Here is a 48,043-nt window from a genome sequence, read left to right on the forward strand (position 1 = left end):
CACCACACCCGCGAGCACCAGCGCACCTACCCCGACCAGCGGGACTACCAACTCGGCGCCTGATCAACGACCTTCCCCCAGAAGGATCCGCACCCGAAGCCGATCGCCCTCGAGCCGGGCGTGCACCCCGGCACACTGTTCTCGGGCGGAGGGGTCGTCGACAGGGACAACACCTCCGGTCTGAAGACGGGCGCCCTCGACCCGATCGTGGTGTTCGCCAACACCAACGGCGTCAGCGTCTACTACAGCAACGACAACGGCCAGACCTTCCAGGCTTACGACAAGGGACGTAAGCAGATCGAGATCCCGAACGAGAGCCGCGACCCGAAGGTGTTCTGGGATACGGCGCGCCGGCGATGGGCCATGGTCGCCTGGTCCGACCAAGGTGGCAACGGAGTGAACGTCTACACCTCGAAGAACCTCCTGGACTGGACGTTCGCCAGCCGCTACTCGGCCCCCTGGCTCTTCGAGTGCCCGGACATGTTCCCGCTCCCGCTGGACGGCAGGACCGGTCAGCAGCGGTGGGTACTGACCTCTGCCTCCAGCCAGTACGTCGTCGGCTCCTTCGACGGCACAGCGTTCCGCACCGACTGGACCGGTCCGCAGCAGATGGACCTGGGCACGACGCACGCCGGCGGCACCTTCTATGCAGCACAGACCTTCACCAACACACCCGACGGCCGTACCGTACAGATGGCCTGGCAGGGCGGCAACCGCGGCAGTACCTGGACCGGCAACGCGAGCTTTCCGGCGTCGCTCGATCTCGTCACCACCCCGGACGGCCCACGGATAACCCGTACACCGGTGGCCGAACTCGCCTCGCTGGCCTCGGAGACCAAGACATGGAAGAACCAGACGGTCGACGCCGCCAGAGGTGAGAACCTGTTCGCGGGAGTCAAGGCCGACACCTACGAGATCACCGCACAGTTCGACGTCAAGGACGCGAGTGCCACCCGGTTCGGGTTCGACTTGCACGCCAGGTCGGACGGCTCCGCAGACCGCAGCGTGGTCTATGACACCGCCGCGCAGACCCTCCAGGGCAAGTCGCTCAAGCCGAGGATCGGCAAGGTGGAACTGCGGCTGCTCGTCGACCGGGGCCAGTTGGAGATCTTCGCTGACGGCGGGAGATACTCGCTCTCGGACAACGTCGACTTCGACTCCGCCGCGAACAGCCAGGGCATCCGGCTGTTCGCGGACGGCGGCAAGGCGAAGCTGGACAGCGCGACCTTCACCCGGCTCAACACCAGTTGGGGAACGTCCCAGTCAACCTTGGCCGGCAACCTCGAGGGGCCGTGGCATTCGGCCGGAGGCTCGTGGAGCGACGTGAACGGCGGGAAGCGCGTTTCGACCAGCGGCGACGGCTTCTACATCAGCGCGAGCAGCGGTAGGGACGCCGTCTACCAGGGGGACATCACCCTGGACAGCGCACGCGCCGCGGGCCTGACCTTCCGGGCCAACGCCTCGGGCGTCGGCTACACGGCGAACATCGACACCAGCGGCACCGTCAAACTCTGGCGTCCGGGCAAGGACATCGCGGCTCATTCCACACCCATCACCGCCGGCCAGGCCCACCACCTCAAGGTGCAGACGAACGGCGCACGCATTCGGGTGTGGCTCGACAACGGCAGTGAGCCGGTCATCGACGCGAGCGACACGGTGTACACGGGCGGGCTGTTCGGAGTGAACGCCTACGACGGAACGGCGACTGTGCAGAACCTCAACATCGGCACCGGCGGTTTCACCGCGTTCCCCGCCGGGCGGTGGGCCGCGCGCGGGGGCACGTGGACGGTCACCCCGGCCGGACTGCGGGGGAACTCCGCGCAGGACGGCTTCTACCTCAGCGACCGCTCGGGCGGCGACTTCACCTACGAGGGAGATCTGTCGGTGACCAATGGCACCGCGACCGGCCTGACCTTCCGGGCAGGCCCCGACGGGGTCGGCTACACGGCGAACGTCGACACCAGCGGCACCGTCAAACTCTGGCGCCCGGGCCGGGACATCGCCTCGTACACCACGTCGATCATCGAAGGCCGCACCTATCACCTGAAGGTACGCACCGATGGCTCACGACTCCGCGTCTGGCTGGGGGAAGGCTCCGATCCGGTCATCGACGCGACAGACACCGCATACGCCGACGGGCTGTTCGGAGTGAACGGCTTCGCGGCGAACACCGTTGCGCAGAACCTAGAGGTGAGTTGACGGGCGGGGGCCTCAGGGGACCGGCGTTCGGGCCCGCCTGGTGGTGTCACAGGGTGGCGGCAGCCAGACTGACCACGTATCGCTCCTCGACCACCTGATTCGGGAAGACCTCGGACAGGAGGTCGCGCTCCTTCGCGAGGAAGGTGACCGTCGCCTTCTCGCCGAGGATGAGGAAGTCGGAGTAGCTGGCAAGGTTGGCGAGGTGCATGTCGAGGGGAACACTGCGGGTCCACGGCAGGTGTCGGTGGAGGAAGCCGAGCTCGGACGGCAGTCCGCGGAACCGGGCCGATGGATCGTAAGGGCTGTCGCCGGTCCCGAAAAGTCGGCGCAGGCGGGCATCCTGGTCGGCAATCCAAGGAACGGTGCTGTCGGAGTCGTTCCACCAGAGGGCAAGTGCACCACCGGCGCGCAGGACTCGGCGAGCTTCCGGAACGGACTTGCGCTGATCGGTCCAGTGCCAGGCTTGGGCATAGGTGAGGACGTCGAAGGAGGCGGAGGCCAGCGGCAAATTGTTGCCGTCCCCGATGACAAGGGGAACTTCGGGCAGGCCCAGACGGAACTGGAGGGCCATTCCGGGCCCGGGCTCGACCGCGATGACGTTCGCGCCGCGTGCTCGAAGAAGCCTTGTCGCCAGTCCGGTTCCGGCCCCGACGTCGGCGACACGAGCGCCCTCCAAACGGCAGTCGGTGAGTTCCTCGATGGTGTCGAACAGCTCGGTCGGGTACGAGGGACGGTTCGCAGCGTAGCTGGCCGCTGCTTTGTCGAACGAAAGTGCCTGCGAAGTTGCGTTCATACGGCCATTGTTGAGTACTGGGAGTGGTGCTGTACGCCGAACTTCGCGGTGGACTCGCGCATTCGACCCCCGCGGACGTAAGGCTTCGGCACGGCCCGGACTCGCTTCACGCGTCGTCGAGCTGGGTGCGGTGGCCGTCGGCGAAGCCCGCGCGACGCGTCGCGGTCTCGGCTTCGCACGCGACGGTCACCAGTTCACCGAAGGAGGGAGCACAGGCTCAGCCAGGTGAACCAGGCCATCCAGGACTCCTCGGATGGCGTCGGCAGGGGCAGGATCGCCGTATGAACACGCAACCGACGATCACCCTCGTGCGCGGGGACATCACCGAGCAGCACGCCGACGTCCTGGTCACCGCCGCCAACTCCTCCCTTCTTGGCGGCGGTGGAGTCGACGGCGCGATCCACCGGCACGGTGGGCCCGAGATCCTTGCGGCCTGCCGGGCCCTGCGGGCCTCGCACTACGGAAAAGGACTACCAACCGGGCAGGCGGTGGCGACCACGGCCGGTCGGCTGCACGCGGAGCACGTCGTCCACACGGTGGGCCCTGTCTGGTCCCGCACGGAGGACCGCTCCGAGTTGCTGGCCTCCTGCTACCGGGAGTCCCTGCGGGCCGCATCGGAACTGGGCGCCCGGACAGTTGCCTTTCCGGCGATCTCGACAGGCATCTACGGCTGGCCACTCGACGACGGGGCCCGGATCGCTGTACGCACGGTCCGTGAGACAGCGCTCCCTCCGATCACCGAAGTCCGGTTCGTGCTGTTCGACGAGGAGGCGTATACCCGCTTCAACGAGGCACTGACCGCCTAATACTCCAGTTGTAGATGCTGATCTTCATTCCTGGGCGGCTTGTCGTCGGTAGTGGCTGGCCTGGGACTGCGCCTGATGGCGACGTCGCCACAGGGACCAGCCGAGCAGGTGGGCAGGGTCGAGGACCGGTCGGACGACGAGTGCGATGAATAGGCGCCGGATCTCGTTGCAGGTGAGTGGTATGAGTCCGTCTGGTGTGGGGGCGCGGGTGTGTTCATCCGCGCGGACGACAGCCAGGAAGGCGTGCGCGAGCATGGCGAGGGTGACCCAGCGCGACCAGGACGGGTAGCGGCGGACCTGGTGCTGGTCCAGGGCGGCCAGGCCCTTGCCGGCCTGGAAGAACTCCTCGACCCGCCATCTCGATCCGGCCACTCGCGCCAGCGTGGCCAGCGGGACCTGTCCGGGTGAGAAGCAGCGGTAGTAGGCCAGTTCGCCGGTGCTGCGGTTGCGGCGGATCAGCAGTTGATGAGTACCGGGCCGGGGGTCGGTGAGGTCGATGACGGCCCAGTCGTAGGAGCGGTGGCCCTTTGCTCCGGCCCCGGCGGAGAGCTTTTGCCAGGCCCGCCTGGGCAGCTTCTTGACCAGCGTGTCCCCGCGGAACTTCCCTGCGCTGGTGGTGACTTCGTGAGAGCGGGCCACCGCCAGGACGTAGCCGGTGCCTCGTGTCTCCAGGGTGCTTCGTAGCGTCGGGTTGCCGCCGTAGACCTCGTCGCCCGCGACCCAGGCAGCGCGGTGGCCGGCGTCCAGGAACCGGGTCACCATGCGGGCAGCCAGTTCCGGCTCGGTGGCGAAGGCGTTCTCCTGGTCCAGACCAGCGGCGCGGCGGCGGTCGGGGTCGGCGGTCCAGGAGCGCGGGACGTACAGTTCCCGGTCCACGGCGGCGTGCCCGCGCTGACCGGCGTAGACCAAGTAGACGGCGACTTGGGCGTTCTCGATCCGGCCCGCAGTTCCGGTGTATTGGCGCTGGACGCCGACCGTGGCGGTGCCCTTCTTCACGTCGCCGGTCTCGTCGACCACCAGGACCGCCTGGTCGTCGTGCAGGTGCTCGACGACGTAGTCGCGCACGTCGTCGCGGACCTGGTCCGCATCCCACTTTGCCCGCCCCAGCAGGTGCTGCATGCCGACCGGTGTCTTCTCGTCAGCCCATTCGGCGATGGTCCAGCAGTTCTTGCGCGGCAGGTCCGACAGCAGCCCGAGTATCAGACTCCGGACCCGACGCCGGGGTTCGATGCGGGCGAACCGGCCCGCGATGCGGCCCATCAGGCCCTCGAACGTCTCCTGCCAGCGGGCAGCGTCTACGCCGTGACCTGCGGCCACCGCATGATCGTTTGTCTTCACACGCTGATGATCAACGGTGGCCGTATCCATGTGCCGACCGGTCCCGACCAACAAGACCGTCAGCTGTGCGGCCGACTGGAAACAGCCGGACGCCGCCGGTCATCCCGGCTTGAGCACACCCCGCGCGATAACCGCCTCATACAGACGCGCAGCCATCGAGGCCGCCTGCTCCGGCGACAGCGTCAGGACCCCGTTCTCCGTCATCAAGGCGTGGAACTGCTGCTCACGATAGGGAACGCCGGGCGGCAGGGCGGCGATGTGCCAGTGCAGATGCGCATTGCCGTGCTGGCTGCCGAGCGAGTACAGGTACGTGCGCTCCGGCCCGCAGACCGCCTCGACGGCGAGGGCGATCTCCCGGACGAACAGCATGAGCCGGCTGTAAGCCGCCTCATCCAGGTCGCGCACGACGTGCTCGACGTGCGCCCTTGGCGCGACCAGGACCTTGCCCGGCACCGTGGGCCACCTGTCCAGGAACGCCACGTGATCGGCATCCTCAAAGACCGTTGCATGCGCATAGTCCGGGTTACCAGCCAGGAACGCACAGACGAAGCAGGGGCCGCTTCGGGTCCGCTCCACGTACTTCTCAAGATCCATCGGCTGTCGATCCGTTGACACCTGCGCACCTTTCCGTAGGGGGTACACCAGTCTGCCTCAGACCTACTACCTGCACCGGCGCAAAGAGAGCCATCGACTCAAGATCGGGATCTACAACTGGAGTATTAGGAGAGAGTCTCCCCGGTCGGTGATGGAGGTTTCGGCGTGCTGCTTCGGCTGATCCTGCTGTTCCTCGCGTGGACCCCCAGGCCGCGGCTGCCCGGGGACGAACCGGTGCTACGCCGTGCCGACGCACCCGCGCTGTTCGGCCTGATCGACGAGATCGCCGGGGTGGCGGGTGCCCGCGGTGTGGATGTGATCGCGGTCGATGTCGCCGCGAATGCGGGTGTGAGGACCTGTCGTGTACGCGGACGCCGTCTGCTGACGCTGGGCCTGCCGTTGTGGGAACACGCTGCCCTCCCGAGGCCGAAGCATGGGCATCCTGGGCGACTGATCTGAGGGAAGTAACCGTCAGTTGCTCGTGCCGACGCCGGAAAGCGCGTACGGCCGGAGGACCATCCCCGCAGGGCGGGAATGGTCCCCTTCAGGTGTTCGTACTCGGGGTCGTTCTCGAATCAGTTCAGCCCCGCAATCCCGTGCGGCCGCCCTCAGTGCTTCCGGGTCACCTGGAAGGAGCGGATGACCGTCTGGTCGACCTTGGTGCCTGCCGTGTCAGCGGCGGTGAGACGGATGGAGGCGTATCCGCCGGCCGCGGGCATGTGGAGGGCCACGATGCCGACGTCGCCCCAGTGCCTGACCTTGGCGGTCTTCCAGGTCCTGCCGTCGTCGAAGGACACCTTGACGCCCAGCGAGGTGGTGACCGCCTTGGCGGCGCCTCGCTCAGCCGCCACGGTGAAGCGGTACGTACGTCCTCCGTCGATGGCGCCGGTGGTGGCGACGGGCCCGTTGAGCCGTACGTTGATCAGCGGCAGCTGCGTCGGAGCGGAACCCGACGGGCGCCCGGAGACGAAGGTCCAGGTCGCCGATGCCTTGCTGCCAAGGGTGGACCAGCCGACCTTGCGCGTACCGGCCGACGTCAGTGTGTATGTGGCCTTCTCGTACGGGACTGCCGCCTGCAAGCGGCCCAGGGTGTCCACGGACGCGGTCTTCACGCCGTCGCGGTACAGGGTCGAGGAGCCGGTGGTGCCCCTGGCCTCGCCCGAGTGGGTGGGCGTGTTCTCGGCTGCCGAGGAGAACAGTCCGGGTGTGAGGAACAGTGTGTCCTCGAGGCGCGAGGCGTCCACTGTCCGGGCGCGCAGGGGGGCCTGGTTCCAGCGGCGGGTGTAGAGCCCTCCGGGCCGCAAGCGTGTGGCGCCCGCGAACTGGACTTCGTCGAAGCCCGCGGTGCCCTGGGCCCGCATGCCGAGCGAGCGGTCCCAGACGATCGCCGCGTCGTCGGTGTAGTACCGGGTCTCCTTGCCCGGCACCGGAATCACATTGCCGTCCCCGAAGGTGACGGCGCCGTACGACGGGATCGGGGAGTCGATCCGGACGCCGAGCGGCTTGCCGCCCTGGCCCGCGTAGGATTCCTCGACCCGGCCGAGTGCCGCGTCGTGGATCCTGCGGGTGAGGATGGCGGGAATGCTGCTCTTCGTGTTGACGGCGAGGTTGTAGGTGTAGCTCCAAGCGGGCTTCGTGGCGGTCTTGGGGACCGTGCCGCTCCAGCGCTGGGTGGCGAGGAACCAGAACGGGTGGCTGGTGACCTTCTCGGTCGGCGTGGCGTAGATGCGGTCGCCGGGGAAGCCCAGGACCAACTTCTGGGTGCCGTAGCGCCCGTCCGCGCTGATGGACGTCGTAGTGGCGAAGATTCCCTCGTTCCTGGCCTGGCCCTTGTCCACCGTGAGGCCGACCTCCTTGGCCGTGCTGCCGTCGAGGCTGAGCGAGGTGTCGGCGGCGAGGCGGACGCCTGGCTGGGAGAAGAGGACCGAGGTATGGGCCACGGGGTCGAACTTGTTCGCCGAGATGTCGTACTCGCTCTCCGGCAACTGCATCGATGCCTTGCCGTCGGCGTCGGTGGCGACGCCGTACTGCAGGCCGGTGCGGGTATCGAAGGCGGAGACGGTGGTGTCCGCGCCGACGGGCTTGCCGTCGAGGCCGAGGACGGTGAACGACAGGCCGTGGGTGAGCGGCTCCGCGTAGATGCCGAAGGCATCTCGCACCGTGGTGGTGCCGTCGTGGGTGGCGGCCACGATCGAACCGCCGTACGCGCCCGTCATCCTGTCGTCGACGGCAGCCGTGAGGGTGGCGGACGCGGTGCCGCCGGCCGGGACGGTCAGGGTGTCGGCCGACAAGGCGAACGCGCCGGCCGGGGCGGCTTGCCCCCGCGGTCCGTACGCGTCGACGGAGAGGTGGAGCGTGACGTCGGTTCCACCGTCGTTGGTGTACGTGACCGTGCCGGTTCTGGTGACGTCCTGGTGCGGCCAGGCGGCCTTGCCGAGGCTGACGCTGCCGGAGGTGGCACGCACGTGCTGCGTGGCGGCGCGGGCGACGTCGAGTCGGCCGCTGCCCTGGTCGTAGGCGGTCAGCCCGGGGAGTCCCTTGGCGGCGCTGGTGAGAGCGGCCTTGAAGTCGGCCGCCTTCCAGGCCGGGTGCTGCTGCGCGAGCAGCGCCACGGCCCCGGTCACGTGCGGGGTGGCCATGGAGGTGCCGGAAGCGGTGATGTACGAGGGGCCGGCCGGGTCGCCCATGGTGGTGCCCGCGGCACGGGCCGCGGTGATGTCCTGTCCGGGGGCGACGACGTCCGGCTTGACCGCGAAGTCGCCGATCCGCGGGCCCCGGCTCGAGAAGTCGCTGAGTGCGTCCTGCTTCGTGGAACTGCCCACGGTGAGTGCGGAGTCGGCGATGCCCGGGCTGCCGACCGTGCCCCCGAAGTAGTCGGCTGCCGGCGCTCCCTCGTTGCCGGCCGCGATCACGAACAGGGTGCCGTGGTCGGCGGTCAGCCGGTCGACCGCTTCGGTGAGCGGGTCCGTCTGGGCATAGGGGGCTGAGCCCAGACTGAGGTTGACCGCTTTGGCGCCGGTCTCCGCCGCCCAGGTCATGCCGTTGATGACTGCGTCGTCGGCGCAGAAGCCGTCGTCGGTGCATACCTTGCCGACCAGCAGATGGGCGTCGGGGGCGACGCCCTTGTACTTGCCCGCCGAGGCGGCACCGGTGCCGGCGATGATGGAGGCGGTGTGGGTGCCGTGGCCGTGCCCGTCAGCCGCCGATCCGGAACCGGTGAAGTCCTTGGCCTGGCCGGCGGCGGTCTTGCCCGCGAGGTCCGGGTGAGTGGGGTCGTATCCGGTGTCGAGGTCCGCGACCGTGACACCCTTGCCGGTGATGTGAGCACCGGTGGAATCGACGCTGTCCCAGACCTTGGGCGCACCGACGATGCCGGTGCTCTCCGCGAGGGCGACTCGGCTGCGACCGTTGAGCCACACCTTGTTCAGCGGGCCCCGCAGTCCCTGCGCTCCTGTGACGAACTTCCAGAACGAGGCGGCGTCCCGCTTGGCGGGGGCGAAGCTGCCACCGTCCAGGGCCTCCAGGGTGCTGGTGATCCTTGTTCCGTGCCGCTGGATCGCGGCGCGGGCGGTGGCGGACTCGCCGCCGCGGCTGGAGTAGAGAAGCGGCAGCGATTCGTCCGAGGCATCGTCATAGCCGGCGTCGATCTGCTCGGTGACGTCGAACAGGCGAGGATCGAGTCGCCCGGCGGTCAGCAGGGCCTGGGCGTCGGAAGGGACCACCGAGATGTGATGGTCGGCCCCGTGCCACTGGTGCGACATCTGGAAGCGGACATGGGTGCGGCCAGGACCGCGCTCCACGCTCACCGCGGGGACGCCGCTGGACCCACGGGTCACGGTGACCTTGTCACCGGTGATCAGCGTGAGGGTGTGCACGGCCTTGGTCTCCGGGGCGGAAGAGCTCGGGCCGGCGACGGCCGGAGAGAGGCTCTGGGACGCCTCCGCGGCGCCGGGCACGACGCCCGCGACAAGGCCGGCCAGCGCGGGCAGCAGGGCCCATCTCGCTCGTATACGCATGTATGAAAATCCTCTGGCCGCCTGGAGACCGGTGAACAGGCGGCGGACAAGGGGGGCACCGGCGGTTTCCGGACACCCTGGACGCGGTTGCGGCAGCCCTCTGACGGGGGTATGGACTCCCCATCAGCTCGGGCTGCCGGCCGAGTCGTTGGTCACAAGGGCGAGAAAATCACACTTGGCCGAAAAGTTGCATAGCAAAGTACGTTTCAGTTAGAAATTTATTAGCACCTGAAAAATAACGAAGCTGGAGAGATGCACTGAAAGACGGATATTTTGGAGACCACCGGACACGCAACCTCAACTTCGATGCGCGCCTTGCGAAGGGCGGCGGCTCGTGTGCGTAGATGCGGGCGGCCAGGCATTGACGGAAATGGAGGCGATAGCCGCCTTGTCGGGCACCGCAGAGGTGAGTGAGGGCGTGCCGCAGAGCGCTTCCTCCGAGCCGTCCACACCGGCGGGAGCGACTTCCTCGGCGCCCTCCGGGTGGGCTGCGCTTCAGCCCGGCTCTCGCCGCTCGAAGCGCAAGGCGGGGCGAGGGCCCGAGGTGGCGGGCGCTCGATGCACCCGGCTGCTGGTTGCGATCACGCTCGACCCCGGCTGCTCGCGCCGTGGGGCCGGAGCATACCGAGGACGAGGTGTGGTGGACCCGCTGCGGGCGCCGCGCCAAAGGCGCACACCGACGTTGCACGAAACCCACACGATGACTGATCATGTGTGCAGACGGAACACATCGCTTCAGTGCACTGCGCGGATGTGTCAGCCGGCGTGCACTCACGCGCCACATACCTCCCCCTCGCTCCCTGTGAGGTACCCGCCTGCTTCCGGCGTCGGGAGTCGCATGCATCCACCCGCGGGTCACCGCAGAAGGAGAAGTGACTGTATGTACTCGGAGTCCGAACTCATAGAACGTGCCCGTGAGTCGCTCGAGGCGCATCGCGCCGTCTGCAAGCCCTGCCGTACTCAGGGGAGACCGTGCGCGGCGGCGAAGTTCCTCAGCCGCCGGCACAACGATCTGGTGCGAGCCGTGCGCGCGGGTGAGCCGGGGAACTTCTGACGATCCCGCACATGAACGGGTGGTGACGATGCCTCTGCGTCGCCCGGCCCGCCGTCTCGGTGACGGCTCCCGTGCCGCCGTCGACGGCCAGGAGCGTGCCGACGGGGAAGCGTTCGATCGCCTCGTCGACGCCTACCGCGGTGGGCACCAGGTGCTCCCGCGCGAGGACGGCGAGGTGCGACAGCGGACTCCCGGTCTGCGCCACGAGCCCGGCCAGGCCCGGCAGCATCGATGCCAGGGCGGGGTCCAGGTGGTCCACGATCAGCACCGGGTGTTCGGGACGCTCACCCCGACCGTCCCAGGCCGTTCCGACTCCGAACCCTCCACCCGCGCCCTGCCCCTGACCCGGCGTCGACGGACCGGAAGGTTTCTCGGCGACCGGGACGCCCTCGGCGAGACGGAACACGGCGGGCAGCGCACCGGTCTCCGGGCGCGGGACCCTCTCGTCGAGGTCGGCCGGCAGTCCTTCGCCGCGGGCGGCGCGCACGATCCGGGCGGCCTCGACAGAAGCGTCGACGTGCGTGACGGTCAGCCGGCCTGCCGTGTCCACACGGGTCTCCGGGCGGCGAGTCGGACCGGGGTGCGGGTCCGGAAGGAGACCATCGGCGCCCCTGGATCCCGGAGATCGGCAGGTCGCCGACCCGGCGCCCGCTGCCCCGCGAAGAGGCCGGCGGCGAACCAGGCCAGCAGGGGCACTACAGCGGCGAACAAGCCGGCAAGCACGGGATCGGCTGAAGTCAGGGCGGAAGTGACCACGACACCCAGGCCTGCCGTCACACTGACCACACGCGCGCGGAGCGAGAGGACCGCGGTCGCCATCGCGAGGGCCGTCAGCAGGTACCAGCCGGTGAGTGCACCCGGCAGCGCCACGTACTCCCGGAAGAGACTTCCTTCGTGCGCCGGGAGGTGCGTGAGAGGCACCCAGCAGGCATAGGCGAGCCCGCTCCCGCTGGTGAGCAGCAGTGCGAGCGCGGCGCGGGCGTAAAGGGCCGGCCGCCGGCTCGCCAGCCAGAGAAGGACCATTGCGGTCAGCGGCCAGGGAACAAGCACGTAGAGGGACGTCATCACATCCGCCGAGTCCACCCAGGCTAGGTCGGGGTACGGCTCGCCGTGGGGGGAGACTCCCAGTACGGCAGCGTGGAGCATGGCGGCGGCCGCCGCTCCCGTGGCCAAGTGCCGCAGTATTCTGGGCAATCGCGCCTTGCGCGCGGCACCGCGCCGGGCACCGATCACGTGAACGGACGTCCGAGCCGCGGTGCCCGACGTCATCTCAGCTTGGGCTTCCACAGTTGACCGCCTCGCTTAATTGACTGAGCAAGCATAGCGACTAGTTGATGCGTCAAGCAAGTAAGCGCTGCCGATCCCCCCGGTCCGCGTCGGCAGGTGGCCGCCCCCGACTTCGTCGCGCTGAACGCCCATCACGAACCCCCTTCGACGGCCAGAGCGGCCGCCTCACCCCGCTCACCCGACAGCGACAGGTCGGCAGGGCCGCGGCTCGATGGCTGGCGCGGTGGGCTTCGAATGCGGGGGTAGAGGAGTGAAGAGAGCCGAATAAGGAGGCGCAGATGACGAAGGACACCTCATTGTGCGCGGTGGGATGGGCGCAGTCGTTCCCGGTATCGCAGGGAGTACGGGCCGGCCGCCGGTGGACACAGGATCACCTGGCGTCCCTGGAGTGGACGAAGAACGCCCCCGAAAGCGTGGACGCGATACTGCTCAGTGTCTCCGAGCTGATCACCAACGCCCACGTGCACGCGCACAGCGATGCCCAACTGGTCCTCACCTGGGACAGCCGATGTCTGCATGTGAGTGTCCACGACTCCGATCCCCTGCCCCCCGCCCAACGGCCCGAAGACCTCACCACCACCGGCGGGCGCGGTCTTGCGATCGTCGATGCACTCGCCGACGGATGGGCCACACACGCCCAGGCGACGGGTAAGACCGTCACCGCCTGCTTCGTACCCACCGGCGCTCCGAAGCCCTCGCACGGCGAGGCCATCGGCTGATCCTGGGCCGGACATGATCAGCGCTTCAGGAGAGAGGGTCCGGTACCGATGAGTTTCCGGGGCGGGGCGTGTCTTCATGGGTGTGGAGACCTGCACACTTGAGACAGCAGGCGCGAACCCTCGTGTACGACGTCCGTGGGGCCGTTGCCGACCGATGGCGGACGTCCGCCGTCGCACATGATCGGGCAGCCGATGGACGCCACGGGGTTCGCCGCGCTCGCGGCACGCTTCCCCGAGCGGACCGTCGTCACCTACGATCCGCGCGGGATCGGTCGCAGTACCCGGAAGGACGGGCGGGTCGACTACACGCAGGAGACCCAGGCCGAGGATGCGCACGCCGTCATCGAGGCGCTCGGACCGGGCCGGTCGAGATGTTCGCCAGCAGTGGCGGGACAGTCACCGCGCTCGCAGTCGTGACCCGGCACCCCCGTGACGTGACCACTCTGGTGGCGCACGAGCCACCGCTCATCACAGATCGCTGTGGGCGAAGAGTCCGCGGGCGTGCAGACCGGGCGCACCTCGGCCGCGACCGCCGAACTCCTGAACCAGCGGGTGACCACGTTCCCGAGCCATCATGGCGGTTTCCTCGACGGGGAGTTCGGCTACCCGGGCAAACCGGACGAGTTCGGGTTGCGGTTGTGTGAGGTGCGGGGGCGCCTCGTAGGACACCGGCGCCCCGCCATCGGACGGAACTGTGGTGAACGGTCGCTGAGGGCGTCGAACCTCGGCACAGAAGCAGTCGCAGTCGGCCGGACCGGGTTCAGCCGGGCGGCTTCCGGCGACAGAGTGCGGCGGGATCCGGACGGTATGACCCTCCGGTGCCGCTGTGCCCGCCTGATCGACCCGCCGGGACACGGGTCCTCGGCGCGCGCGAGGGCACGAGCCGAGAAACCACAGCCGGCCGGCGAGCCATCCGGCTCAATGTGCGTTTTCCGAAGCGGAGCGACGCGTGCGCTGCGGTCCGGGCGGGGGCTCCTCGCCGCGGATGTCCGAGAGAAGCGCGGTGATCGCGGCCATGATGTCTTCGGTCGCCTCTCGCAGCACCTCTTGCGTGAGCGGCTTGCCGGAGTATCTGCTGAGGTCGACGGGCCGTCCGGCGACAATGTCGACCCGCCGCCGTAGGGCCAGACTCAGCCGCCGGTTACCGCGCCCGCCGCGGGCGTAGGGCGGTGCGATGCGGTGGGCACCCCACTGGGCGACGGGTATGACGGGCGCACCGGTCATGAGGGCTATCCGTGCGGCTCCGGTCTTGCCGGTCATCGGCCACAACCCGGGATCCCGGGTGACGGTCCCCTCCGGGTAGATCGCCACACAGTCCCCCTTGTTGACCGCTTCCACCGCGTCGCGCAACGCGAACGCCGCATCCGCTGTCCCGCGGTGCACCGGGATCTGGCCGGTCTTACGCAGCATCATGCCGACGAAGGGGATGGAGAAGAGGGAAGCCTTCGCGAGCAGTCGGGGCGGTCGGCCGCTGTTGTACTGGAAGTGCCCGTAGGTGAGCGGGTCGATGTACGAGATGTGATTGACAGCGGTGATGAAGCCGCCGTTCGCAGGAATGTGCTCGAAGCCCCGCCAACGGCGGGACACGAGAGGGAACAGCACAGGCCTCACCATGGCGGCCGCCAGTCGAAGCCAGACGGTGTAGGCCTGGTTGGTGTTACGGGACACCCTTGCCCTCCTTGATCCTTGCGGCGCGACACGCCGGTCCGTCACGGGGAAACTCCCGGCATCGCGACGCCTTCCCATCGGTCTGCCCTGCCCCACCATGGGTGCGACCGCGGAGGGCCGGGACGTGTCCCACGGCAGCCGCCACACGGCCCTGGCCCCGGTCCAGTCACACACTTCACTTTTTGCTTCATCAAGTATATTGATCGACTGCGAAGGCGTTCACGCGAGGTCGGGCTGAGACCGTCGAGGCCAAGGTGAGGCGACTGCCGCCACCCCGGTGCCACCACCGCCGGCGAAGGTCCGGCACTGCCAGCCGTCTGGCATCGCACCCAACCAGCCTGATCAGCAGCAGGCTTGACCGCGGTCCTCCAGGATTTCGGGCCAGACTGCTCGGACAGTACACAGGACGGCCATCCGGCGGGCACACGGGCGACCGCAGTACCGTGTGCGCCTGACGCAGTCAATCTCTACACATAATTCACTTGTCACGTATGTGAGTCGGGCAAGCGTGGAATCACACCGCGGGATCCGACGTTCCTCGGGCCGGACAGGCGAATTGTCACGCCCGCGAAACCCGTGCCGACGCACGGCCGACAACACGGAAACAGCGAAGAAACCGCAGTTCGCACGCTCGTGGCGCAAGGCCGGGCAGGACATCCAGCCCTCTGGGCCGCACCCACTCCACCCGCGTCCCGGCGGCACGTCACCACAGTGGAACTTGTGCCCTGAAGAATAACTTTGCTCAATAACGTCCAGGTATACCCGCCCTCACTGTTTCAGCACTGCTGTCGACCTCGACGAGAGGCGGTTGTGACCGGCGGGAATTGGCTCCCGTAAGATACGTGTGAAACCGGGGACCGACCGCGGACCGCGGCACCCGCTACAGCGAGGTGCGCGGCTGTGGTTCACATGTGGCCGAGTCCGAGGGCGGATCGCCTTCATGGCTTGTCACTACCGTGCCACCAGGAGCGGAAACACGAGGGGCCCTGCCCGGAGAAGCGATGAGGTCGACTCGCCGGTGAGAGATCCAAGGCAACGGAAGCCGGGGACGTGCCGGGCTCGTGGAGTCCGGTCGATGTCGGCCGGACAACCGAGCCTGATCCCGTCGGCTCGTCACATCCGCCGCCCTGTAGAGCACCTGGTAGCGGTTCACCCGATGGCAATTCAACCCCACATCCCGTAAGGACCAGCACTTTGCACAAGAGGAGAAAAGGGCTGCGGCTCCCCGTCATGATCGCGGCGGGGGCGCTGGCCGCCGGCGGCCTGGCCACGGTGCAGTTCACTGCGCTCGCCGACACCAGGACCGACTCCGCCGCCACCTCTCGGCAAGCGGACTTCGCCTCGGCCGCCGAGGAGTTCCACGTTCCCGTCAGCGTCCTGCTCGGCCTCGCCTACCAGGAGTCGGCGTGGGACGCCCACGGGGAGCAGCACAGCACCGGCGGGGGCTTCGGGCCCATGCACCTCACCGATGTCACCCCGGCCATGATGGCCGCGGGAGGAGCGGGCGGCGCCGGACGTGAGGACCTCGCGTCGATGGCCGAGAAGCCTGCCCTGCACACGCTGCAGGCCGCCGCGAAACTGATCGGGCTGTCGCCGGACACCCTGCGCAAGGACCCCACCGCGAACATCCGTGGTGGCGCGGCGCTGCTTGCCTCGTACCAGAAGACCGTGGCGGGCAGCACGCCGACGAACGCCGACGAGTGGTACGGCGCCGTAGCCCGCTACAGCCAGTCGACGGAGCGTCGGGGCGCGGTGGCCTTCGCCGACCGTGTCTTCGGCACTGTTCGCCGCGGCGCCTCCGGCGTGACGCAGGACGGGCAGCGCGTACGGCTCGCCGCCTCCCCCTCGGTCGCCCCCTCCAAGGCCCAGGTGGACCGTCTGCATCTGAAGACGTCGGCCGCTGCGGACATCGAGTGCCCGCCGGCCGTCCAGTGCACGTTCGTACCGGGATCCCCGGCGGGCGTGCAGGTGTCCAACCGGCCCGCGAACGGCATCCGGATCGACACCATCGTCATCCACGACCTGGAGGGCACCTACGACGCCGGGGTCAACGGCCTTGCGTCTCCGACCAATCCCGCGGCCACCCACTACGTCATGCGGTCGTCCGACGGCGCGGTGACCCAGATGGTGCCCACGACGAACATCGCCTTCCACGCCGGCAACTACTCGACGAACATGCACTCCATCGGCATCGAGCACGAGGGGTTCGCCGCGCAGGGCGCCACCTGGTACACGGAGGCGCAGTACGAGGCCACGGCCACGCTCGTGAAGTATCTGGCGGCGCGCTTCGACATACCGCTGGACCGTCAGCACGTCATCGGCCATGACAACGTGCCTGGTCCGGCCGACAAGTACGTGGCAGGCATGCACTGGGACCCGGGCAACGGCTGGGACTGGGACCACTTCATGGATCTGCTCGGCCACGGGTACAGCGGGCTGCACAAGGTTCCCACCGTGGGCTCGGTCGTCACCATCGACCCGGGTTTCACCGACAACGTACAGAGCGTCCGTGTCTGCCCCGGGGACGACCCGAGCGACTCGTCCTCGACGACCTGCACGGACAAGCAGCAGGCGTCGAACTTCGTCTATCTGCGCAAGGCTCCGGACGCCGCCGCCCCGCTCTTCGGCGACCAGTCGATCCACGGGCAGAGCGGTGATGGCACGAACCGCATCAACGACTGGGGAAGCACCGCACAGTCCGGTCAGCAGTTCGTCGTGGCCGACGTCCAGGGTGAGTGGACGGCCATCTGGTTCAGTGGCGCGAAGGTGTGGTTCCACAACCCTGATGGCAAGAACGCCAAGATCACCTACGGCGTGAAGACGATCAGTCCCGTGGGATCCGCCGCGGTGGCCGTGTACGGCCAGAGCTACCCGGACGCTGCGGAGTACCCGGCCGGCCTGAGCCCGTCGACTCAGTCCGCGCTCAGCATGTACAGCGTTCCGGCTGGTCAGGCATACGTCGCCACTCAGCCTCCGGCGCTCACGGACGACTATTTCAAGAGCAGCGGAACGGTCGTCTTCGGCGGCAAGAAGATGTACACCATCCAGTACAACCACCGCGTCGCGCTGGTCTACGAGAACGGTGTCAAGGCGACACCCGTGACCCGGCACTGGGAGGACCTCGGGAACTGATCATCCCACCCCCATGGGCGAGGGTCCCGGCCTGAGGCCGGGCCCTCGCCCGTGTTTCCGGGCCGTGCGGGACGCGGTGGGAACAGAACGGGCGCACTCGCGGTTCTCGGCCATGGGCCGGTACACAGACTCCGCCGCGCCCTCCCCCACTGAGAGGTTTGCCATGACCGCGTCCGTTCCGCTTTCCATCCTGGACCTGGCGTACATCAACGCAGGTGAGACGGCGGCCGACAGTTTCCGTGCCAGCGTGGACCTGGCACAGCACGCCGAGGCGTGGGGGTTCCGGCGCATCTGGTATGCGGAACATCACAACATGTCCATCGTCGGCTCCGCCGCTCCCGCCGTGCTGATAGCCCACATCGCATCGCAGACACGGACCATCCGCCTGGGGGCAGGCGGTGTCATGCTCCCTAACCATGCACCCCTGTCCGTGGCGGAACACTTCGGAACGCTCGAAACACTCCATCCCGGGCGCATCGATCTGGGGCTGGGACGCGCCCCGGGCGGCGACATGCAGACCATGCGTGCCCTGCGCCGCGATCCCCGTTCCGGTGACACCTTCCCCGAGGACGTGGTCGAGCTGCGCGGGTATCTGAGCGGCGAGACCGTGGTCCCCGGTGTCGAGGCGACGCCGGGCAAGGGCTCCGGCGTTCCCCTGTACATCCTCGGTTCGTCCCTCTTCGGGGCGGGCCTGGCGGCGGCGCTCGGGCTTCCTTTCGCCTTTGCCTCCCACTTCGCGCCGGGTGCGCTGCTGGACGCGGCCGACCTGTACCGACGCGATTTCCGCCCGTCCGCACAACTGGACGCGCCGTATCTCATGGCCGGCGTGAACGTCGTCGCGGCGGACACCGAGCGGGAGGCCCAGGACCACTTCCTGGCCGCCAAGCGTCGCAGGGTGATCCAGCTGCTCGGCCGCGCCGGGGTGGATGTCCCCGCGGACGCGGCGGCGACAGTCCTGGACACACCCGTCGGCAAGCAGGTCCTCGGGCAGGTCGAGCAGGAAGTGAACTACACCGCCGTCGGAACCCCGGCTGAGGTCCGCGACTACCTCGACCGCTTCACCGCGGCTGTCCAGGCGGACGAACTGATCACCACCTCGCTGCCGGTCGACCGGACAGCGTGGCTGCGGTCTGCCGAACTGCTGGCGGAAGTCAGCGACCTGGTCGCCGCCTGAGCGACGGAGGGGCGGCGTCGGTAACGCGCGCCGCTCCCCCGCCGCCGCCCAGCATTCCGTAACGGCGGCACCAACAACGTCAGCGAGCACGGATCCGCTCAGGCGCAGGACGCCAAGGTGCCGCCGCACGAAACGTGAGGCCTGACGCTTCGCCCCGGCAGCCGAACCGTCCTTCCTCTCGCGCGTAATTCGTCGCCCGCCGCCGGGTGCACACGTGGGTACCGTTGATCAGGCGATCACTCCGTTCCCTCCCGGAACGACACGTCCCGCGCGGGGACCTCATGGTCCGCCGAACCGTGACCGGACTCCCGCGCTGCCTCACGGGCGCGCACCTGGCCCTCGACGGCGTCCCCCTCACCGACCTCCGAGGGAGCACATGGCCGCCACCCGGCGTTCAGTAGTGGACCGGCGGATACGCCACGAGAACCTTGTAGCTCATGGCCGGCACGGCGAGGGTGCCCGCGTGCAGGCCGGTGATCCGAGCGTATCCGTGGGTGCAGTCTTCACCCGAGAAGACGTCGACGTAGGCGTACTTGAGGTTCGCGATGGACTTCATCGGCTCCGGGAGGTTGATGCACTCGGCGTCGGAACTAGCGGCCGGAATCGGATACACCGTCCCGGTCAGATCCGCGCCTGAGTAGAAGTTGGCCTGCCCCCAGGGAAGCTCGGCCGCTGCTGCCGGCTGGGCCACTGTTCCGCCTGCCAGAAATGCCGCTCCTGCGAGGGCTACGGCGACAACGCCCCTGTTGCAGCGGAGGTTCTTGCGAATGTCCATTCGAGTTTCCCTCTGTACGGGGTCCCGCACCTGCACGCCGCCGACCATGGGTTCAGGCTCGTCGCGATAGCGGAACGATCACTTACTTGACTACGCAAGTTTTACGCCGGTACGGCAACTCCCGCAAGCGAAAGGGTGATTGACGTCCGTCACACTCCTGGATATGGCCGTATCAGTACCGTTCTGATGCGTTCTACGCTGACGGAGCCGAACTGCGGGAGCCTCGAAGCCCCCGCGACGAACTGACGCAAGTGCCGAAGCCGCAACGCCCGCGACCGGACCCCTCGTCGGAGCCGTGCCGGGCCGTCGGGCGACGTCAGCCCCAGCCCCACGCCCGTGATGGCGGATACCTCGTGCGGCCGGGGTGTGCCGCTCCGACGACCACCCCGGCGACACCTCACGCGTTCCGATCGGCCCACCGGGCCGTGGCGAGCCCACCCTCGCCATGGCGCGGGTCAGATGGTCGGCGTCGGCCAGGGGACCTCGGTGGTGACGGCGGCGGTGTAGTCCACGCCCGGGACGGAGAACCCGTAGAGGCGGCGGACTTCGTCACTGAACCAGTCGAGGTCGGCGAGCCCGGTGATGGTGTCGCTGGTGGCAGCGCTCCAGCGTTCCGCGACGGCGTTCTGAACCGCGGGGTCGAGTTCCCAGGTGTCGAGGCGGATCCGGCCTTCGTCGTCGAGGACGAGGGGGCGGGCGCCGGTCAGCTGGTCCCACAGCTCGACGAGTTGACCGATCGGAGCGACCATGGCGTCGCCGAGGACGCCTCTCAGCAGCCCGACGTACAGGGCGATGCCGGGGATGGCGGTAGAGGACTGCGTAACGGCAGCGGCGTTGACCGAGGTCACGGCGCGGCCGCCCAGCGTCCTGCTGAGACGCTCGTCCAACGTGCGTGCGGTGGACTCCAGATGGGACTTTGCGGCGCCGATGGTGCCCTGCCGGTAGATGGCCGCAGTGAGCGGCGAACCGATGTAGGACAGGGCGGCGGTCGCGAAGCCGTCGGCGAGCAGGGACCGGTCGGCCAGGAACGTGATCCACCGTTCCCAGTCGGTGCCGCCCATCACCGCCACCGTCTGCTCGATGTCGTCGCCCTCGGCCGGGGCGGTGGTGACCTCCTTCACCTCCGGGGCACCGTACTCGTCGAAGACAAGGGTCCTGGTGGTGCACGACGAGCCGATCGGCTTGAGAACCGAGGCATGCACGTTGCCGGTGTCCGGATCGGTGCGGCGAGGGGCCGCCACCGAGTAGATCAGGAAGTCGAGTCGTCCCCCGAATCGCTCGGCAAGGAGACCGGCGACCTCCTCCTTCACCGTGTCGCTGAACGCATCGCCGTTGACGAACACCATGTCCCGCCCGTGCTGCTGGGCGAGCCGGGCGGTAGCCGCGGTGCGATACCAGCCGGCTGTACCGGTGCGCCGCGCGGGTGCCTTCTCGAAGCACACGCCGATGCCACGGATCCCGGCACGGGCCAGGCCCGCGATCGTAGCGGCCAGGCCGTACCCCGCGGACGAACCGATGATCAGGGCCACCGGCCCCTCGCCCCCGGCGGTGACCGGTTCTGGGACGGCCTGCCACATCTCGTCCACCAGTTGTCGGCAACCGCCGGGATGGGAGTCGAGGAACAGGAAGCCTCGGTTCTTGGGCGCGATGACGCGTTCGCTCACGGTGTGGTGCCCCAGATGTCGTCACGGACAAGTCGCAGCGGCCGCCTCGGTGGCCCCTCCTGCGAGTCTGCGACCGTGCGGACGAACACGTGATCTTGACCGGCACAACGATGGGCTGCTGGGCTTGGAGGGATCCGCCATGGTCTGATCCCCGGATCTCCCGTCAGATGCCTTGCAGGCGTGGCAGCTGCGGTTGGCCCCTGGAGCAGCGGCCGGAAGTGATCGCTGCCGGCCTCGATGACCGCGCAGACTCGACCGGCGACCATGACCTTCTCCGACATCGTTCGCGACGCCCGCCGTGCGCTGCCCGGAGCGCGCCTCCGACGACGCCTGTTCCGGCGCTACACGCTCGTCTGGCACCGCGACCGAACGGCTGGCATCAGGAGACCGCTGTCCATGCGATGACTCGTCCCCTGATCGTCCATGGCAACCCCCGGGGGTGGGGCTGCCGGGTGACTTGGCGGCACACCGTCGCTTGCAAGGAGGTAAGGCAGGTTACCGGAGCTCGATCCGGTTGCCCTCCGGGTCGGTGACCAAGCGGTGGGCCGTCGACTTCGAAAATCTCGAAGCACGGGCCGAGCCCGGCCGGTTGCCGAAGTTGAAGGACGCACTCGCGGTGGCCAATCGCGACCTGATCGCAATCCTGCCGAGTCAGGACGCGGACCCTGATGGCCGAACCGCCTCAATGGCCTGCGTCTCCGGGCGACCGCGGCAGGGGGCAGGTCTACGTGGCGCTGCCGGACGGCCGTTGGCACGGCAATGTGGTGAATGCGTCTGGCCTGGAGAAGGGCGACCCGGCGGCCCGCAGGACACGACGTTGGTGCTGACCGTCGTCGCGGATGCGGCCCGGACGACCGTCGTGGAGTTGCTGAGGCAGGTCTGGCCGGTCTGCCGGGAACACCGGATCGAAAATGCATCGCCGCCCCGCGGGGACCACTCACGGCTGGGACGAGGGCAGCACTGACGCGACCGGTCCACCGGTGTGGTGGTGCCGGGGCGGTCATGACGCCGCAGGTGCCACGATGTCCCTCCCGTGGGCGAGTTGGCCGCCACTCTGCCGGGCAAGCAGCGTCGTGCACTGCGGTGTGGCGAATCTGAACGAGGGGACCGGTAACCGCGGGCGCCGGCCGATGCCACGGTGCGGGACCCGGGCATCGGCTTCGTGGCGGGTGAAGGTCAGCCGGCCCATCCCTCGGCCTCGACGGCCGGAACGGTCGTGGCGAGCTTCAGTTCCTTGCGAGCGGCGATCGACTTGCTGGGGTCGATACCGGCGAACGCCGCGTCGTAGGCGGTCTGGAAAGTGTCGGCGTCGCCGGCCGACGCCGCCGTCTTCCACTCGGCGGCGGCCTCCTCCAACAGTGCACGCAACTTGCCCGTCTCCGGCTGCTCGATGCCCCGCAACGTCTGGACGTGAGTGTCGAGCGCCGCTGCCACGGCCCTGGCCTGCACCTTGTATCCGGGCAGATCGTCCGCGGCCTTGTCCCCCTCGGGCTGGTGGGCCCACAGGGCCTCGTAGACGGCGGCCGAACCCTTGAGGTATGCGAGCTGGTCGGCGTCCAGAGGATCGCTCTTCAGCGAGCCCGAGAACGTGCCCGATGCGCTGGTGTAGGCACAGCTCACGGCGCGGTCGCCTGCCGCCCAGGTCGTCTTCGAGGGGGGATAGTAGAAGACGTCGACCCCCTGGGGCAGCGCCCAGGGGTCCGGAGCGAACTTCTGTGCCGCGCCCGGACACCGTCCGTCGGCGATCACCGCGACCGCGTCATCCCCAGGGAAGGACTTCTCGTCGTCGATCGTGAACTCGTCCACGATCTGCCCCAGGTGGGGCTCCGCGCACGGCACGGCCTGGACCGCGGGTTCCTCGGAACCGGTGGACTTGCCGTCCAGGTTGTAACAGTCACCGGTGGCGAGGGAGGAGACCGCGTGCTTGTTCGCGCCGTCCTCGTCAGCGCCATCGGAGCAGCCCGATGTGCCGATGGCGAGAAGTGCGACGACGACGGATATACCGCGCAGGGAACGGGACGTGACACCCAAAGACATGACGTGTGCATCCTCAAACGGAAAATTTACGTATAGGTGTGCGCATCGTATGGCACTTCTGCGACCACCCTTCACCGGCAGGGGCGTCGAACGGCTTCGGGGGCCCGTGTACACCTTGGGGTAGATCGAGCCGCCCCAAATGCCGCCCTTCGGAGTGCCCTTGAACTCCGGAGAGCTGAGCCTGGGGCCAAGGCCCGATCGCCCGAGAGCACCCTGACCCCGGCCCGGTTTCAGAAACGGTCAGAGCCCCTTCCGGTTCGGAGCCCCGGTGGCCCCTCGCGTCAGCAGCCACTCCCCAGCCCGGAATTCGTACGGCCTCCTGGTCTGAGTCGGGGCGGGTCCATCGGTGCCGCAGGCGTCCGTTCGCCGACAGCCGGCATCCGACCCGCGACTATCAGGCTTGTCGCCGCGTTCCACCACCGCAGGAGTCAGGGCGTGGAGGCGAGGGCGCGGGCGTCTTCGGCGATGAGCGCCGCACGGGCGGGGTTCAACGACCTGCCGGACTGCACCTTCGCCCAGGTGCCGAGGAGTGCGTACTGCTTCAGACCGAGCATGGCCGTCATCGAGCTGACGGAGGCGTCCTTGGCGCCGGACGTGAGGATGAGGTGCGCCAGGCCCGTCGGGGTGGCGTCGAGCGTGAAGGCCCAGGTGTCCTCGGCAGTACCTCCCGCTCCGGACGCCACGGCGCGCAGCGTGTGGCGTCCGGCAGCCAAGGTGGTCAGGTCCAGCGGGGTGCCGGCCGTCACGGGCCGGCCGTCGAGGCTGAGGGCCACCGAGTCCGCATGGTCACTCTGCACGGCCGGCAGGGGGACTGCGCGCGGTCCAGTACCGCGGAGGCGGCGGGTGAGGTGATCGCGACCTTCGGCTCGGCCGGGGGCGCCGACCGTTCCTGACGGTAGGCGCTGTTCCAACCGTTCAGCTCGGTCGGCCGGTTGGTGATGACGCCGTCGACGCCCGCGCTCTCGAGGGCCTGCCAGCGGTCGGCGTCGTCCACGGTCCACACCATGACGGCCACACCGGCCTTGTGCAGGTCGGCGACGACGGACGGCTTCTTGCTGAGCGCGCCGTCCTCCGGGTTGTACGCGGCCAGGTGCAGTTCCTCGGCCAGGGCGACCGGATCGGCGTCCAGAGTGCTGCGCAGCAGGCCGAGGGGCAGGTCGGGGGCGAGTTCGTGGGTGTAGCGCAGGGCATCGACCTGGAAGCTCTGCACGAAGACGCGTCCCGTCATGCCGTGGGCGCGTATGGTCTCGACGATGGTGGCCACCTCGGGCTTGGTGTGCGTGCCCTTGATCTCCAGCAGGAGGTCGCCGCCGCGGGTGCGCAGATCGTCCAGTTGGGCAGCCAGCGTCGGGACGCGGGCTCCCCCGTAGTGGGGTGCGAACCAGGAACCGGCGTCGAGGGCGTCGAGCTGAGTGGAGGTCAGCGAGCGGATCGCGCCGGTTCCGTCGGTCGTGCGGTCGACGTTGGTGTCGTGGAGGATGTAGGGAACACCGTCCTTGTGAGGTGTCCCCCGGAGTGTGGACACGGGGGTTCATGCTGCGAGTGTGAGTGTACGTGCTCTCTCCGCTGGACGCCAAAGGTCTCTGCGTGGGTGGAGACGAAGTCCCAGCGGCGGGTCTTCACTTCATCTCCTCGGCGAAATACGCCGCTGCCCGGCGCAGGATCTCGCGCTCGAGCTCCCATTCCTTCTCCGCCTTGCGCAGCCGGCCGTTCTCCGCGCGCAACCGGGCCAGTTCCTCATCCCCGCTCTCCGCGCTCTGCTCACCATGGCTATGAGCGCGGCCCGGGTACTCGTCGGCCTGGCGCACCCAGCTCCGCAGCGTCTCGCCGGTCACCCCGACATCTGCCGCGACCGCCGCGTATGTGCGCTTCCCACCCGCCGCACGATAGAGCGCGACCGCGTCGTTCCTGAACTCCGCCGGATACGGAGACTTACGTCCCACCAGGACACCCTTCCTCGGATCGAAAGATCCATTGTCAGAGTGTCCACACCACCGGGGTCACCTCAATGTCGATCGACCTCGATCCGCAGGGCCGCTGATCCGCCCGGACGCCCGGCTCGGGGAAGCGGGTGCCGCGGCGACCAGCTTCTGCGAACTGACTCTGGGTGCGGATCTGAGGCACGTCGTGTGACGACCGTCCCGTCCCTCGGCTTCGGGGTGGCGCACGGAGAAGCCGTGCGCCACCCCACACGGGATCGGCCCCGCCTCGACTCGAACAATCAAGTGAACAATTTCAGCCATCAGTCTCGTGTCAGAACAGGAAGGCATTTGCCTCAAGAACCTGCAATATGGACTGGCGCCGGACATGGCACGTAACCCTGCTTCACCTTCGAACGCGCGAACGCGCGAAAAATCCGGGGCGGCCGGTTCCCGGCCACGGCCCGGACGAAGCCGCCGGAAACCGGTGACGCGCCTCCTGCTCGTCCTGCTGCTCGCAGCGATCGCGGCGGGCACCGCCCCGCACCTGCTGCGCTCACACGGCAGCCCGTCCGGAAGTGTCGCTGCCGTGGCCCACAGACAGGAGCCCGGGACTCCCCCGCCCACATCCACGGCGCCTTCACCTGCCGCCCCGGAGGACACGGACGGGTTCGTGACGGCGAGGATCTCCGCCCCGCCGATCGGCACCGGCACCATCCGACGTTTCAAGGTCCGGGTGGAGGACGGCATCGGGGTATCGGCCGACGAGGTGGCCCGCGAGGTGTACGGGACGCTGGCCGACCACAGGTCCTGGACCGCGGATGGCCACACCGGCTTCGAACTCGTCTCCGCAGGGGCCCGGGACTTCGTGGTCGTCATCGCCTCGCCCGAGACGGTGGACAGGATCTGCGGAGCCGCGGGGCTGCGTACTCAGGGAGAGGTGAACTGCGACGTCGGCTCCCGGGTCATCGTCAATCTGAAGCGCTGGAACTCAGGGTCCCCCAATTTCCATGGACCGCTGGCCGACTACCGCGCGTTGATCATCAACCACGAGGTCGGACACCGCATCGGGCACGGCCACGAGGGGTGCCCCGGGCCCGGCAAGGCGGCACCGGCCATGATGCAGCAGATCGACGGTCTGCACGGCTGCCGGCCCAACGCGTGGCCGTACGACGCACACGGGACGTACCTCGGCGGCCCGAAGGTGCCGTGAGCGCGGCCACGATCGATGCGGCCGGCCGGCAGCACCCCGTGTTCCGCACGTGCGACGGGCACCCGGACGACGTACGTGCATGACATGACCCCGGACACACCCGGTCCGAAGTCCCACCCGGCCCGGCATATGTTTCGAGATCCTTGGACACCGGAGGTCACACACGGTGCCAGGGGTCGTACGCATCAGCCCAACACTCGCCGCTCTCCAGCCGAATTCCCGATGAACACTTCCGAGTCCACGGCTCTGCCTGACGACGGTGGTGCAGGATCGTCGCTGTAGTCCGACGCCTGGTGTGTGCCAGGCGATTCTCGGACCCTGTGCAACGTGATGGGGATGTGATGGGGATGACTGATCTCCCCGACGGCTTGGTGTGTTTCCGGGTACCGCGGCAGCTCGCGCACGAGGTGAAGCGGCTCTCCGATCCGCGGCAACGGCTGGCCGCGCTGACGGCGTACTTCGAGCAGCTGCCGGATGCCGGGCGGACTACGGTCACGGCCGCGTATCCGGAGGTACGTCAGGAGATCTGGGAGCACTGGCACGACGAGTTCGCGCGGGCGCGGGAGAACCTGAGCGATCTCGACCGCCAGGAACTGCACGACCTGCTGAGGCGAGCGGCCGACATCACGGCCGAGGCCCATCGAGCACCTCCCGTCATCAGGGAGACGGAGCGGACGAACGCGCCCGCACACCGGTACACCCGCCTGTACGAGGACATCGTCCACCTGGTCGCCGACCGTATCCGCTCCGACGATTCAGGGCTCGATCCGGTGAGCTCCGACCATCCGGCTCGGAAGCTGTCGATTCAGCTGCGCGACGCGTTCAGGACCGGTGCGACGTCCGGCATACGGGCGGGGGCATCACCGGAGACCGGGCAGCGGGCCGCGGAGGCGGGATCGGGGTCGACAGCGGCACCTGTGCGTCAGGCTCCCGCCACCGTGCAGACACCACTCCCCCACGTCACCGCACCTCGGCAGGTCCGGATCGGGGAGGATCTGGACACGCGCCGGCCGCCCCGCTTGGACCGTGATCTGCCGGCTGCGCCGGTCACCACCGGGCCTGTCCTGTTCACCGACGCGGCACGGCTGCCGCTCTACATGAGCGGTGGTGTCGGCTCCCGTCTGCCCGGGCTCCCGCAGGACGTCGTACAGCGGTCCTTCAGCTTCGGCCAGAGCGCTCGCACACTGCGCGGCACCGAACTCGTCGTCGAGGAACTCGGTCGCACGCTGTCCGGGGCGGCGGTGACCCGGCCCGTACCGGGCGACAGCGGATTCGGTCTGCTGGACGAGGTCGGCGCCGGTCTCCGGTCCGCGCCTCAGTCGTTCTTCGGCGACGGCCGGCGGTTCGTCTACCGCACGGTCGACAGGAGGACCCGGACTCTGCACGTGACCGCCCGACCCTACGGACAGTGGGAGCGCTTCACCTTCGGCGCCGGGAAGCCGGTCAAGATCGACACGATGCAGCGGTTCACGGCCACCAGCGGCGAGATCGAGGTCAACAGCACCTCGCTGAGGCTGGCGCCGACGGCGCCGCTGGGCCCGCTCAAGCACGTCGCGACCGCCTGGGGCCGGGTGTTCGTGCAGATGGCCATCGGCAAGCAGGCACGGTACAACCTGCAGAACCAGGTGGTGAACCAGACCGAGACCCGCACCACCGACAGCTCGCACGCGCATCTGGACGACGTCTGGTACGAGTTCTCGGTGACGGACCGCTCGGGCCGTCCGATCGGGCCGGACGGCAAGGCCGTCACCGTCGGCGACCGGAGCAGTCAGCCGGTGGCCTTCGGCTTCGCGGTACGCGACGGGCTCATGGTGCGGCTCGCGGACAGCCTCACGGTGCCGAAGACACTCCAGGACTCGTTGCCCGAACGGCTGATGCTGGGGCCCAACTCCCGCTTCCGGATGGCGAACACCGAAGCCTACGGGCCGGTGGGGCACATCCGGGACTGGGCGCTGCGGCAGGTCGGCGCACAGGAGGGTGCCATCGCCGCCACCCAGCTCGACGACTTCTTCTCCAGTGAGGGCTTCCAGCGCATGAGCCGTGCGCTGAACAACGGCCCCGCCTATACCCCGATGCTGTCCCGCGGTCACGACGGCGGAGATCCGGCAGGCGTGTTCTCCGTGCGTGTCGTGTCCGGTGACGCGGTCCTGATCAACGAGACCACCGCGGCCGAGCTGCGGGACATCGCACAGTCCACCGTGCGCAACGAGAGGCTGATCCGGCACACCCTCGGTGCCGAGGCCGGGGCGTCCGCGGGACCCGGGTTCCACCTGTTCGGTCTGGAGGACGGGGCGTTCGATCTGCGCCTGCTGGCCGGGATCAGCTTCCGCTACGGCGCCTCCCGCGCCCGAAGTTCCGTCTTCGGCGGCTCCGGCGCCGTCAAGTCGGCCGCACAGGCCAAGGGCGCTGCAACCGGCCTGTACCTGGTGCAGAAGACGGTTACCGTCACCGCTCCGGCCGACACCAAGGCGGCCCTTCCCGAACCGCGCGGGGCCGGAGCGGGACAGCGGGGCAGGCTGCGGAAGAACTCCCCCCGCAAGTGGAGCGAGGCGCCGCGCACCGAGACGTTCCAGACCTGGGCGGTGGAGCGGCTGTCCCGTACCGAGGCACGCCGCCTATCCGGACTCGACACGGGGGTCGCGCGAGGGACGACGGAACCCGCGCCGCCGCCGTGGCTCGCCACCGACGGGCCGTCGACGCTCGGTATGAGCCGTGTGGAGGAGTTCACCTTCGCCGACGGAAGCCTCACGCGGGAGATGGACGGCCGCCCGGTCACGTTCGCCGAGCACTTCGCCGACGCCGTTCTGAGGCGGATCGGCACGGTCTACCCGGACCTCGTCGCGCCGCTGGACGAGCTCAATCCCGCAAATCCGCGATGGCGCGACGCCGGTCACTTCGAGACCGCGGTGTCCAACACGCTGGAGGTACTCAACACGCTGTCGCACCAGGGCATGGCCTCCGGCCTGGAGACGATGACGACCACCGGGCTCCGGTTCGGTCTGGTCGACTCGGGCACCCTGTCGCGCGGGCACCGGTACGTGTGGGTGGACGCGTCCTTGACCGGACGGCGTTACGAGGGGAAACAGGAGGACCTGCGGCTGCGGTACAGCGCACCGGGCAGCGAGAACCTGGGTGGCCGGCAGGGCGGGGCCCGCGGGGTACAGGCTGGTGTCGAAGGCCTGATCTCTGGACGCGACACCGCCACGGACCAGATCGGCCGGCCCCGGAGCAGCGCCACCGCGTCCGTGGGCGCCATGCTGGGCGGGCGTACGGAGTCCGAAAGCGGCTACGGTCACGGCGCCACGCACGAGGCCATGTCGATCGGCACCGGCGGCTCGCACCTGCACAGCTACGAAATCGCCCTCACGGCCGAGGCGGGCGGCTTCTGGCGGCCCCGCAGATGGATGCGCGGTCTGCTGTCCATGAACGTGCTGGGCACCCAGCCGTTCGTGTTCACGGACAAGCCGGCCACACTGATCGAACCGCCGCAGGCCGGGCCGGAGCGAGCAGCGGCACCGGGCGTCGGGAGGGTGCTGCTGAGCCTTCCCGTGGAGCACGCGCCGGGGGTCGCCCTGGCCCCTGCGGTGGCTCCTGAACCGGCGCGGATCATCCCCTTCTCCCTCGCCCGTGACCTGGTCCTGGCCACTCCGGAGTTCTTGGCGGGGCTGGCCGGGCGGGACTCCTCCAGGCTGTCGGAACACCCTCACCAGACGGTCTCCGTCACCGCCCACGAGATGCTCACGGCCGCCGCGGAGCGGGCGGTGAAGGATGCCTCCGGCGGGTCGTGGCTCGTGACGCTGAAGGGCGCCCCCGCCCACGACGCCGTGGCCCGGATCTTCGAGGGTCGCTCTCTCACCGCGAACTTCGACCAGAGCTCCGCACCGGCGGGCTGGCGGGCGACGTCCTTGTGGTCCCAGGCCCCGTACCTCGACCGGACGACGGCGCTGGCGCACCGGACCACCCTCGGTGGCGACATGGCAGCGGTGACCGAGGCGGTGAGGATCGAGACCGAGACCACGCTGGGCGGCCTCACGCAGGCCGCCGGCCGCACCAACCGGACCACCACGGTGTTCCTCGGCGGGCAGATCGGTTATCTGAACTCCCATCACGTCGGAGACGGTGTCACGGGTAACTACACCCTGGTGGCCAGCCCATTCCGCCTGGACACGTCCAGATCGGTCACGGTCTCCCGGTCGGCGGTGGCTGAGATCAACCGCAAGGACACGGGGCGCCAGGTCGTGGTGACCGCTTCCGTGGCCCACGAGGTCGCGGCGGTCTCCAGCAAGGTCGGTGAGCGGGCGACCGGTTCGCGGAGAGTGCCGGCTTCCCTGGCCGGAGCGGCGGGCCGCCGGATCGAGCTCGACCAGGGCTGGATGGGGCATGTCCCGGAGAAGAGTGCCTACCGGCTCGGACTTCTGAAGGACGGCTTCGGCGACGTACCGCTGTACACGAGGCGTTCGTGGTCGCCGCTGCCGTGGCTGCGCGACAACCCGTTCGGCACGTGGGCCGTCAACTCGCTGGACACGTCAGCTGCGTTGCGGCAGTTCGAGGAGGAACTGCGCCCGTTCGGGCTGTCGGCGGCGGACCGGGATCAGCTCCGCCGGCTGGTGTCGGACCGTGTGGTGCGCGCGATCGGCAAGGAGATGACCGGCGCGGGTTCCTCGGTGCCGGCTCGCATCGGCCGTTGGGGCTCGCGGACCGCTCAGGTATGGATCGGGGAGCGTCAGGTGCGGCTGCGGGCCGAGTTGATCCCGGTCGAGGAGCGGGCGGGCGGGTTCCGCGGCATGGGCCACGGTGTGGAACTGGAGGAGCACCGCCAGGCGGTGGAGAGCGTGCAGGAGGACCGCGGCAGGACGTCGGGGGCCTCACTGGGGGTAGCGGTCTCCGAGGGCGCGCACGTCAGCAGCGGCACGGTCAGGACCGCGGGCCCCACGTACTCGCAGTCGGGTTCCGCGCTGCGGTCGGTCACCCAGTCCCGCAGTGAGGGCACGGTCAGGATCTCGACCGCGACGACCACGCAAGCACACGGCGAGTACGCCACCCGCTACACGATCCGTCTGACGCTGGACGTCACCGACACCGAGCGGGTGGATCCGTCCCTCGCTCAGCGGGACCGGGCAGGCCGCGTTGTCGTCGAGCAGGCCGATCGATCCTGGCGGAAACTGATCGGCCGCCGGCAGCTGACGATCTCGGCCGAGGCGGACGCCGGCCGCCTGATCGAACATGTCCCGATGAGTCTGATGCGGCCGGATCCGTCGGAGCCGGCGGCGCACGACGACGTTCTGGCGCCGGCGGTACCGTCCGAGGGCGCGGGACCGCGCCGGGTCGACGTCCCGCAGTCGTTGGGATCAGGAGGCTGGCACGACGTCGGGCACCCTGCCGGTGGCGAGGTGAAGCCGTTCGAGATGCCTGGCGAGGGGTTCTCAGTCCGGCGGATCGTGGGCCTGGACCGGCTCCACACGGCCACCACGGTGGCGCTGGGTGCGGCGTACGACACGTCGCTGTCCGTACCGAGGGGCGGCGCCCTCGACGGTGACGTGCTGAGGCGCGCCAAGGACACCCCCCTGACGCGATCCGGTACCGGCGCGGCGCAGAGTCTGGAGGACGGTACGTCCAACGGTGCGCTCACCGCCTTCTACGGGCAGACGCTGACCCCGGCCGGCTACGCGGTGGCGGGTCTGACCGACCGGGGCTTCCTCGGCGGCGCCGACGGCAGTCTCACCCTGTACTCCAGGCCTGACCTCTCGGCGGCCCGCCTGCTCACCGTGGCGGACGGGATGAAGTTCGAGGCGCCCGAGCGGGAGGTCCACGGCGGCGGTTCCTTCGCCTCCCAGCAGGGGGTGTCGGAGCAGGTGCTCTCCGCGGGGCCGACCACGTCCACGGCGAGCACCGGCACGACCCAGTCGGGTACGGGGTCAGGCGCCCAGGAGGGCGACTCGGTGGCGATGGGTGTGTCCGGCGAACGGCTCGCCTCGGTCAACGTGAAGCCGGAGAAGGACCGGGCGTTCCTGTTCGCCATCCCCACGACCTGGCTGAGCCTCGCGGTCGTCCGTCACCACGTGAAGGACAGCTCGGCGGGCAGGGCCTTCCGCAGTGTCTTCGGCAACCCCGCACGAGGACCCCAGGCCTTGGAGACCGATGCCACGGTGCTCGCCTGGGTGCGCGAGGACGTCGCGCGCGGTCTCGGTCTGATCGACGACGTGCGTTTCCCCCCGGAGGTGGCCCGGGCGTGGGACGCGGTGAGCCGGGCCGACAAGACGTGGACCGCTGCCGACACGGCCTACTGGGACCTGCGGCGAGGCACGGGTCACAAGCTCGAGGCCGAACTGCGCGCGGCCGAGGGCGCCTTGGCCGCGCTTGCGGCCCGGGACGTCCCCGACCTCGCTGCCGCACGTCGCGCCCTCGAAGCACTGGAGCGGGAGAGCGACCTCGTCGAACCGGCGCACGACGGGTGGGGGGAGGTGCGCTCCCAGCAGTTGGAGGACGCCCGGTCGGCGCTGGCCCAGGGGCAGCGGGCCGCGGAGGCACTCGACACCGCCCGTACCGGACAGGCAGTGGCACAGGAGCGGTTGGAGTCCTTCCGTGTCGCTCTGCAGGACCGGCTCGCGTACGCCGAGGCAGTCGCCGACGAGTACGCCGACGTCCGTGAGGGCGCTGACCGGCTCACTCGCTGGCACCTGCTGGCGGCGACGGAGGAGGGCCGCAGGCAGCTCGGGGACACACCGCGGCCCTCTGCGGTCACCTTCAGGGCGCCACAGCCGCCGACCGCCACGAGCCGGACCGGTGCGCGGAAGGCGGACGCCGCGAGGACGCAGGCGCCTGCGGCGACGGCCTCGGGCGGTGAGGCGAGGGCCGAGGGCTCGAAGGCTGACGCATCAGAGGCTGGGGTATCGACGGTTGAGGCATCGAAGGCGGAGCAAGCGCGGCAGATCACCGGCGTCCGGCCCGCGCATGCCCGGCCGCCGTGGCAGCGGGAGGCCGGGGGCGTTCGGCGCCTGCGGCACTACGACGCGGCCACCGATCACCGCACCCTGACGGCGGTGGACCCCGACGGCCGGAACCGGGTTCTCGACCTGCACCGGCCGCCGGGCGACGGGAACGGCTTCTACGCCGCGGTCGAACAGGCCAGGAGCGGCAAGCCCGGCCGTTCCGGCGAGAGCCTGGCGGCGACGGTCTCGCAGAGCGCGGAGGTTCCCACCGGTGCCGTACTCGATCCGCTGGCCGTCTTCCACCCTGAGGAGGTGAAGCGGCTGCTCGGTCCCCTGATACAGGACGACGACTCCCTGTACCGCGAGATCACCGCGAACGGTGGCCGGCTGCCCGAAGCCGTTCGTGTCGGCCTCGCTCCGGAACAGCGACACCGGCTCGTCAGGCTGAACCTGCGTACGGCGCGCCGGTGGAACACGGAGACGGCCGACCTGGCCGCTTCCGTGACCGCGCGGACTCTGGACATCGACCTGACCGTCGTCCAGGAGGACGGCTCCTACCGGTTCCACTCAGGCGCAGGGCCCGATGCCTCCGGCACACGCGGCCAGGTGACCGTGTATCAACGAGCGGGCTCGTATCTGGCAGCCGTTCCGCGTCAGGACAGCAGGTTGAGCGCTCCGCCGGATTCCGAGACGTACGGGCGATGGGACGGGCGCCCGGAGACCAGCCGCCCTGGAACCCGCGAGCCTGCGGCCCACGGGACCACGCCGGACGCACACGAGCGCCCCCGCCAGGTGCAGGAGGCCACACCGGACGGGAGCGAGAGCGCGCGCCACGCCGACAACCCGTCGGCTCCGGCCGATGCCCGGCGGCGGGAGATCCGAGAGGGCAAGCGACCGGAACGCCGTGGAACGGAGGCCGCCGAGACCGAGCCCGGGAAGCCCGTCACGAGGGTCGAACGCCCTGGGCCTCCGCTGAACCCCCTGAGTCCGGAGCAGCCCGCCGTTCACGGCGAGGCACCGGGGTCCCACACTCCGCCCCTCGGCCGCAGCGGCGACCGGACCGGGCCGGAGGAATCGTTGGACGCCTTGTTCGGGCCCGCCGTACTGCCGAAGACGGTGAAACGCGGCGAGCAGGACGACATGGTGGCGCCACAGGTGCGGTTGAACCCCTTGTGGTATCCGCTGGAGGACTTCCGACCCGCGCTCCTGGAGCGCGGCGGGGTGTGGTTGTACGCCATCGACGAGGACGGCCGCTTCTTCCTCGGGAGCGAGGACGTCTGGTCCATCGCCGGGGAGGAGGAACGGCACCGGCTCCTCGCCGCGATGCGGACCGCCCGGCCCGACCTGACGGCGCAGGACCTGCGGGGCCTGCTCAACGACCAGGGAGTGCCCACCGTGGCGGCCGGCTTCGACGAGGCGGGGGCGACGGTCGTCGGTCCCGCTCGCGTCGGCGGTGAACTCTTCCGTGACCCCCTGACCGACCGGTGGACCATCGACGCGTCCAGCCGATACGTGGGCCCCGCCGTTCGCCCCGGAGTGGAGCCGGCCACCGTCACCCGCTGGGTGCGCAACGCGGCGGAGGTACTGAGCGCATCCCTGGGCGTTCCGATCCTGGCCAAGGACGCGGAACGGCCGACCATCGCCCACGGCGCGTTCGTGGCGGGTACGGGAACTCAGGAGCTGGATCGCGCGTACGGCCCCCTGGCAGGGCCGAAGAAGGTCAAGGACCGTGAGCGCGACGCCCAGGACTCCGCTCAGGTGCGTCTCAATCCCCTGTGGTACCGCTTGGAGGAGTTCAAGCCCGCACTGCTGGAGCGGACCGACGGCGTCTGGCACTACGCCGTCGACGAGGACGGTGAGATCAGCATCGGAAGCGACCAGGTGCTGACGATCATGACGAAGGACGAGCTCGACGAGCTGTGGTCCGCCATGCGGCGCGTCGACAAGGACCTCACTCCGGAGCAGCTCGCAGCAGCGATCGACAATCAGGGCCATCCCACCGTCGCCGCCGGATTCCGCACCGACGGCGCCACCGTCGTCCGGCCGGCGCGGATCAGCGGGGAGCTCTCCTACGACCCCGTGGCACGGAGCTGGCAACTCACCGACAAGTCCGGCCGCTACATGAGCAACAAGATCCGGCCGAGCCTGTCACCTGAAGACGGGCTGCGGTGGCTGGCCAACACCGCCCGGCGCATCAGCGAGCACGTCGGAGTGCCCGTCACACCGGTCCTGTTCAAGAACGCGTCGGCAGTGGCGGCCACTGCTCCTCCCGCCTCTGAGGGCGCGGCCCAGGCCTCACGCGCCGTACCCGAGGCGGTCGACCTCCTGGACCCGGCCACCTTCCTGGAGAGCACCGGCGCGGCGGGGACGGAACTGCGGTCCCTCTCCAGGGTGGCGGATATCGACCGGTTGCTTAACGACTACCGGAGTACGGGCGACCACGAAGCGGAGCGACGCACCGAGGCGCTCGAAACGCTGATCGACCGGGCCAGGACCTACGTGGCCACCACGAGGAACGAGGGTCGCCGACAGGTCGTCAAGCAACTGATCGAACAGGCCGAAACCACGGCTGGTGAGTACCGGCGCCGTGCCGCGGCGCTGAGGGCAACGGTCGCCGACGAGGGGGCCGCCGCGACGGAGGGCGTGGCCGGCGACCCGCTCGGCGAGAGCGAGAGCCAGGACGTGAACCGGGCCAAACGCCTGTGGCAAGGGCCGGTGGCGGAACAGGCGGAAGAGCTGGAGCGGCGATTGCTGGCGGCAGGTCCGGGTTCCCGGTCGCTCGTGCTGGGTGTGCTGCCCGACGAGCCGCTGTGGGCGGTCAACATCGCGCATACGGTCCGCTGGCTGGAGCACAGTACCGGTCGGCCGAGCCAGATCCCGGGCTTCGCGCCGGGCAGTGTGGTGTCGATCGACCTGGATCCCCGGTCCAGATTGATCGATCCGGCTCCGGGAGTCGACGGCGGCGCCCGCTTCTGCGGGCTGAACCTCGGCGGTGACGTGACACACGTCTTGTGACGGAACCGCAGAAGACACCGGGGCCCTGGGAACGGTTGACGAACCGTTCCCAGGGCCCCGTCGCGCGGAACGCGGTGTCAGCCACCGGCGGTACGTCGCGGGGCTTTGCCAGCCCGCACACACGACGTGTGCTCCGCGTCGGCGTTCGGCACGGTACCAGGCTTGGGTGACACGTATGGAGCCGGATCCGCTGTGGGAAGACCTGACGGACGCGGACTGTCCGTGCGGGTCGGCCTCGCCGTTCCTCGCTGACTCCGGCGGGGGCATCCTCGGCGGGACAGCACACGTGTCTGCCACGCTGCCAGCGTCTCGCATCGGGTGTCTCACTTCGGCCGCCTCGCCCGAGGGGACGGCGTGAACCCGACGCCTCCACCCCGCTGCCGCTGCGCTCGGACCGCGCGCAGGAGGACCTGAGCAGCGCATGCGGACCGGCAACACGCCTCCCCGGACGCCTGCCGAGCACTCGCCGCGTGACTCCGTCCGCCGGCGCATCGTGACATGAACGGGCATCAGAGGTCGCAACACGGCTGATCTTGGTGGCATCGGGGCATGCACATGCTGGACGAAAGGCGGGGAGGGATGGCTGGGATCTGGTGGGTCGCACTCGTGGTGGCCTTCGGCATGGGGTGGCCGGTATGGCGACTGATCCGGTACCCGGGCGCTCCCGCGTACGCGTTCCAGCGGAAGTACCGGAGCGACCGCAAGAGCTTGGCCGGCGCCCGCGGGCTCGTACGGGGCCTGAGGAATGCCGCCCTGCGTGAATCGTGGCAGGCATGGGTCAAGGCGATGCGTGCCGAGCGGGCGTACCGGCGGCGCATAGGCCGGATCGAGGCCGCTCTGCAGCAGCAGCGCACACCGAAGCCCGGACGCCGCGTGGAGCAGTTGGGCCGGATCGTCCTGCACGAGGAGGCGGTGCTCGTCGGCCGTACCGAGGTACCGCTGGCCGGACTGGAGGTCCGGCTCGAGCCCGGCCGGCCGGCCAAGACGTGGCACATGCACCTGACAGAGCCGGACGGGCACGAGGTCGTGGAGCGTTACAGCGCCGGGGAGTTCCCCGAGGACACGGTCCGCCAGTTCAGGACACGGCTGCACAACGCTTCCGTGAAGGCCGGTCGGCGTCGCGACAAGCGCAGTGGCGCCATCCGCAGGCTCGAGGCCGAACTACAGCGGGCCAGGACTGCGACCGGTCCTGTGACGGCGGCGCAGGAGGAACGCGAGAAGGCCCGCCTGCGCCGCGACACCTCCCCTGAACTCCCGAAGGCGAGAGCGGCTCTCGACGACGCCAAGGACAACTGGCGAGACCTGACGGGACACCGTCCTCACTGACCTTCAGGGAGCGCCTGCCCGGAGAGGACGCTCCAGCCGCGCCCGTCCCGCACGCCCTTGCGACGACCCGCCGGGACTCGGCGCGCGATGAAGGGATGCGGGTCGGCCGGAGCTCAGTGGAACCCGGCCATCAGTTCGGCGAGGTCCTCGGGCTCGATCATCGACGGCGGAAGCGGCGGGCCCCAGAAGTTGCCGTGCTGGAGGTCGAAGACGCCGGGATTCCAGAGTTCGTCCTCGGTGATCTGGTCCATGTCGGAGTAGTACTCGCTGAGGTTTCCGGCCGGATCACGGAAGTAGTAGAAGTAGTTCGCACCCACCCAGTGCCGGCCCAGACCCCAGGTGTGCCGCTCCGGATGGTCCGCCAGCATGGACTCGGCTCCGCGACCGATCTCGTCGACGTCGTCCACCTCCCACGAACTGTGATGCATGAAAGGCACCGGGGCCGCCTGGACGGCGAGGTTGTGATGGTCCGGGGAGCATCGCAGGAAGGCCCCGAAGTCCCTGACCTCGTCGCTCACCTTGAAGCCGATGCCCTCCGTGAAGAACCGCTGCGTGGTCGCGACGTCGGTTGACCCGAGGGAGATGTGCCCGAGCTTGCGAGGGCGCACCGGGCCCGACCGCAGGAGGGAGGCCGCACGGGCATTCGGGCGCCCGATGGTGCCCGGCGTGTTGAACGGTCCCGCAGGAGTGGCCTGCTGTTCGATGTGCGGCGCGACTGAGACCGTGACGGAGAGCCCCGTGACCGGCTCCGTGGTTCGCAGCTGATCACCCTCGACGGTGACGGCGGCATCGGTCCGTCGGAGCGAGCTCTCTATCCGTCCGAGGTCGTCACGGTCATCGGCGCCGACTCCGAGCGACAGCAGTCGCCGTATCGGTGCCTGCACGATCCGCAGTTGGCGCGGGCCGCCGTCGACGGTGCCGAACCAGTGTTCCGTCTCGTTGTCCGACGGCTCAGGGATGAGCCCGAAGGCCGTGTAGTACTCGACGGTTTCCTCGACGTTCGGTACTCCGAGGGTGATGTCGGTGAGGCGGTGCAAGGACACTGGTTTTCTCCGGAAGTAGACGAAATGGGCCGGCAGACGCCGAGCGCGCAGCCACGCGAAGCTGTCGCTGCTCGTCAGCCGACAGCACCGGGCGCGCCGGACGCACACGAGCCGCTGGGGCGTCAGAGGGGCTGGAGTGCCTCGACCGGCGAGGTGTCGCGGACTCGACCCGCCGACGGTAGGCCGCGCGAGACATCGGCAGAGGTGAAGGACGCCCCGTCCGACGATGGGCGCGCTAACCACTCACACACCGGCGCGGCCCTCGCCAGGGATGGTCGGCGGGGACAGCCCCGCTCACCACGATCAGCGGATTCAACGAGCAAAATACAGTACGATGCTTGTTGAGTCAACTATTTAATGTCGGTTCCACCTGTGACAGCCCCGTCACCGCTCGACCACTTGACAACCCCAGAAGGAGAAGCGCCATGACCGATTCACCCGTCGATGGACGGCCTGGACCGGAGAAGACCGACGCCGACACCGCAAGTGAGCTGCACATCGGCCAGCGCCGGGTCGCCGCCTACCTCGAGCGCATCGGCGCCGCGCGTCCCGCACTGCCGGACGTCGAGCACCTGCGCGAACTGCAGTACCGACACGTGCATACCGTGCCGTTCGAGAACCTGAGCATTCACCTGGGTGAGCCGATCAGCCTGGACCCGCGATCCCTGATGGACAAGATATCCGGGGCACGGCGGGGCGGAATCTGTTACGAATCGAACGGCGCCTTCGCGGCGCTGCTGACCGGCCTGGGCTATCGCGTCAGCCTCCTGGCCGCACGTGTGTTCGTGGGCGACGACTTCGGGCCGCCCTTCGACCACCTCGCACTACGCGTGGACGCCCCCGAGCCCTGGCTGGTGGACGTGGGATTCGGGCGACAGATCGAGTTCCCGCTTCGCCTGGACGACCGGGGTGAGCAGCAGGGCCCCGGCGGCGTCTTCCGCATCGAGGACACCCCCGACGGCGACCTCGACGTCTACCGGGACGGTGCGTTGCAGTACCGCGTCGAAGCACGCCCACGCGCACTGTCGGACTTCGCGACGGCCTGCTGGTGGCACTCCACCTCCCCCCAAGCGCATTTCACCCAGTCCCTGATCTGCTCCCTGCCCACGGAGTCCGGTCGGGTCACCCTGAGCGGACGCAAGCTGCTGATCACGGACGCCGAGGGCCGGCAGCAGGCGCAGGACCTGCCTGACGACTCCGTCATCGCCGCGTACCGCGACCACTTCGGCATCACCCTGGATCGCATCCCGGAGCTGAAGATCCCGCGGCAGCACCAGGAGGCGTGAAACCGCCCGCCGTCCGCGGAGTGCGGGTGCCGCCCGCCTACCGCCCATCGGACTTTTACTTGCCCGGCGAAGCATTCAACGATATTATTGCTTCGCGCAGCAATAAAAGAGGTCTGCCGAGCTCCACCCCGGCCGAATTCCGCGACGACGACCTGGCGTACACGGCAACAGCCGTTCCTCCGCAATCGGGCGCCGCCGCGGCGAGGAGGGAGGAACGGTGCGGACACGCGGGGGCAGGACCGCAGCGGCAGGGGCGGTGGCGGGCGACATCCGCTGCCGGACAGCTTTCCGCCCGGCCTGGAGGAACACGCCCTCGCGCACGACGTCGGCATCGGACTCCCGTCCCGCCCGGCGCGACCTAGGGCCGCGGCATACCGGCTCTCCTTGACAGCAAGAACACAATCGGATGATAGGCAGGCTGATAACCATGCACTTCGGAATCTTCGGCGTCGGGGACCTTGCTCGTGACCCGCTGTCCGGGCACACGCCCTCGGAGCACGAGCGGATCAAGGCATTGACGGAGTACGCACAGCTCGCCGAAGAGGTGGGCCTGGACGTATTCGCGCTCGGCGAGCACCACAACCGGCCGTTCGTCCCGTCGTCACCCACCACGATCCTCGGGTACGTCGCGGCGCGGACCAGCCGGATCCTGCTGTCGACGTCCACCACCCTGATCACCACCAACGACCCGGTGAAGATCGCGGAGGACTACGCCACGCTCCAGCACCTCGCCGACGGCCGCGTCGACCTGATGATGGGACGCGGCAACACCGGACCGGTCTACCCCTGGTTCGGCAAGGACATCCGGCAGGGCATCCCGCTCGCGATCGAGAACTACGCCCTGCTGCACAAGCTGTGGCGCGAGGACGTCGTCGACTGGGAAGGGAAGTTCCGCACCCCGCTCCAGTCCTTCACCGCGACCCCCCGGCCCCTGGACGGCACCCCGCCGTTCGTCTGGCACGCGTCCATCCGCTCCCCGGAGATCGCCGAACAGGCCGCCTACTACGGCGACGGGTTCTTCCACAACAACATCTTCTGGCCGAAGGAGCACGTCCAGCAGTTGGTCGGCCTCTACCGTCGACGTTTCGAGCACTACGGACACGGCCCCGCCGATCAGGCGACCGTCGGACTGGCGGCCCAGCTCTTCATCGGAAAGACGTCGCAGGACGCGATGAGCGAGTTCCGTCCCTACTTCGACAACTCACAGGCGTACGGCGGCGGCCCCTCGCTGGAGGAGACAAAGGAACGGACCGCCGTCGTGGTCGGGAGCCCGCAGGAGGTGATCGAGCGGGTACTCGCCTACAAGGAGCTCGCCGGCGGCTCCTACCAGCGGCAGCTCTTCAACGTCGACGGCATCGGAGTGCCCCGCAAGACCGTGCTTCAGCAGATCGAGATGCTGGGGGAGATCCTGCCGGTGCTGCGGAAGGAGTTCGCCGCGGACCGTCCGGCGCACATACCGGACGCCCCGACCCACGCGTCCCTCAAGGCGGCGCAGGCACAGGACGCGCGCTCCGAGGAGATCGCCCGATGAAGCGCACACTGGTCATCGTCTCCGCCGGACTGCGGCTGCCGTCATCGACCCGGATGCTGGCGGACAGGATCGCGGACACGGCACGCACGGAGCTCGGACTCCTCGGCGATCAGGTCGAGCTCGAGTTCGTGGAGGTGCGCTCCCACGCCCATGACGTGGTGAACCACCTCCTGACCGGTCAGCCGTCGACCGAACTGGCGTCGGTGTTCGACACCATCGCGCGTTCGGACGGCCTGATCACGGTGACACCCACCTTCACCGCCTCGTACAACGGCCTGTTCAAGATGTTCTTCGACAGCCTTGACGACCAGGCGCTGGTGGACAAGCCCGTGCTGATCGCGGCCACGGGCGGAACCGGCAGGCACTCGCTGGTGCTCGACCACGCGCTGCGGCCCATGTTCACGTACCTGCATGCGGTCGTGATGCCCACCGGTGTGTTCGCCGCGCCCGAGGACTGGGGCAGCGGGGATGACTCGCAGGCGTCGCTGATGGACCGGATCGCACGAGCGGGCGGCGAACTCGCACGTGAGGTGCACCGCCGGGATACGCCGGTCATCGAAGATCCGTACGCCGACCCGACGCCGTTCAGCAAGATGCTTCTCGGCGAATGAGCAGCGGTGCGGGCGGCCCGCCGGCTCGCACCGCTAAGCGGCACACCGGACGCCTCGCGTCGCCCCCGCGCCGCTTAGCCGGATCGTCCGTTCAGCCGGTGCGGGTGGGCGGGGTACACGCCGAGGATGCGCACCTCGGTCGAGAAGAAGCCCAACTCCTGGAGGGCGAGTTCGACCCGCGGTTCGTCGGGGTGTCCCTCGATCTCGGCGTAGAACCGGCTGGCATTGAGGCCGGCGCCCATCTGGTAACTCTCGATCTTGGTGAGGTTGACGGCGCTGCTGGCGAATCCACCGAGCGCCTTGTACAGGGCGCTCGGGATGTTCCGCACGCAGAAGAACAGGCTCGTCATCGTCGGCTCGCCCGTGAACGGGGGTGTGGCGGATTCCCGGGAGAGCACGACGAAACGCGTGGTGTTGTCGGGATCGTCCTCCACTCCGGCCCTGAGCGTCACCAGGTCGAACAGCCCCGCCGCTGCGGGCGGGGCGAGGGCCGCGTGCCGTGGATCACCCAGTTCCGCCACCTCGCGTGCCGCCCCGGCCGTGTCGTCGCTGACCAGGGTGCGCCAGCCGCCCTCGCGCAGCACCTTCCGGCACTGGCCGAGCGCGTGCACGTGGCTGCGTACGACTTCCACCTGATCGAGCGATGCGCCTGGCACCGCCATGAGGTCGAAGCGGATGGGCAGGAAGTGCTCGGCGACGATGAACAGTCCTGACTCCGGCAGCAGGTGATGTACGTCGGCAACGCGTCCTGCCGCGGAGTTGTCCACCGGGATCACCGCGACGTCGGCAGCACCCAGCGTGACGGCATCGAGGGCCTGGTCGAAAGCCGTGAAGGGAAGCTCGCTGCCTGTCGGGTACAGCGTACGGGCGACGGTCGAGGAGTTGGATCCCGGTTCACCCTGGTATGCGACGTTCGTCACCGTGTTGCGCCTTCCTCGTGGGGGTCTTGCTGAGCGGCGGCAGTGTCTCCACTGCGAACCGCATGCACTGAAGTATCGGTGCAGCGTCCTCGACCGTGCGCACCAGCGACTGTCCTTCGGGGTGCCCGGTCGACGGCAGTGCCCGTTCGTACGCGGCGACGACGATATGGCGGACTATGGGGCCGACCCGTTCCAGATGGGCAGCCGCGGGTTCCGCGGAGACCGAGGCGGTTGCTCGTCCGCTGCGCGGCAGGCCGCGCAGCACCGCTGCCAGGGCGGTTCGCTCGTCGTGCAGCACAGCGGCCAGCTCGACCGCCGAAGCGGCGGGTGACACGGCCGCAGAGACTTCACCGGCCCCGGCCCCGGCGCCGGGCGCGAGCCCGGCCAGCGCGTCGGTGACCCGACGGGCCGCACCGAGAGCCATCGCCGTGACGGCGGTGCGGAGGAAGAGCGCGTCCTCCACGCGAAGAGCCGTTCCCGTGGCGTGCGTGGCAAGCCCGGCCGCCACGAAGACATCCTTCAGTTCGAACGCGGATGTGTGCCCCCGCTCGCCGTCCTGGCCGGACGGGGCTCGCGGAAGCGTCCTCTCCGGAATGACGAAGAGGTCCGGGTCACCCCCTGCACCCACATGCCCCTGCAGCCGCTCGGCCGCGGCGGGCACGGCGAACCATCCGGACTGTTCGCCCGTGGGCCGGAGCCACGTGCCGGACAGCGAGAAGCCACCCTGCACTGCGCGGGCAACCGGCCCGGCTCCGACGGAGAGGGCGGTACCGAGGAGCGCCGCCCAGTTCCACGTGCGAGTGAAGGCATCCCAGGCCGCCAGGGGATCCTGATGGCCGGCGAGCTCGAAGCGTTCGAGCACGCACGGCAGTCCCTCGTCCGGTCCGGCCATGTCGGGGAGGCGGCCGCACAGCGCGCCCGTCGCCACGTCCCTGCTCTGCTCGCTCATGGTTTCACCACCTGTCGCCCTTCACGGGGCATCGTCCGGCTCTCCGCCGCCGGTATCCGATCGCCCACACCGTTCACGGCTCCGGCGCGGACGAGTGTTCACGTGAGCCCCGCCACAGAGGGCCGGTGGTTCCGGCCGACCTGTGCAAGCCGTAGCGCCGCCGACCCCTTCGCGGGTGTGTTCCCGCGAGAGGTCGATACGCGTGAGCGACGCATGGCTGCCACTAAATAAGATGACCAACCATATTATATTGGACGTCCCGGGGGTTCCGTTTATGCCCTCGCGCTTGAACGGCACGGGCCCTCTCGGGATGGAGCGCGACCAACCCTGACCGCGTAGGGCCGATGCCGTACGCCGCGATCCTGCCGCGCCAAGCATCCAAGGAGTGGAGACAACTGTGAGTCGAGTCACCCCCCTCAACCCCACCGCCGCCGGCCCACTCCGGCGGTGAGCGGGCGCTCGCCTGGCTTCCCATACCCGAGGAAGAGTTCGACGGTCTGCCGGACCGCCTGGATTACGCGCACTGGGACGGCAGGGGCGAGTACCCCACCGATCCGGCCCGCGTCGCCATCTACGCGCCCCCGATCGCCAAGGACGCAGCTGTGATCCTGGCGCCGTTGCCGCACATGCCCCGACTCCGCGTGGTGCAGGCGCTCAGCGCGGGGGTCGACTACCTGCTCCCGCACCTCCGGCAGGACGTCGTGCTGTGCAACGCCCGGGGCGTGCACGACGACAGTACGGCGGAGATGGCTCTGACGCTGACACTGGCAGCGCTGCGCGGAGTGCCGGACTTCGTCCGCAACCAGGCCATGGGCCGATGGCAGGAAGGTGTCCGCCCCTCCCTGTTCGGCGCCACGGTCCTCATAGTGGGGTACGGCTCGATCGGCGCCGCTGTCGAGGAACGCCTGCGTCCCTTCGGCTGTGAGGTGGAACGAGTGGCGGGCAGGGCGCGCTGGTCCCGGCGGGGGCCGGTCCACTCTCCGGCCTCCCTGGGCGACCTGCTGCCGAAGGCGGACGTAGTGATCCTTTCGGTGCCGCTGACAGCGGGAACGCGGCACCTGGCCGACGCCGGCTTCCTGGCGGCGATGAAGGACGGCTCTCTCGTCGTCAACATGGCACGTGGTCCGGTGGTGGACACGGAAGCCCTGCTCGCCGAAGCGCAAAGAGGCAGACTGCGAGCGGCCCTCGACGTGACCGACCCTGAACCGCTTCCCGCGGGACATCCGCTGTGGACCGCGCCGGGCGTCCTCATCAGCCCGCACGCAGGCGCGTTCACGTCCGCCTTCCTGCCCCAGGTGAAGCAACTGCTCAGCGCCCAACTGCACCGCTACGCCGACGGGCAGGAGCTGCTCAACACGGTTGTCCCTCTTCCAGCCGCGAGCTGAGACGTTCACATACGCGCAGGCGGACAGCTCCCCGCGCAGGCGCCGCGGTCCGACAGGAGCCAAGTCGTTACAAAAGACCTGACACCTACTCATGGGTCGCTACGTGTGAGAAGTGGGTTCCTCGACCACACGCGACCGCCGTGCAAATGGTTCAGCGGTTGCGTGTCCGGTGAGGCCGACTCAGCCCGGGCCACGGCTCCGGACCGTCCGTGCGGCGGGACCGGCACGGCTGTGGCCGGCACTCCAGGGCCGCCGAGGCGGCCCGACCATGAGAGGACAAGCTTTGCAAAGACTGTTTCCCGCCTCGCGCGCTGCGCGCGCCGTGACCGTGGGCGCCGCGCTGCTCTCCGCAGGAGCGGCACTGGTCTCGGCCGGAGCAACAACGGCCGGCGCCGCCACGGACAGTCGGCACCGCGCGGACTACGTCGCCCTCGGCGACTCGTACGCGTCCGCGCCGATGGTCCCCGGCCAGGTGGACCCGACCTGTCTCCGGTCGGACCACAACTACCCGTCGTTGGTGGCCGGGTCGACGGCCGCGCGGCTGACCGACGTCAGCTGCGCCGGAGCGACCACGGCGAACATGGCATCCGTGCAGGGTGCGGTGCCCGCCCAGTTCGAGGCCCTCGACCGGGGAACCGATCTCGTGACCGTCACCATCGGCGGTAACGACATCGGCTTCTCGACGATCCTCGGAACCTGTGCTCAGGTTTCCGCCACCGACCCGTCCGGCGCCCCCTGCCGGGCTCACTACACGGCCGGTGGTACCGACACGGTCACCGGCTCGATCCAGCAGACCGCCCCCAAGGTCGCTCAGGTGCTCCGCGGCATCCACCACCGCGCTCCGCACGCCCGCGTCGTGGTCGTCGGCTACCCCGACCTCTTCCCGGAGGACGGCGTCGGCTGTACGAGCGCCAGGGTGCCGCTGGCGGCCGGCGACTTCTCCTACCTGCGGGACAAGGAGAAGGAGTTGAACAAGATGCTCACCCGTCAGGCGCACCTCGGCGGGGCGAAGTACGTGGACACCTACACACCCACCGTCGGACACGACCTCTGTCAGCCGGTCGGCAACCGGTGGATCGAGACATTCGCCCCGGAGACCCCGGCCGCACCTGTACACCCCAACGCGGCCGGCGAGAGCGCGATGGCCGGCGCGGTCCAGCGTGGACTCGCCCATCACTTCTGGCAGCACTGAAAGTTCGCGGAGGGTGTCATGCCGCCGCCCACGCAGGAGCGCGGGACGGCTGAGGGCGCCCACTGAGAACACGGGGCCCGGCGCGTCATCGGCCGGGCCCCACCCTGCTTGGAAAGCGCTCCGCGCGTGTCTTCCCGCGCACCGCGGCGGAGAGTTCGCCCCCCTGCAGGCGGCTTGATCGGCACACGCCACCCGGGCGCGCCGGCCGTGCGGAGCCCGCGGTCCTGCGGAGACCAGTCAGAACCCCTCGAAGGTCGTCCGCGAACGTGTGTGTCGGCGCGGGACCCGGCAAGTCGGTGCCTAATACGGGATCCTGCCTCGCCGACGTATCTCACGCACACCAGAGATGTCCGTTACGCGAACTGTGGGTGGTGACGCAGATGTGTCATGACCACAAGGCGACAGGCGTGGACCGCCGTCTCCTACCCACTCTGTCCGATCATCAGGAGCGTTCTTCGGTCTTTCTCAGGACGAGTCTTGCCCAGCGTTCCCATATCCAGACCAGGTCCGATCGCGCTCGCCGCGAGCGCCGCCCTGACGATGGGTGTCGTCCCGGCCACCGCCGTGACGCCCGCCGACCAGGCCACTCCGCGGCTGCCCGCCCGCACGGTGCATCAGCCGTCCTCACACACCGTCACTCTGATCACGGGTGACAAGGTGACGGTCAACACCGGTGCCGACGGCAAGGTCACCCGCTCCGTGCGGGGCGCTGACGGCCGGCCCACAGGCGTGACGACGTACACGACCGGCGGAAACAGGCTCTCCTGCCGTATGTGTGGGTCACTCTGTAGCAACTTGACGGCCGGGGAGGGTGGGTTTGTCTCCGGCGAGGGTGAGCATGACGAGGGCGATGATGGCGTCTGCGGTGTGGAAGCCGAAGCCGCGGCGGATAATCAGCCGGGTCTTGGTGTTCGTCGACTCGATCAGGCCGTTGCTCATGCCGGTGGTCAAGGCGGCGCGGATGGCGTCGTGGTGGCGGCGGATGCGGCGTTGGAGGTCGACGAAGCTGTCGATGCGGCAGCGGCGGGCCCAGCCAATCCACCGGTCCAGGGCCTTCAGGGCGGCGGTGGGTCGGGTCTTGGCCAGGGTGAACACCGCACGGAGGGCTTCCTTGAGGCGCCAGGCGCGGTGCAGGCGTGGGTCGGTGGCGGCGATCCAGGTGAGCTTGGCGGCCTGGCGGTCGGTGAGGTCGGCCTGGTTCTTCCACAGCGCGAAGCGGGAGTCCTTCAGCGCGCGGGCGGTGTCGGGGTCGGCGGCCTGGCGGCGGGCCCGGTTCCACGAGGCACGGCGCTCGGTGTCCAGGGCGTCGGTGGCCCATGCCACCACGTGAAACGGGTCCATCACGCGTACCGCGTCGGCGGCCCGCTCGGCCGGAACCTCAGCGATCCAGGCGGCGCCGTCGGCGCTGATGTGCGTGAGCCGGGCGGTGCGCCGCTCTCCGAGGGCGTCGAAGAAGCGGCGCAGGACG

At 69.2% G+C, this 48,043-nt stretch carries 30 protein-coding genes and 3 pseudogenes; 16 read left to right on the forward strand and 17 right to left on the reverse strand.

Features of this window, described 5'->3' with window-relative positions:
* The first annotated feature begins 102 nt into the window (after window positions 1-102).
* Window positions 103-2,199 carry a glycoside hydrolase family 32 protein gene (locus ACFU5K_RS20570; RefSeq protein ID WP_384063671.1) on the forward strand — a complete coding sequence of 699 codons (2,097 nt, stop codon included), beginning with the start codon at window positions 103-105 and terminating at the stop codon, window positions 2,197-2,199.
* A gap of 46 nt (window positions 2,200-2,245) precedes the next feature.
* Here ACFU5K_RS20570 and ACFU5K_RS20575 read toward each other — a convergent pair whose 3' ends face one another.
* Entirely contained in the window at window positions 2,246-2,992 is a 747-nt protein-coding gene (locus ACFU5K_RS20575) for a class I SAM-dependent methyltransferase (RefSeq protein ID WP_384063599.1), read from the reverse strand.
* A 281-nt stretch (window positions 2,993-3,273) separates the two neighbouring features.
* Between ACFU5K_RS20575 and ACFU5K_RS20580 the strand changes: the two genes are divergently transcribed.
* Entirely contained in the window at window positions 3,274-3,798 is a 525-nt protein-coding gene (locus ACFU5K_RS20580) for an O-acetyl-ADP-ribose deacetylase (protein ID WP_384063602.1), read from the forward strand.
* Window positions 3,799-3,822: 24 nt separating this feature from the next.
* Here the strand turns inward: ACFU5K_RS20580 and ACFU5K_RS20585 are convergent, their stop codons facing one another.
* Both ACFU5K_RS20585 and ACFU5K_RS20590 read right to left on the reverse strand, forming a co-directional pair.
* Complete coding sequence (locus ACFU5K_RS20585; RefSeq protein ID WP_384063673.1) at window positions 3,823-5,058, reverse strand: IS701 family transposase; 1,236 nt, start codon at window positions 5,056-5,058, stop codon at window positions 3,823-3,825.
* Window positions 5,059-5,235: 177 nt separating this feature from the next.
* Window positions 5,236-5,730, reverse strand: a complete 495-nt coding sequence (locus ACFU5K_RS20590; RefSeq protein ID WP_384063605.1) for an HIT family protein — start codon at window positions 5,728-5,730, stop codon at window positions 5,236-5,238.
* A gap of 165 nt (window positions 5,731-5,895) precedes the next feature.
* Between ACFU5K_RS20590 and ACFU5K_RS20595 the strand changes: the two genes are divergently transcribed.
* Entirely contained in the window at window positions 5,896-6,189 is a 294-nt protein-coding gene (locus tag ACFU5K_RS20595; RefSeq protein ID WP_384063607.1) for a hypothetical protein, read from the forward strand.
* Between the two features lie 149 nt (window positions 6,190-6,338).
* Here ACFU5K_RS20595 and ACFU5K_RS20600 read toward each other — a convergent pair whose 3' ends face one another.
* From ACFU5K_RS20600 to ACFU5K_RS20610, 3 genes are all read right to left on the reverse strand, one after another.
* Complete coding sequence (locus tag ACFU5K_RS20600) at window positions 6,339-9,746, reverse strand: S8 family serine peptidase (protein ID WP_384063610.1); 3,408 nt, start codon at window positions 9,744-9,746, stop codon at window positions 6,339-6,341.
* 992 nt (window positions 9,747-10,738) lie between these two features.
* Window positions 10,739-11,350, reverse strand: a complete 612-nt coding sequence (locus ACFU5K_RS20605; RefSeq protein WP_384063613.1) for a PEP-utilizing enzyme — start codon at window positions 11,348-11,350, stop codon at window positions 10,739-10,741.
* Window positions 11,329-11,973, reverse strand: a complete 645-nt coding sequence (locus ACFU5K_RS20610; protein WP_384063616.1) for a hypothetical protein — start codon at window positions 11,971-11,973, stop codon at window positions 11,329-11,331. Before ACFU5K_RS20610 ends, ACFU5K_RS20605 begins: the two co-directional genes overlap by 22 nt.
* Window positions 11,974-12,365: 392 nt before the next feature.
* Here ACFU5K_RS20610 and ACFU5K_RS20615 point away from each other — a divergent pair, with 392 nt between their 5' ends.
* The gene (locus ACFU5K_RS20615; RefSeq protein ID WP_384063618.1) at window positions 12,366-12,806 is read left to right on the forward strand and encodes an ATP-binding protein; all 441 of its coding nucleotides are present in this window, start codon (window positions 12,366-12,368) and stop codon (window positions 12,804-12,806) included.
* Window positions 12,807-12,888: 82 nt separating this feature from the next.
* Window positions 12,889-13,454, forward strand: a pseudogene (locus tag ACFU5K_RS20620) (alpha/beta fold hydrolase); the annotation flags it as partial.
* A 270-nt stretch (window positions 13,455-13,724) separates the two neighbouring features.
* Here ACFU5K_RS20620 and ACFU5K_RS20625 read toward each other — a convergent pair.
* Window positions 13,725-14,420, reverse strand: a complete 696-nt coding sequence (locus ACFU5K_RS20625; protein ID WP_384063676.1) for a lysophospholipid acyltransferase family protein — start codon at window positions 14,418-14,420, stop codon at window positions 13,725-13,727.
* A 1,248-nt stretch (window positions 14,421-15,668) separates the two neighbouring features.
* On the opposite strand from ACFU5K_RS20625, the gene ACFU5K_RS20630 reads away from it, so the two are divergent.
* Entirely contained in the window at window positions 15,669-17,606 is a 1,938-nt protein-coding gene (locus tag ACFU5K_RS20630; RefSeq protein ID WP_384063620.1) for an N-acetylmuramoyl-L-alanine amidase, read from the forward strand.
* Window positions 17,607-17,769: 163 nt separating this feature from the next.
* Complete coding sequence (locus ACFU5K_RS20635; protein ID WP_384063622.1) at window positions 17,770-18,780, forward strand: LLM class flavin-dependent oxidoreductase; 1,011 nt, start codon at window positions 17,770-17,772, stop codon at window positions 18,778-18,780.
* 394 nt (window positions 18,781-19,174) lie between these two features.
* Here ACFU5K_RS20635 and ACFU5K_RS20640 read toward each other — a convergent pair whose 3' ends face one another.
* Window positions 19,175-19,555 (reverse strand): hypothetical protein, encoded by a 381-nt coding sequence (locus ACFU5K_RS20640; protein ID WP_384063625.1) that lies wholly within the window; start codon window positions 19,553-19,555, stop codon window positions 19,175-19,177.
* 455 nt (window positions 19,556-20,010) lie between these two features.
* A complete protein-coding gene (gene fabV / locus ACFU5K_RS20645; RefSeq protein ID WP_384063627.1) occupies window positions 20,011-21,219 on the reverse strand; it encodes an enoyl-[acyl-carrier-protein] reductase FabV in 1,209 nt (402 codons plus the stop codon).
* A 228-nt stretch (window positions 21,220-21,447) separates the two neighbouring features.
* Here fabV and ACFU5K_RS20650 point away from each other — a divergent pair.
* Window positions 21,448-21,624: pseudogene (locus ACFU5K_RS20650) on the forward strand (SAM-dependent methyltransferase); the annotation flags it as partial.
* 771 nt (window positions 21,625-22,395) lie between these two features.
* Here the strand turns inward: ACFU5K_RS20650 and ACFU5K_RS20655 are convergent.
* The 4 genes and pseudogenes from ACFU5K_RS20655 to ACFU5K_RS20670 all read right to left on the reverse strand — a co-directional run.
* Window positions 22,396-23,256, reverse strand: coding sequence for a septum formation family protein (locus tag ACFU5K_RS20655; protein ID WP_384063630.1), 861 nt, complete (start codon window positions 23,254-23,256; stop codon window positions 22,396-22,398).
* 428 nt (window positions 23,257-23,684) lie between these two features.
* Window positions 23,685-24,002, reverse strand: a complete 318-nt coding sequence (locus ACFU5K_RS20660) for a hypothetical protein (protein ID WP_384063633.1) — start codon at window positions 24,000-24,002, stop codon at window positions 23,685-23,687.
* On the reverse strand, window positions 23,999-24,781 hold the full coding sequence (locus tag ACFU5K_RS20665; RefSeq protein ID WP_384063635.1) for a glycerophosphodiester phosphodiesterase: 783 nt from the start codon (window positions 24,779-24,781) through the stop codon (window positions 23,999-24,001). Before ACFU5K_RS20665 ends, ACFU5K_RS20660 begins: the two co-directional genes overlap by 4 nt.
* A 38-nt stretch (window positions 24,782-24,819) precedes the next feature.
* Window positions 24,820-25,199 (reverse strand): annotated as a pseudogene (locus tag ACFU5K_RS20670) (transposase); the annotation flags it as partial.
* A 364-nt stretch (window positions 25,200-25,563) separates the two neighbouring features.
* Here ACFU5K_RS20670 and ACFU5K_RS20675 point away from each other — a divergent pair.
* The 3 genes from ACFU5K_RS20675 (at window position 25,564) to ACFU5K_RS20685 (ending at window position 37,658) form a co-directional block, all read left to right on the forward strand.
* Window positions 25,564-26,388 (forward strand): DUF3152 domain-containing protein, encoded by an 825-nt coding sequence (locus ACFU5K_RS20675; protein WP_384063638.1) that lies wholly within the window; start codon window positions 25,564-25,566, stop codon window positions 26,386-26,388.
* Between the two features lie 347 nt (window positions 26,389-26,735).
* Window positions 26,736-36,332, forward strand: coding sequence for a hypothetical protein (locus tag ACFU5K_RS20680; RefSeq protein ID WP_384063640.1), 9,597 nt, complete (start codon window positions 26,736-26,738; stop codon window positions 36,330-36,332).
* Window positions 36,333-36,911: 579 nt separating this feature from the next.
* Complete coding sequence (locus tag ACFU5K_RS20685; protein WP_384063643.1) at window positions 36,912-37,658, forward strand: hypothetical protein; 747 nt, start codon at window positions 36,912-36,914, stop codon at window positions 37,656-37,658.
* Window positions 37,659-37,771: 113 nt separating this feature from the next.
* Here the strand turns inward: ACFU5K_RS20685 and ACFU5K_RS20690 are convergent, their stop codons facing one another.
* On the reverse strand, window positions 37,772-38,701 hold the full coding sequence (locus ACFU5K_RS20690) for a VOC family protein (protein ID WP_384063646.1): 930 nt from the start codon (window positions 38,699-38,701) through the stop codon (window positions 37,772-37,774).
* A gap of 425 nt (window positions 38,702-39,126) precedes the next feature.
* Here ACFU5K_RS20690 and ACFU5K_RS20695 point away from each other — a divergent pair, with 425 nt between their 5' ends.
* The 3 genes from ACFU5K_RS20695 (at window position 39,127) to ACFU5K_RS20705 (ending at window position 42,129) form a co-directional block, all read left to right on the forward strand.
* Window positions 39,127-39,987: an arylamine N-acetyltransferase gene (locus ACFU5K_RS20695; protein ID WP_384063649.1), complete on the forward strand. Its 861-nt coding sequence runs from the start codon at window positions 39,127-39,129 to the stop codon at window positions 39,985-39,987.
* 427 nt (window positions 39,988-40,414) lie between these two features.
* Entirely contained in the window at window positions 40,415-41,518 is a 1,104-nt protein-coding gene (locus tag ACFU5K_RS20700) for a CE1758 family FMN-dependent luciferase-like monooxygenase (RefSeq protein ID WP_384063651.1), read from the forward strand.
* Window positions 41,515-42,129, forward strand: a complete 615-nt coding sequence (locus ACFU5K_RS20705) for an FMN reductase (protein ID WP_384063654.1) — start codon at window positions 41,515-41,517, stop codon at window positions 42,127-42,129. The genes ACFU5K_RS20700 and ACFU5K_RS20705 overlap by 4 nt, the downstream gene beginning before the upstream one ends.
* Before the next feature lie 74 nt (window positions 42,130-42,203).
* On the opposite strand, the gene ACFU5K_RS20710 is transcribed toward ACFU5K_RS20705, so the two are convergent.
* Window positions 42,204-43,049, reverse strand: a complete 846-nt coding sequence (locus ACFU5K_RS20710; RefSeq protein ID WP_384063657.1) for a prephenate dehydratase — start codon at window positions 43,047-43,049, stop codon at window positions 42,204-42,206.
* Window positions 43,024-43,998, reverse strand: a complete 975-nt coding sequence (locus ACFU5K_RS20715) for a hypothetical protein (RefSeq protein WP_384063660.1) — start codon at window positions 43,996-43,998, stop codon at window positions 43,024-43,026. Before ACFU5K_RS20715 ends, ACFU5K_RS20710 begins: the two co-directional genes overlap by 26 nt.
* A 626-nt stretch (window positions 43,999-44,624) precedes the next feature.
* Here ACFU5K_RS20715 and ACFU5K_RS20720 point away from each other — a divergent pair.
* Window positions 44,625-45,383: a 2-hydroxyacid dehydrogenase gene (locus tag ACFU5K_RS20720; protein ID WP_384063663.1), complete on the forward strand. Its 759-nt coding sequence runs from the start codon at window positions 44,625-44,627 to the stop codon at window positions 45,381-45,383.
* A 283-nt stretch (window positions 45,384-45,666) separates the two neighbouring features.
* Window positions 45,667-46,575, forward strand: a complete 909-nt coding sequence (locus tag ACFU5K_RS20725; protein ID WP_384063665.1) for an SGNH/GDSL hydrolase family protein — start codon at window positions 45,667-45,669, stop codon at window positions 46,573-46,575.
* 780 nt (window positions 46,576-47,355) lie between these two features.
* Here the strand turns inward: ACFU5K_RS20725 and ACFU5K_RS20730 are convergent.
* Window positions 47,356-48,043: transposase (locus ACFU5K_RS20730; RefSeq protein ID WP_384063668.1), on the reverse strand; the 688-nt coding region annotated here is incomplete at its 5' end.

Source organism: Streptomyces sp. NPDC057428, from assembly GCF_042803195.1.
Classification (GTDB): domain Bacteria; phylum Actinomycetota; class Actinomycetes; order Streptomycetales; family Streptomycetaceae; genus Streptomyces.

Bases quoted from the DNA above. Each gene is read 5' to 3' on its own strand.
- ACFU5K_RS20575 (WP_384063599.1), bottom strand. From the start codon at position 2,992: ATGAACGCAACTTCGCAGGCACTTTCGTTCGACAAAGCAGCGGCCAGC.
- ACFU5K_RS20580 (WP_384063602.1), top strand. From the start codon at position 3,274: ATGAACACGCAACCGACGATCACCCTCGTGCGCGGGGACATCACCGAG.
- ACFU5K_RS20585 (WP_384063673.1), bottom strand. From the start codon at position 5,058: ATGGGCCGCATCGCGGGCCGGTTCGCCCGCATCGAACCCCGGCGTCGG.
- ACFU5K_RS20590 (WP_384063605.1), bottom strand. From the start codon at position 5,730: ATGGATCTTGAGAAGTACGTGGAGCGGACCCGAAGCGGCCCCTGCTTC.
- ACFU5K_RS20600 (WP_384063610.1), bottom strand. From the start codon at position 9,746: ATGCGTATACGAGCGAGATGGGCCCTGCTGCCCGCGCTGGCCGGCCTT.
- ACFU5K_RS20615 (WP_384063618.1), top strand. From the start codon at position 12,366: ATGACGAAGGACACCTCATTGTGCGCGGTGGGATGGGCGCAGTCGTTC.
- ACFU5K_RS20625 (WP_384063676.1), bottom strand. From the start codon at position 14,420: ATGGTGAGGCCTGTGCTGTTCCCTCTCGTGTCCCGCCGTTGGCGGGGC.
- ACFU5K_RS20635 (WP_384063622.1), top strand. From the start codon at position 17,770: ATGACCGCGTCCGTTCCGCTTTCCATCCTGGACCTGGCGTACATCAAC.
- ACFU5K_RS20640 (WP_384063625.1), bottom strand. From the start codon at position 19,555: ATGGACATTCGCAAGAACCTCCGCTGCAACAGGGGCGTTGTCGCCGTA.
- ACFU5K_RS20655 (WP_384063630.1), bottom strand. From the start codon at position 23,256: ATGTCTTTGGGTGTCACGTCCCGTTCCCTGCGCGGTATATCCGTCGTC.
- ACFU5K_RS20675 (WP_384063638.1), top strand. From the start codon at position 25,564: ATGGCACGTAACCCTGCTTCACCTTCGAACGCGCGAACGCGCGAAAAA.
- ACFU5K_RS20680 (WP_384063640.1), top strand. From the start codon at position 26,736: ATGACTGATCTCCCCGACGGCTTGGTGTGTTTCCGGGTACCGCGGCAG.
- ACFU5K_RS20685 (WP_384063643.1), top strand. From the start codon at position 36,912: ATGGCTGGGATCTGGTGGGTCGCACTCGTGGTGGCCTTCGGCATGGGG.
- ACFU5K_RS20695 (WP_384063649.1), top strand. From the start codon at position 39,127: ATGACCGATTCACCCGTCGATGGACGGCCTGGACCGGAGAAGACCGAC.
- ACFU5K_RS20700 (WP_384063651.1), top strand. From the start codon at position 40,415: ATGCACTTCGGAATCTTCGGCGTCGGGGACCTTGCTCGTGACCCGCTG.
- ACFU5K_RS20705 (WP_384063654.1), top strand. From the start codon at position 41,515: ATGAAGCGCACACTGGTCATCGTCTCCGCCGGACTGCGGCTGCCGTCA.
- ACFU5K_RS20715 (WP_384063660.1), bottom strand. From the start codon at position 43,998: ATGAGCGAGCAGAGCAGGGACGTGGCGACGGGCGCGCTGTGCGGCCGC.
- ACFU5K_RS20720 (WP_384063663.1), top strand. From the start codon at position 44,625: ATGCCCCGACTCCGCGTGGTGCAGGCGCTCAGCGCGGGGGTCGACTAC.